A 57,671-nucleotide genomic window follows, 5' to 3' on the forward strand; every position below is an offset into this window, starting at 1 on the left:
ATAACCGCTGGCTAGAACGTTATTCACCCGTTAGGGTGATTTTGTTCTTAATGTAATGAGATGCATATAACATCATCAAGGTAAGCTCAAGAAGAGTGTTTAAACAACGCTATTCCAATTTATCGATACAATCGAAAAGGCATGTGCCTGGTAACGTACCGAACTCATGCCAACAGAGATGCCATTACATCTATTTCATAGACAAGCCAATTAACTCCTGCAGGGTATATTCTCCGTTGAAAAACCTATCGTACAATTTAATATCACTTGTACGATATTTATTAAAAAATCGTTGTATATTTTCCTTTGCTTGTGCTCTATCAATTCCGGCGTTTCTGGGATGTTCTTGGTGGAAGTTGATGGCATTACTGTTGAAATAAAAATCATAACCGGCATTTTTTAATTGGTACGCGAAATCATTGTCTTCAATTCCCCATCCTTGATAATTTTCATCAAAAGAAATGCTCTCGCAATTGAATCTATGAAGTGCTAGATTACCCGTTGTCGCCAACATCCAGTTCATAGGGAATTTATCTAGTTGAGTACCAAAATACTCTACCACTTCAAGAAAATTTTCGATACATGTGTATAGGCGATATTTATTAAGGTAATGGTCGAGGTCCAGTTGCAACAGTTCAGTTGAAATCAGATCTATTGCTTTATCTTTGCCTATTTGATCTAAAAGTTCTTGATTTCGCCGAAAGAAATCGGCAAAACACTCAATAAGATTTATAGAAGGATCTATGTAAAATGTTTTAACAGAGTTTGTATAACGGGACAAAACAGCTTCCTTTAACCCAATTGAGACACTATTTTTGTTATTTTGAATGTGGTCTACATGATTACCGATGAAATTAGTTACTGGAATACGATCGTCATCGCAAAAAACAAAAATATCTCCTCTAGCAATTGACATTCCGAGATTTCTTGCTTTTGATCTTCCACCATTTTCTTGTGCAAGATATTTAATGTCAATTTGATTTTCATATCGCTTCACGGTAGATTCGGTATTATCAGTACTACCATCATTAATAATGATGACTTCAAAATTTTTCATCGACTGTTTAGCAAAGCCAGCCAATGTTAAGTCTAAAAAAAAGGATTTATTAAATGTTGGAATGATCACTGAAGAATCCACTAATATTCACTCTCCTAATAAAGTATTGTCTGACTTAGTTTAAACAATCTTAAAATTGAATCGGTTGAGTCATTAACCTTAGATAGATTTAGATTATCTCGCTTGATAAGAAATCCCTTCTCCTTTAAATAAGGTAATCTTTGATATATAATTATATTTAATATAAAGATTGTAATAAATATAACATAAATAAGATATTTTTCCTATTGTGATTTAGTTCAAGGATACGAGATTCGAGAGTTTCTTTAACATCAATTCATACTCTGACAACGAAATAAAATTGGATTGTGCAGCTGACTGGAATATGTTGAACTCATTCTATTGTCCACAGTACTATAATGAATTGATCCATTCTGATCTCGTACAGGGGGTGCCGGATTATTAAAGCAAACAAAGTCATCCGTCTAAGACGACTGTTCATCTGTTCAGGTCTTGGATTGTTACTGGTTGTTGCCGGGTGCGCACTGAAGACGAAAGAAGAAACAAAGCCAAAGTCTGTAAGCGTACCTGCGGATGAAATGACTCCATACCCTGGAATGAAGGTTGGTCACTCGCGATTAGTATCACCCCGGGCATTCCACTTGAACTCCGAGGCAACGATGAAGTTATGTATGAAATTTCTGGCGATATGAGTTACTTATGCGTGAAGTCTGAGGGGAAACTCGAAAGTATGAGCAAGGGAGGGAACAGCAAGAAAGCGGGAGAGCGTTTCTACTGGAACCCATTCTTCGGGGATTCTCAGGTGCAACTCGCTGACATCGGAACCTCTTGGATCCGCATTGTCCGGAAGCAGGAAGGATATACGACAGGATTTGTTCTAATCAAGATATTGCCCTCGCCGATCACGACTGCAGACGGTGGCGGAGGTATGACATTCAAAGCCGATATCATTGCAAGCTTGGAATTCCCCCGGGTAGAAGGGGCTTACCAGACCATCTCCGACGAGAATTTGAAGGAGATAGAATCTGCTTACACAAAATGAAAGTAAATGTCTAGAGTGGAACCCGAAAGTTAAAATCTAATGGTATAATGAGCCGTCCTTAAAACATTAAGGGCGGCTTTATGTATTTAAGAGCAATAAATCACCAGGCTGTCGAGGGTATTAACTAACTGGCAGGATAGCTCCAATAATTCCGCGAATACTCTACATATGTGGTTATTTACGAAGTACTAGTGGAGGTTATTCATGGAAGTTATTATGAAAGACTCAATCGTTCAGTTGGTCCGGGGAGATATAACTAAAACTGAAGTAGAAGCAATAGTCAATGCTGCCAACACTAGTCTGTTGGGTGGAGGCGGCGTAGACGGTGCTATCCATAGAGCTGGGGGAAAAGCAATATTAGAAGAGTGCATGAAGATCCGCAATCAACAGGGTGGCTGTGCAGTTGGAGAGGCGGTAGTTACCACAGGGGGGAACTTGAAGAGCCGTTTGGTTATCCATACCGTGGGGCCCGTTTGGAATGGCGGATTGAACAATGAGGAACAAAAGCTAAAAGACTGTTACAGGAATTCATTAACGCAAGCGGAGTTAAACGAAGCTACAAGTATTGCTTTTCCAAATATAAGTACAGGTATATATAAATATCCGAAAAACTTAGCCTGCTACATAGCCGTAGAGGAAGTGTCTAAGTATTTATTAAATAAGGAAACCAATATTAAAAAAGTAGTATTTGTATGTTTTGATGAAGAAAATTTTGAAATATACAAGAATGAACTAAAGAAGTATTGAGATATGACAAATGCAAAGTAGGCGATATTACTTGGACGATATAAATACGCTAATTCAAAAGTTAGAATGGGACACACCTGTAGAAGAAAAAGAGAATGCAATAAAAAAGCTGCAGTTTGTTAATGATGGTGAGCTTCCCTTATTGTTGCAACCTCTCACGAAAGGGCATTGGGATGGAGCTACTGAAGTAATTATAAATTTAGGATATCCCCGTGTGGAAAGTATATTGCCGGGATTACTTATTTGGATTCAGGATTTGAATTGGCCGGGTGCGCATCAGATTTCTGATTTGTTAAGAGAAATTGGCGATCCGCTAATTCCATATATAAAAGATGTATTTATACAATATAGTGACGATCAAGAATGGATCGGGTGGATATTTGAACTTATAGTGGATCAATGGAATACGAAACAGATCACTCAAATTCAGAATGAATTAATTCAACTTTCTAAAGGAAGAACCAATGATTTGAAGGCCCTGCGAACATTATTGGTTCATCGAATATGCCCGAAAGAAGCAATTGAACTTATAATGCAGGAAAAGAAGAAGAATATAAGCTTAGAGATTCTTGAACTAGAACAATCCAATCCCGGTATGGATTGTGAAGAGCTTCAAAGGGAATTTAGTGAAGTGATCTTTAAGCCTGAATGTTCCAGAGTTTATTATAAGCAAAACGAGGGGGAATTTTCATTATGTAATCATAAATCTAACTTACAGCATTATTTAAGTGAAATTGAGGATTTAGCCCGTGAAGTGTCAGAATTCGTCTAGCAAAATATATCATCACCTACTTATTCAGAATTCACTAAAAAATAAGCAAATGGCTCCGCCCTTATTATCAAAGGGCGGAGCCATTTGTGATTCGTTTAATCAGCAATAATACACTTTCTCTACTTTATATAAAGTATCCTCGATGACCGGGCAGAGAGCGGCATCTGCTTTGTAGAATTTTACCCGGAAATATAAACTTTTCAGAAAATTCTTAATATTATTTTTTTGTCTGAAGGCAGGCAGAAATTCGGAACTCTTCTCAACCTCACCAAAACGTTGAATCCATTGCACTACATCAGTCTGACTGAGCAGTTTTCTGCTTAAAACACTGATTACGGGTCTGACCATCCGCTCATCCTCACCATCGGAGTAAACCCGTTCGGTTATGATCATCTTGTCGTAAACCAGGTCGAGGATGGTGAAGAGGTCAGCTTGATCCAATTCGGAACATTGGGCCAAATCATCTAATGCATCTGCCCCATGAGCTATGGCATGAGCCCAGCCCTTCTCTTCGTCATACCCGCGGTAATCCCGCTCTTCTTGCACACTGTAGAACACTTTCTCTTTGATCTGGTGAACTTGCTCTCTTGAAAGGAATGGGGATTCCCTATGCTTCATGATGAGAAGCGGGATGACCAGCATAGAGAAAGACCGGGTGAATACAGAGTCTGTATTGCTTTCACCGAGCTTATAATGCAAATGGTCAGTATCCAATAGGGCGGGGAGAAGTTGCTCCAGCTCGTCTTCAGAAAGCGAATTACCGGGAATCCAATGGGATAAGGTTGTATAGATTAGATCATCGCGCAGCCCGGCATCCACAGAACCGATGTTATGTATCATTTCTTGTACCAACTGGAAGGGTTCCGCAGGTGTCTGGTAGTCATTTTCTTTGATTAGTATCAACTGATCTTTTAAATTCATGGTTTGCGCTCCTATTGGGTAATTTCCGGACTCTTCTCTTACTATAAGATACAGGCACGATTGGATACAACTTCATCATATCTTAATGCAATCTTAATGTCTTTGAAGAATCCTTAACGCTATATTAATGCCGGAAATGGTAGGCTGAACTTGGAAGTAAATGATAGTTTACTCCGCAGAATTCGAACAGTTCCTTGCCTCTATAATCACGGAATATTCTTCTGTGGTCTTTTTGTTGTGTCTGAGTAGGGTATAGATGCTGCACAATCAAGAATTTTACAAATAAAAAGCGAGTGGTGAAACCCGTGATCTCATTTTTAAAACGATTTCTGATCGGCAGGCCCTTAAAGTCTACTGAATTAGGGGAACAAAAGCTAAATAAAAAGAAAGCACTGGCCATACTGTCTTCAGATGCCTTGTCTTCCGTTGCGTACGGGCCGGAACAAATCTTAATTGTTCTCGTTACGATTGGGGCAGCTGCCTTCTGGTATTCGATTCCGATTGCGATTGGCGTATTAGTATTGCTGACCGCACTCATTTTGTCCTACCGGCAGATTATTTTTGCTTATTCGCATGGTGGTGGAGCCTATGTAGTATCCAAGGAAAACTTGGGGAAGTACCCCGGACTGATTGCCGGCGGTTCGCTGTTGGTGGACTATATTTTAACGGTGGCAGTAAGTATATCGGCCGGCGCGGACGCGATTACCTCAGCTTTTCCAAGCCTGCATGAGCATAAAGTAGTTATCGCTATCGTCTTCGTGATCCTGATTACGATTCTGAACTTAAGGGGTGTCACGGAATCTGCTTCCGTACTCGCCTATCCGGTTTATTTATTCGTGCTGGCCTTATTTATCCTGATTGGTACAGGCCTGTATAACATTTTAACCGGTAACGTTCCGGCAGAGCTGCATACCTCATTGGGCACGCCGGTAGCGGGGATCAGTCTATTCCTGCTGCTGCGCGCATTTTCTTCCGGGAGCTCTGCGTTAACGGGTGTAGAGGCGATATCCAATGCCATTCCGAATTTCAAAAGTCCGGAGGCTTCTAACGCCGCCAAAACCTTAGTGGCCATGGGGGCCTTACTTGCTGTTATGTTCTCAGGAATTGTTGTGCTGGCCTATTATTATGGTATAGCTCCCCGTGCTGATGTGACGGTCGTGTCGCAAATTGCCGAGCAAACCTTCGGCCGGAATGCGATGTATTTCTTCATACAGGGAACCACTGCATTAATACTGATTCTGGCCGCCAACACCGGGTATTCCGCATTCCCTTTACTGGCTGTGAATCTGGCCAAGGATAAGTTCATTCCGCGGATGTTCACCATGCGTGGAGACCGGCTGGGTTACTCTAACGGTATTATCATCCTGGGTGTTCTTTCTATGGTCCTGATTTATGTATTTGAAGGAAAGACAGAGCAATTGATCCCATTATATGCTGTAGGTGTGTTCATTCCCTTTACGCTGTCACAGACAGGGATGATGGTTAAGTGGCTCCGGGAAAAACAGGCGGGCTGGCTGCAAAAATTCATCATCAACACCGTTGGTGCTCTAATCAGCCTTATTGTTACGATGATGTTCTTCTTGACCAAGTTTACACAGGTCTGGCCGGTATTTGTATTTTTGCCGATTCTCCTTCTGGTATTCCACCGGATTCATAAGCACTACGAGGCAGTGGCTGACCAGCTTAGAATAACCACCTGTGAGGAAACAATTAAGATTGAAGGCAATGTAATCATCGTGCCGGTTGCCGGAATCACTCATGTGGTGATGAACTCCCTGGAATATGCCAAATCGCTGAATCCGCAGCAGATTATCGCCGTGTATGTGCCCTTCGAAAGAGAAGAGGAAGCAATATTCGAGGAGAAATGGAAAAAGTGGCAGCCGGAAATAAGATTAGTGACTTTGTATACTCCATATAGAAGCATCGTACAACCGTTGACCAAATTCATTGATACGATCAATTGGAAGGCGGCAGAGTTGAATCATAGGGTAACGGTCATCATTCCACAGTTCATTCCGAAGAAAGGCTGGCATAACATCCTTCATAATCAATCGAGTCTGCTGATACGTGCCCGGTTACTGTTCCGCAGCGATGTTATTGTCACTACAGTGCCTTATCATTTGAAGAAGTAATATGTTTCATACATTAGGCTGGTTCCATAAAAAAGCCTGCACCCCATACCGGGCGTGCAGGCTTTTGGCTATTTCAGATCCCCTAAGCTAAGCCTAAGCGGCCTGCTTAGACGGCAATGCGCGGCGGACAAGCTGGGCTTTTGGCTATTTCAGATCCCCTAAGCTAAGCCTAAGCGGCCTGCTTAGACGGCAATGCGCGGCGGACAAGCTTCGCCAGCTCCATCACGATGACCGAGCCAAGGGCGAGGCCTGTGGCTGTCAGCCAGTGGTCCATCCCGAAGGAAGCGGGAATGGAGAAGATGTCTCTGACGCCGGGCAGGACAGCAATGCCGTAGAAGGCAAAGCAGACCATGACAGCGCCGATCACATATTTGTTGCTGAAGAAGCCGGCTTCCACAGAGGTCTGGCTATTGGACCGGGCTGCGAAGGTCTGGAGCGTACGCGCCAGAATCAGCGTGGTGAAGGCCATGGCGATGCCCATTTCATCGGAATGCTGCAGCCCGATGTATTGGGAGACAATGACGGCAATCCCGATCAGCAGACCGCGGGTAATGACAGCCTGCATCATGCCTCCGGCGAAGATGCCTTCGCCAATGTCCCGTGGCTTGCGGCTCATTACATCCGGCTCAGCCTTCTCCATGCCCAGGGCAATGGCGGGCAGAGAATCGTTCGCCAGGTTAATGAACAGCAGCTGGATCGCGGTGAACGGGTTGATCCAGTCGAAGATCAATGCGAACAGGATAGCGATGATCGCCCCCAGATTGCCGGCGAACAGATAGGCAGTGGCCTTCTTGATGTTGTCGAACACCGTCCGGCCGACAGCGACCGCATTGACGATGGATACGAAATTATCATCGGTCAGGATCATAGCAGCGGAATCCTTGGCTACATCGGTTCCGCTGCCCATGGCTACACCGATATCGGCCTGCTTCAGGGCCGGGGCATCATTGACGCCGTCGCCGGTCATGGCGGTGATTTTGCCTTTACGCTGCCAGGCACGGACTATTCTGATCTTATTCTCCGGAGAGACCCGGGCATAGACACCAATCTGCTCGAGCCTGCTGTCCAGCTCCTCTTCGGACATGGCATCCAGCTCCTGGCCGGTGACCGCGATCTCGTGCTCAGCCATCAGCCCGATATCGCGACCGATCGCCTGGGCTGTGGTTTTATGGTCCCCGGTAATCATAATTGTGCGGATACCCGCTTTATTGGATTCAGCAATGGAGCCATATACCGCCTCGCGCGGCGGATCAATCATCGCTGAGAGGCCAACCAGCACCAGGTTCTGCTCATCTTCAAGGCCTACTTCGGTGACGGTATTCGGCACGGTCTTATAGGCATAGGCAAGCACCCGCAAGGCTCTGCTGGAGAACTGCTCGTTAGCTTCGGTGAAGCGTTCCAGAACCTCCGGTGTCAGCGGGACCTCCTGGCCGCTCAGCAGCACGTGGGTACATCTGCTGAACAGGACATCCGGGCCGCCTTTGGTAAGCAGGGCTTTCTGCCCGTCGAAGGTATGCAGCGTCGTCATCAGCTTGCGCTCCGAGTCAAACGGCAGCTCGGCTTCGCGCGGGAAGTTATCGCGGATCTCGCGGTAATCCCGGTTCTTGCTGTTACTGAAGGCAATCAGCGCAACCTCTGTAGGGTCACCCAGCTCTTTGCCTTCCTCGTTGATGTTGGAATCGTTGCAGAGTACGGCGATATGCAGCAGTCTGCGGGCTTCTTCCGACCATTCATCGGCCTGCAGGCTGAACTGCTCCTGCGATCCTTCCGGCAGGAAGTAGTCGACAACTGTCATTTTATTCTGTGTCAGCGTACCGGTCTTATCCGTACAGATTACACTGGTTGATCCCAGAGCTTCAACAGCGGGCAGCTTGCGGATAATGGCGTTCTGCCGGGCCATCTTGTTGGTGCCTACGGAGAGCACGATGGTTACAATCGAGGACAATGCCTCGGGAATCGCGGCGACGGCTACAGCTACGGCGAACATCAGGGCATTCAGAATCGCTTCGGTCGTGTCGACCGTATCGTTCGAGAGCCAGACGCGTGCAGCCTGAATGGAGAAGATAAGGATGGACAAGCCCAGAACGGCCAGGCCCAGCTTCTTGCCGAAGCTCTCCAGCTTGCGCTGAAGCGGAGTCTGCTTCGCTTCAGCACTCTCGATCAGACCGGCAATCTTCCCAAGCTCGGTGCCGAGAGCAGTTCCTGTAATGACCAGCGTTCCCCGTCCATAGACAACGAGCGAGCCGCTGAAGGCCATATTGCGCCGGTCTCCAAGCGGAGCGTCATGATCAATAGGCTGAATATGCTTCTCCACGGCTTCGGATTCTCCGGTCAGCATTCCTTCGTCAATCCGCAGGCTCCCGGATTCAATAATCCGTCCGTCTGCAGGCACGTAATCGCCAGCCTCAAGTAAGACGATATCGCCGCGGACCAGTTCCCTTGCGGGAATGGACAGCAAGGCTCCGTCCCGGATGACCTTGGCTTCAGGCGCAGACATCTTGCGCAGCGCGTCAAGCGAGCTCTCGGCCTTACGGGTCTGGACAACGCTGATCACAGCATTCAGAATCAGCACTACAAAGATGATGACGGATTCCATGACATGTCCCATCACAATCTGAACTGTTGCTGCTATGAGCAGCACAATGACCATCGGATCTTTGAAATTCTCCAGAAACAGCTTCCAGAGCGGGTCTTTCTGTTTACCTTTTAACTCATTGTAGCCGTCCTTGTTGAGCCGGTTGTCTACTTCAGCAGACGTAAGCCCTTTGACCTGGCTCTGCACTTCTTCCAGGGTGTCTGTCACACTGCGGCGGTAATACTCCATCAGGTACAAGCTCCTCTCCAGTTATTCATTCTCTGTATGGTCCAAATCTACGTTAGAAAATATGACAAGTTTCAACATTTCTCGTTCAGACAGTTAAATACTTATACCCAGATGGACGATGTTCGTATAGAATAGAATGAAAAAATTGAAAATTACAACTCCGTTAAGGACAAGGAATGTCTAGAACAACGGAGGGTACAAAACATGAAAAACACTTTATTAGGTTCTTTGTATTTATCGCTCGCTGCCAGTTTAAAAGAAAAGATTACCTTTAAAAAGGCCTTTTCCATTATTTTAGCAACGATCGGTTTCGGTATTATTGTCGGAAATGCGGGCATTGATCCATCGCTTCAGCTCGGCGGGATATCCCTGCTTGTTGCGGCACTTTCCTGGGGTGGTTATTACTCGGGGAGCAGATTGGCTTGTCCTTTTGGGCAGGGACTGCTCTGATTTGTATGAGAGTTCTACTGATCATTAAGGAAAAATGAGTGTGAAAACATCGGGTCGTCCTCAGTTGAGGGTGGCCTGATTTTTGTTGTGCTGAGAGGATAGTGCGGGGTTACTCCCGAATACAGATGAATGGGTGCAAAATAGCCCATGTAACCGGGATGAAGCCGGAGCAGGAAAATAACTTGAAGGCAGGAAACCACGTTGAACCGGACTTTTCTTTATATTATGTTGTTTATAGTATTCATCCTCTTGTTATCCATGATCGAGCCGTCAGTTATGCATGGGGTACTCGCTGCGGTCATATTGACTTTGTTTAAATATCTGGACACGTTCGTACACGAACTCGGACATTATTTGGCAGGGAGGTTAATGGGGTATCCAATAAAATTAGTGGTCATAGGTGACCGGAAACAGTTTTGGAGTGCAGATATCTTCGGCACATCCTTTATATTCTGCTACGGATTTGGCGGGTTAACGTTTATAGAGATCGGCAAAAAGGCCAGCAGGCTCCGTCATTCTATTTTTGCTCTCGGCGGGGTAATGTTCCAGATAGCTGTAATTGGCATCATCTACTTCACGCTTGGCATTGGCAGTGAACATAATTATTATCTTCCGCTGCTATTCATGGTTCTGAATGTATGGACAATAATAGTTAGTTTATATCCAAGAGATTTTGCCCGGTATGGAAAGTATTACCTCAGTGACGGATTGCTCTTGAAAAGGATACTACAGGCAAAGACGCCTGCGGACATCGGGTTGTAGCATGACTGGACTGAAAGGTAGTACAGGACTCAAAGACTTTACTTTTCTAAAGTATATATAAAAAAATAGCCTCCTTATGAAAATAATAATTACCTGCTATAGTTTGTCTCGAGGCAATTGAATGCCAAAGAAGGAGAGACAACTATATGACAGATAAGCAGCACCATGAGCAGGCAGGCATGAACGGGCCGGAGATTATTATGAATAAACTCCATCAGCTGGAACGGAGAGTTCAACGGCTGGAGGGCATCGAAGAGATAAAAAAACTGAAAGCACGCTATTTCCGTTTTGTGGATGAGAAGAACTGGTCTGAATTAGCAGAAATTTTCACAGCTGAAGTGAAACTCGAACCTGATGGACATGTGTTCAAAAACGGGGAAGAATTCAGTAAAGTGATAAACGATCTAGTCGGAAAAGCGCCTTCTGTTCACCATGGACACATGCCGGAGATTGATTGGATAGATGAGAATCACGCGAAGGGTGTCTGGGCAATGGAAGATTTATTGAGTTTTCCTGATAAGGACGACTCGCCTCCAGGACATAACGGGTATGGTCAATATAGAGAATCCTACGAGCGTGTAGATGGTGTATGGAAAATCAGCAGTTTAAACTTAACCCGGTTCCGGATGGACCCGCTGGCTAACTGGGAGGAGAAATGAATACATCTGCCAGAAAAACAGAGATGCTGGAAACCTTCAACTATCGGCATGCAACCAAAGAATTTGACCCGGAGAGAAAAATTTCTGAAGAGGATTTTCAATTTATTCTAGAGGCTGGCCGGTTATCTCCCAGTTCCGGAGGAAATGAGCCCTGGAAATTCATTGTTGTGCAGAGCCCGGAATTCAGAAATGAATTGGCTCCATATGCATACGGCGCAGTTCGGCAGCTGCCCACATCGAGTCATTTTGTTATGATTTTAGCCAGGAAGGACCTTACCTATGATTCTCCTTATTTAAAAGAGCAGCAAACTCAAACCTTGGAGATGCCGCTGGAAATCTACAAGGGAATGAAGCCGGCATATGCGCAATTTTATCACGACCTGCACTTGGATTCTGAAAGAGCTTTGCTGGACTGGTCCTCCAAACAGACATTTATTGCACTTGGAAACATGATGACGGCAGCGGCGCATATTGAAATCGATTCATGCGCCATTGAAGGCTTCAATCTGGATGCCGTTAATGACCTGCTTCAAAAGAAAGGACTTCTGGGACAGAATGAATATAGCTTAAGTGTCATGGCAGCCTTCGGTTACCGCGTCCGGGAAGGGCGCTCTAAGAAAAGACGTCCGATGAAAGATATCGTACAGTTTGTCTAACGAATTGTCCTTTTTAAGAGGATTGCTGAACAGGAGAATCCCATTCATTTTTCCAGCGGTTGATCTGCTCAAATACCTTCGAAAAGGCTTTTCCCTTTTCGGTAATTGAATATTCGACGGTTACGGGTACCGTGGGAAAGACCTGGCGGTTTAACATTTGATGTTCTTCTAAATTCCGTAATGTATCTGTTAGGCCTTTCGTATTGACGTTACCTAAATTCCGTCGTAGTTGGTTAAAACGCTGAGGTTCCCTAAGAAGCTGTGTCATCACCAGAAAAGTCCATTTTCCTGAAAGAAACTGTAAAACCTCAGATATTGAATCAATACAGCTACTCTCAAACTTTGATTCTTCCAATGCGCTCATCTCTCATTCTTTTATGATATCGAACTAAAAAATAAAGTAACTAATTTAATTATAGTATAGTGAAAATGATTAGGACTGTCACTGGGAGTTGTATACTGATTTGGTTATTCGATGAGATGTAATGATGCCAGGCTACCGGTAAGATCGGTGGCCTGTTTTTTTATGCAGTAATTAACTGATTGTTCCATTTCGCTATTTTATGCCTAGCACAGAGCAGGAACCAAAAATAGTGGTATTTTTCCCAATGAGGGGTTCCTTATGTCTGAGAGAGTCTGGCACTATAATATGAATGCGGTTACATAAAACCGAGGATTGAATATAAAAGGGGAGGCAAAGTATGAAAAGTATGAAGCGTGTTCTAGCGGGGATCTCTACACTGGTTTTGATGTCATCTGCTCTGGCAGCGTGTGGAGGCAATAATAATTCAAGCTCATCCGGCGCAAACGCAACAACTGCTCCAGCAGCTAATACTGCTGCAGAGGCTACAACTGCTCCAGCAGCAGGATCTGGTGAGAAAGTTACTATCAATCTCTGGAGCTTCACGGACGAGATTCCAAACATGACCAAGAAGTACATGGAGCTACATCCTGAAGCGAATGTGGAATTCAAAACTACGATTGTCGCAACTACAGATGGAGCCTATCAGCCTGCTCTTGACCAGGCGCTGGCCGCTGGCGGAAAAGATGCACCAGATATTTATGCTGCTGAAGGGGCATTCGTACTCAAATATACACAAGGCGATGCATCCACTTTTGCCGCCAATTATGCTGACCTGGGCCTTACCGATCAAATGGTTAAGGACGCAGGCATCGCTCAATATTCTGTTGATATCGGCAGCAAAGACGGTCAACTGAAAGGTCTGGGCTATCAGGCAACAGGCGGAGCCTTTATCTATCGCCGCTCGCTTGCCAAGGATGTGTTTGGAACAGATGACCCGGCTACTATCAAGACTGAAATCGGTCCAGGCTGGGATAAATTCTTCAGTGCAGCAGAGAAGCTGAAAGCTAAAGGATATGCCGCAGTTTCTGGTGACGGCGATATCTGGCACGCGATCGAAAACAGTTCTGATAAAGGCTGGATTGTCGATGGCAAGCTGCATATTGATCCGAAGCGTGAAGAATTCCTTGATCTTTCCAAGAAGCTTAAAGACAATAACTACTACAACGATACGACAGATTGGCAAGAAGCCTGGTTCGCCGATATGAACGGCACTGGCGAAAAACCGGTCTTCGGTTTCTTCGGTCCTGCTTGGCTCATTAACTATACGTTAAGCGAACATGCAGTAGAAACAAAGGGTGACTGGGCAGTTACTGAATCACCAACAGGCTTCTTCTGGGGAGGCACTTGGTTGCTCGCTAACAAAGACGTAGTCAAGGACGAAGCCAAGAAACAAGCCGTTGCCGACTTTATCAATTGGGTAACACTCGACACCTCTGAAACCGGACTCCAGTACTACTGGGCTAACGGAACGATGAAAGATGGCGAGCAAGGTGCGAAGGACAGCGTTGCTTCCTCCGTTGTTATGGATAAGTCTAATGGTGAACTGGAATTGGTTGGCGGACAGAACATTTTCGATATCTTTGTTCCGGCTAATGCCAACGCTTCCGGTAAGAACTTGACTGCATTCGACGAAACGATCAACAAGCTCTGGCGTGATCAAGTACGCGAATATACTGCAGGCAACAAGGACCGTGCGAAAGCGATCGAAACCTTCAAACAGCAAGTCAAAGATCAACTGAATATCGATAGCGAATAAAAAGCAATCGAAGGGGCGGGGGAGTCATCCCGCCCCTTCATATCAACTAAAGGGGTGAGAGCATGCGCCGCAATGGTGTGAACTACTCTAAATTTGGCTATATTTTTACGTTTCCGTTTGTTTTGGCATTTCTGATCTTCTCACTTTATCCTATTTTATACACCGCATTCATCGGGTTCACCGATTTGCAGGGATTAATACCAAAACCAATACATATTTTGGATAATCCTTTTCAGAATTTCAAAGATTTGATCCTTAGTAACGCCTCTTTCCGAAAATCTCTGATTAACACCGGGATACTCTGGATTGTCAACTTCGTTCCCCAAATTCTTCTTGCACTCTTGCTTACTGCATGGTTTACGAACCAGCGTCTCAAAATAAAAGGACAAGGTTTTTTCAAGGTTCTGCTGTATATGCCTAATATTATTACTGCGGGTACAATCGCCTTGCTTTTCAGTACTCTGTTTGGCTATCCAATGGGTCCAGTAAACAGTTTCTTTGAAATGATGGGTTGGTCCGATGCTCCGATCTACTTCCTTCAGGATAAGACAACAGCGCGGGGCATTGTGGCGTTCATCCAGTTCTGGATGTGGTACGGGAACACCATGATCATTCTGATCGCAGGTGTTATGGGTATCAATCCCGCGCTCTTCGAGTCTGCAGCGATTGACGGTGCAAACGGAGTTCAAACGTTCTTCCGGATCACGCTGCCAAGTTTACGTACAATTCTACTATTCACACTGATTACATCTATGGTCGGTGGCTTGACCATGTTTGATATTCCGCAGCTCTTCCTTGCGGGCGGACCGGATGACTCTACGCTTACCACGTCCATGTTCATTTATGGGCAAGCCTTTAAGGGAAGCTATTTATACAATCGCGCTGCTGCTGCGAGTATGATTATGTTCTTGATTTCAGGGGTATTGTCTGTACTTGTGTTCTATTTAATGCGTGACCGTGACGCGGCAAGACTTAAAAAAATCGAAAAAATGCACCGGAAATCCGCCAAGAGCAGCCATAAGGGGGGCGTATCACATGAACAATAATCAAAAAGACGGAAACGTCACCCGGAGGATCAACAAGACGATTGTCTATATCGTCTGTATCTGTCTGGCGGTACTCAGCGTTCTTCCGTTTTGGATCATGTTTGTAAACGCCACCCGCTCTTCGGCAGAAATTCAAAGCGGTATCTCACTGTTTCCTTCGACACATATGATGGACAACCTACGGGTACTGCTCGAAAAGAGTTTCGATCCGATTCAGGGGTTCATGAATTCATTTATTATCTCTTCTTCAGCAACTCTCTTAACGGTCTATTTCTCCTCCCTGGCGGCTTATGGTCTTGTGACCTATAGCTGGAAGCTGCGCGGGGCATTCTTTACCTTTATTTTGTGCGTAATGATGATTCCTTCTCAGGCAAGTGCCATCGGATTCTATCAGTTCATGTATAAAATCCATTGGACCAACAGCTTTCTCCCACTGATTCTGCCTGCAATTGCAGCGCCGGCGGTAGTGTTCTTTATGCGCCAATATCTGCTGGCAACGCTGTCGATTGAGATCGTGGAAGCAGCACGCGTAGACGGGTCCGGTGAATTCAAAACCTTTAACCGGATTATCCTGCCGCTGATGGTTCCGGCAGTGGCGACGCAGGCAATCTTTGCCTTTGTGGGGAACTGGAACAACCTGTTCATGCCGCTCATCCTGCTTACCCAAAAAGATAAGTATACGATGCCGATCATGGTCAGTTTGCTTCGCGGGGATATTTACAAGACGTCGTTCGGCTCAATCTATATGGGTCTGGCTTTGACGGCTTTGCCGCTGTTTGTAGTCTACTTCCTGTTATCCCGTTACATTATCGCGGGTGTAGCACTTGGCGGCGTCAAAGAATAAACCCACTCAGATTCATCCCAAATTGAGTTCTGTTGATTAGCTAAATTATGGTTATGGAAACGTAGTAGAATTTTTCTTGAGGCCGCCACATTGCGGAGATCTGCAGAGGTGTAGAAGATTTACGGAATGAGCGATTTCTTTGCTACTTATTTTGGCTAATCAACAGGCGTACTCCCGATAATGCACAACATTATCGGGAGTTTTTTTATTTTCACACCCATCCATTAGTGTGTATAATAAACGTTACTTGTCCATACGGATGTACTTTATAGCATGCTTAATACAAAGGAGTTGCCCGCTGCATGATGAGGCTGCAAGATGAATACGCGGTGACAACGGAGCCTGGGAATGCAGAGAGGCTGCTTGAGGCAGAAACAGCCAGACTGGTCCAGCTGATCTCTGCCCTTGTTCCTCATGACGGTACCTTTAGCCAGCGCATACCCGGGCTCTATGTCAGCCGGTATTCACGTACCGATAGAGATACCATCAAAACCTTCTATTCCACCTCGTTTATAATCGTGGCCCAAGGGTCAAAGGATGTCATGATCGGGCAGGAGGTTTATCATTTTGACAAATCGCAGATGATTCTGTTGCCTGTCGCCCTGCCGTTAGCCATGCAGCTCATGGAGGCCAGTTCATCTGAGCCTTATCTTGCCGTGAGGCTGGAGCTTGATCCGCAACGGATTAGCGAATGGGTCCTGAAGCTGTACCCCCAGGGTTTGCCCCCGGTACGTCAGATGAGTAAAGGTTACATTGCTGATGTCAATCTGAGTATCATTAACGCAGTGGCGAGACTGGTGGAATGCCTGCACAATGACGGTGATGCTGAATTGCTTGCCCCGCTGGTTCTGGATGAAATTCTGATCCGGATTCTGCGCAGTCCGATTGGCGCCCAGGTTGTGGAGATGGGGTTCGCGGAGTCGGATGTGCAGCGGGTGTCGAAGGTCATAACCTGGCTGCAGGGCAACTTCTCCCGGCAGATGAAGGTTGCTGAGCTGGCGGAGCTGGTACATATGAGTCCATCTTCTTTTCATGTGCATTTCAAGTCCGTCACCTCCATGAGCCCGCTGCAATATCAAAAAGCGCTGCGCCTTCACGAAGCCAGACGTCTGATGTTAGCCAGCGCCATGGACGCGACCACTGCCTGCCGGCTTGTCGGATATGTGAGTGATTCCCAATTCAGCCGGGATTACAGCCGGTACTTCGGAAATCCGCCAAGCAGAGATATTGCCAGATTACGTCAGCAAACCCACAGAACCGACTGAACCATTCCTTCGGGAAGCCCGCAGCCGCTTGGTCTGCGGGTTTTTGGCATGCGGCAAGAGACCAGGCTGCCTTTCTTGTAGGATCGGGCAAAAAGGGAAAGGAAACAGGCAAAGGTCCTGGTAATGCGCAGACTATAATGAGTGTAGCCTTGCTCGAGCGGCGGCAACACGTTATGCCGCCAGGGTGAACCGGGCAGTTCTACCAAACAATAGTTATAGGAGGAAATTAATATGCGTGTTTTTGTCACAGGTGCTACTGGTTTTGTCGGCTCTGCCATTGTACGTGAATTGATAGATGCGGGGCATGATGTACTTGGCCTCGCCCGTTCGGATGAGGCTGCAGCTGCGCTTGCTGCTGCCGGGGCCGTCATACACCGCGGTTCTTTGGATGATCTGGACAGCCTGCGGCGGGGAGCGGCTGGAGCGGATGGTGTTATCCATGCCGCGTTCATTCACGATTTCTCGGATATTACGGCTGCAGGCGAGTCAGACCGGCTTGCGGTCGAAGCAATAGGGGCCGAGCTTGCGCAGTCCGGCCGGCCGTTAGTCGTAACCTCTGTGATCGGGCATCTAACGCCGGGTCAGCTGGGAACAGAAGAGGATGCACCCTATCCTGGCTCTGTGAAGCATCGCTCGGCCTCGGAGGAAGCGGCCCTTGCATTGGCAGCGCAGGGCGTACGCGTATCGGTGCTGCGGCTCCCGCTATCCGTGCATGGTGATGGCGATATCGGCTTTGTTCCGGGCCTAATCAATATGGCCCGTACTACAGGAATCTCGGGATATGTGGGCGATGGCGCAAACCGCTGGCCAGCTGTGCACCGGCTGGATGCCTCACATCTCTACCGGCTGGCGCTGGAATCAGCTCCTGCCGGAGTTCGGCTGCATGCAATCGGCGATGAAGGTGTGCCGGTCCGTGATATTGCCGGCGTAATCGGCCGCCGGCTCGGGGTACCTGTAGTCAGCATTCCCCCTGAAGAGGCAGGAGGGCATTTCGGCTGGCTGGCTCACTTTGTGGCGCTGGATATCCCAGCTTCGAGCATCTGGACCCAAGAGCAGCTTGGATGGAAGCCTGTGCATCCGGCACTCCTTCCAGATTTGGACCGGGAGCAGTATTTCATACGGAGGTAGAGAGCTGCATTCATAGAAGGGCAACTGGAGCTGTCAAAAAAAAAATAAATATCGGATGAGTCAGGACTTATTGTACAATTGGAGGGATGATGTGAGGTTCCATTTATTAGCTTACAGGGAGGAAGAATGGATGAAAATCGGTTTTCTGATTATTGATCTGCAAGAGGTGCATTTGGGCAAGGTGGAACAGAAAGTAATAGATCAGGCCTGCGAGTTCATTAATTATGTCTCGGAGCTGCTGCGCTCCAAAGATCATACTGTGATTCATATCCAGGACATCGAGGGGATGCAGCCTTCTGATGAGGAGAAATTCAAGATTATTCCGGGCATTGAAATTAAGGAGACGGATCTTAGAGTGACTAAGGAATATTCGAATGCCTTCTGGAAGACCGATCTGGAAAAGATTGTGCTGGAGCAGGGCATCGATCTGCTGATTCTCTCGGGATATGCCGCTGAGCACTGCGTACTGTTCACCTATAACGGGGCTATGGAAAGAGGGTTCAAGGCTGTACTTCTGCAGGATGGGATTCTAAGCTCGAAGAGTGACGTGATTCCTGCAACCTACAGGGACCGCAAACTGATCTCGTATCCTGTGATTGAAGCGTTAGTGCAGTAAGGGAGTCTTGCAGGGCTGGAGGAAGAACAATGGAACGGTATATGGTCTACAATGCGGAGAACGACGGTCAAACGCTAGTAGTGCTCCCGGCGCTGGGTGAACGAAAGGAAATATATGCTCCTCTGGCTGCACAAATGGCAGATTTCAGGTTCATAGCAATCGACCTGCCAGGGCATAACCAGGACAATCAGGCAGATGTGTCGATTGGAGCTTTTGTATGGGAGATTAAAAGGATTCTGAATGATCTGCAGATTTCGGCAGCGCATCTCGTAGGCAATTCTATCGGCGCATGGATATGTGAGGCCTTTTATGCGGAGTATCCTGCTTATGTGAAGTCACTTACTTTGCTCGATGGCGGATATTATTTCCTTGCGGACAGGGAAGATGATGAGGGTGAGATTATGTTACCCGTCATTGATAGTCTGGAGGAGCTTGAGCAGGCAGTGGATGAAACCGTCCTGGCGATGGACAAGCTTGCTGAATCCGAACAACAATTATTCAAGGACTATTTAATGAATAACTTCTACCTGCAGGGTGATTCCTATATGCACCATAGCCGTGAACAGGCCTTAAATCGTCTGAGCAAGGAAGTAACTGCCACCGATTATTGCCTGAAGCAAGCGGCTGAACTTCCTTTGATATTGCTGTTGGCAGAAGAGAGTATGGATGAATTCAGTCTGGAGAAAATGCAGCTTTTCAAGGTTGCCCACCCTAATGCGGATGTGAAAATAATCGGCAGAGGCTATCACTTCCTGCCGATTACGAATGCGGCAGATGTGGCAGCGGCGATGCGTGAATTGCTAAGTCCGCAGTAACACCGCTTCTTTATTTCAGCAGGAGCATAAGAATACGCCAAAAACACTTCAAGAGCTGTTAAGCGCCTGAAGTGTTTTTGGCGTATTAGAGTCACAATATCAGTTATTTAGCCTCAGTGCGTGCTAATTCCTTATGCACGATAGGGGCAACCTTGGTGCCCAATAGCTCAATGGCGCGCAGCACCTCGCGGTGCGGCATGGTGCCTACATTCACATGCAGGAAGAAGCGGGTCACGCCAAGATTCTTGCGCAGAAGGATGATCTTCTCGGCTACATATTCGGCATCGCCGACATAGAGTGCGCCGCGCAGGCTGCGGGCATCGTCAAAGGCCGCACGGTTGTAGGTTCCGCCCCAGCCCCGTTCGCGTCCAATGACATTCATCTGGGCTGCGGTGGACGGGTAGAACAAGGCGGCTGCCTGTTCGTTAGTTTCACCTACGAAGCCGTGGGAGTGCGTGGCAATCTGCAGCTTGTCGGGATTATGTCCCGCGCGGACAGCGGCTTCCTTGTATAAGGCGACGAGCGGAGCAAAGCGTTCCGGCATGCCGCCAATGATCGCGAAAGCGATCGGAAGACCGAGCGTTCCGGCCCGAACGGCGGATTCAGGATTGCCGCCGCTGGCCACCCAGACGGGAAGAGGGTCCTGGACGGCGCGGGGATAGACGGCAAGGTTATTAATCGCCGGGCGATGGCCGCCGCGCCAGGTGACCTTCTCAGAAGCACGGATCGCCAGCAGCAGCTCCAGATTCTCCTCGAACAATTCATCATAATCATCCAGGCTGTAGCCAAACAGCGGGAAGGACTCAATGAATGAGCCGCGGCCCGCCATAATCTCTGCCCGGCCATTCGACAGTCCATCCAGAGTGGCGAAGTCCTGGTACACCCGGACCGGATCATCTGAAGACAAGACACTGACCGCGCTGGTCAGTCTGATCCGCTTGGTCGTAGCTGCCGCTGCGGCAAGAACTACAGCCGGAGCACTGCCTGCATAATCGGCCCGGTGATGTTCACCTATGCCATATACGTCCAGGCCCACCTGGTCAGCGAGCACAATTTCTTCTACGGCTTCGCGCAGTCTCTCCGCATGGCTAATAGCCTTGCCGGTTACCGGATCAGGCGTAGTCTCCAAAAACGTGCTTATTCCTATTTCCATCAATTGTTTCTCCTCGGCCATATCAATCCGCCCCCTTCTTCATGTACTCATTCTACTATACTTTATAATGTTTCTCAACTTTAGTAAGTGAAATTTATAATGGAAAGTGATCTATAACTTGACCACATTCGCCGTTACCGCCGCTCGTCCACAGACATAAATATATTGTAATACGATGAAAGCGGTGATCAGGATGGGAAGCGGAGTAGGGAATACGGCGAGCGGCTTTGCTGCGCATGCCGAGGGGCTGAATACAACAGCAAGCGGTGCAGCCGCTCATTCTGAAGGCTTCTCTACACTTGCCAGCGGAGATACCTCGCATGCAGAAGGCAATACTACTATTGCCAGCGGAAGCGCATCGCATGCGGAAGGCTATCTCTCCCAGGCAACGAATGATACGGCACATGCAGAAGGAACTTCTACTATAGCCAGCGGAGTAGCCGCGCATGCAGAAGGTTATTTAACCAACGCAATGGGCGAAAGCTCACATGCGGAAGGCTCGACGACACTGGCTGCCGGCCTCGAAGCCCACTCTGAAGGGTTCGGCACACAGGCTTGGGGCGCACGTTCACATACAGAAGGCTTCAATACTTCGACGCAGACGACAGCTATCAATGCCCATGCGGAAGGAGAGGGCAATTCAGCCAGCGGCCGGGCCTCCCACGTAGAAGGCGGCGGTGTCGATCCGCTGGATAATCCGGCACCAAGCTTTGCCAGCGGAGCCAGCTCGCATGCCGAGGGAGTAGGAACCACGTCCATGGGCTTCGCCTCACATGCGGAGGGCGGCACTGCGGACATCACCCTAGCCGCCGGGCCCTCAGCTCTTGGCGACTTCTCGCATGCCGAGGGGCAGAATACAGTGGCCAGCGGTTCGGCTTCCCATGCCGAAGGATTAGCAACAACGGCCAGCGGCAATGTGGGTGCGCACGCTGAAGGGCAGAATACAACGGCCAGCGGAACAGCCTCGCACGCCGAGGGCTTCCAGACTACAGCCAGCGGGGCTTCCGGCCATGCCGAAGGGGCCAACACACAAGCCAGCGGCTCCTTTTCCCACGCCGAGGGAGTCGGTACATTGGCGAATGCGCCTTATGCGCATGCCGAAGGTGCGGATACTACTGCTTCCGGCCAGGCTTCCCATGCGGAAGGGTTCCAGACCCAGGCTTTTGCTCCGAACTCCCATGCCGAGGGGGAAGCGACGATTGTTCTCGCGGAGCATACAGGCGCCCATATCATGGGCCAGAACGGCTCAACGCGGTTTCCGTATTCGTGGCATTTGGCCAACGGGCTGGCGGTCGGCCCTACCTTTAACTCGGCAGTGATTGAAGGGCTTACGGGTAATATTTATCTGGATGGTACGCTGATGTCTCCAGGTGCAGCAGATTATGCAGAAATGTTCGAAACCTCGGACGGGCTCACCATTGACGCAGGTTATTTCGTTACGTTTGATGGGGCCAGTGACAGAATCCGCAAAGCCAAGGCAGGGGATGAATATATTCTTGGTGTCATCAGCGCCAGACCGGCTATCGTTGCCGATTCGAGTGACCTGCGCTGGAACGGCATGTTCGTAACCGATGAGTGGGACCGGATTCTGTATCACGAGGTAGAGGTCGCTGAGGTTAGAAATGAATACGGCGATATTGTCCGTGAGGCGGGTACGAAATCAGAACCGGTGCTTAACCCTGAATGGGATGGCTCCCGGGAATATGTTTCCCGCCAGGACAGGGAAGAATGGGTAGCTGTAGGAATTGTCGGCAAGCTGCTTGTCCGTGATGACGGTACCTGTGTAGCCGGGGGCTACTGCCGCCCGGATGATAACGGAATGGCAACGGCAGCGGATACTGGTTACCGGGTAATGAAGCGTACGGGTGAACGTCAGATTCGCATTTTTGTGAAATAACCGGCCGGATCAGCGGCCCAGCCAAACAAAGCCAAGCGAACCGGGATGACCCCGGATCCGCTTGGCTGTTCGCTGTCCTCAGGATTTATCCTTTTTGACAGCAAGCTGTACGATCATAATGATGAGAACGAGCAATGCGATGAGCTGATCTGTACTCATGGTGGTCCGGCCTCCAATCCACTGGCAAGGATGGCTCTTCGGACCTGCATCTCCTCTCCAAGAAGCTGCTGCGTTCCCCATAATCTAGCCTATGAACCGGCAGAGAAGGTTAGTACTTAAGGATATAAAATATTGTTATAGCAGCAGCTTCTCCATAATCATGACATCAGTCATCCGGCCGTCCAGTTTCCCCTGTTTCTCGAGTACGCCAACCTCACGGTAACCGCTTTTGCGGTATAAGCCCTGGGCCATTGGGTTAAAGGGAAAAGTGAACAGCACAATTTTATAGAAATCAGCCGCTACGGCCTTTTCCTCCAGGGCATGCAGTAATAGACTGCCAATGCCGCGGCCGCGGGAGGCACGTTCAATATAAATGGAGAGATCGGCGACACCGTCATAAGCGCAGCGGTGGGAATAACGATTGAGCGAAGCCCAGCCCAGAACACTGCCTTCGGCTTCGGCAACGAGTATAATAAAGCGTCCTTGATGTTCCTGGAACCAGTCAGACATCGCATTCAAATCTTTAGCTGAGCTTTCCAGTGTAGCGATCCGGTCTTCAATCCCCTGGTTATAAATATGCAGAATGCCGGTGAGGTCTTGGAAGGTGGCAGGACGAATCATTAATGTCGAAAGCATATTATCGGCCTCCTAAGGTACCTTGCGAATTATGGCTTCACAGCAGTAATTACTGCTGAGGCAATATACTGGTCAATGTCTGCACCGGGAACCCAGTCTTTAATGAAGGTGCGGGATTCATCCTTAGGTTCGACTGATATCCGGATGAAACCGCTGTTTGCCAGCATGGTCTGCAGGACAGGTACGGAGGAGGCTCCTGAGATGCAGCCGGAATAAAGGTTGCCCAAATCCTGTGCGATTTCAGGAGGCAGCTCAGCAGTGGTAACGATGTCGGATATCGCCAGCCTTCCGCCGGGCAACAGCACCCGGAACGCTTCATTGAATACTTGCTGCTTATCAGGAGAGAGGTTGATTACGCAGTTGGAGATAATGACGTCTATGATGGCATCGGCGACAGGCAGATGCTCGATTTCTCCCAGCCGGAAGCTGGTATTGGCGTAATGTCCCCGGGCAGCATTATCACGTGCCCGGCTGATCATTTCAGGGGTCATGTCTACACCTATGACAGAACCGGACGCTCCCACCTGGCGGGAAGCCAGGAAACAGTCGAAGCCGCCGCCGCTGCCAAGATCCAGAACGGTTTCTCCAGGCTGCAGTCCGGCAATCGTCTGAGGGTTGCCGCAGCCAAGTCCAAGGTTCGCGCCTTCCGGCACAGCGTTCAATTCTTCGCCGGAATAACCAAGACTTGCGGAAATGCTGTTGAAATCGGCTGGTGCCGAACAGCAGTCAGAAGAAGCCTCCTCCGGGCAGCAAACGGAGGGAGCAGATTGGCCGGTAACAGCGATTTGCTGATACCGGGTTCTTACATTTTGGCGGATTCCATCATGAGTAGGTTGGTTCAAGTTCATCACTCCTTTATAATAATTGCAAATTGCAACTATATAACGAAAGAAATCAGCCTGAGACAGGCGCGCAGCATTTGCTTGATTTCCCCATAGCTTCATTGAAGATCTTTACGGACCGCAGTACCGTTTCCTGTTCAAATTCAGACATGTAGGAGAAGACTTCCTCCAGATATTCATTCATTTGCCGGTCGATGGTTCCGGCTACAGATGAGCCTTGCTCTGTTAAAGACAATACAAACACCCTGCCGTCGGAGGGATCGGGATTTTTGCGGACAAGTCCCATTTTGACCAGAGCCTGCACCTGGCGGCTGAAAGTTGTAACATCCGTTCCGAGCACTTCCGCAATTTGCTGCATGGACGGATTATGCCTCCGCTGTACTTCATAGAGCAGATGGCTCTGGGCCAGAGAAATGTCATGCCCGCCTACGGTGCAGCAGTTTTTGTTAAGCAGACCGAAGCGGCGGGTCATGATCTGAAAGAGCTCGCGTGCATTTTCCATTGAAGTTCACCTCATATTTCAGTTATAGCTTATATATTTGTAAAGTGCAACTATAGAATCGAAATATTACCTCTTGTCCTTTTGATAAGACTGTTTTAGTATATAAGCATTGGCTTATATACTAAGGAGGCTGAACCGCGATGGATAAGCTTAACGAGGTGGCTGATGACCTGAAGCTTCTGGGAGACAAGACCCGCCTGATGATGCTTGGACTGCTGCAGGAGCGGGAATGGTGTGTCTGTGAGTTCGTCGAACTCTTTGAGATCTCGCAGCCGGCCATCAGCCAGCATCTGCGTAAACTGAAGGATAAGGGGATGGTGAAGGAGAGCAAACGCGGGCAGTGGGTGCATTACTCCCTGAATGTGGAGGGCAAGCCGCATATCACGGCCGTCCTGCATGGACTGCCGGATTCACATACTCTGCTGTCGTCATTGAATAAGACAGAGGTTACTGCCTGCTGCGACTGATATTATACTAGATCGATGAGAACGTCTGGAGGACAGGCTGGCGTTACTCTTATATATAAATTTATCTGATTGGGGAGTGCTGCGGGAAATGTTGCTGCGGGTCAAACGGAGGGCGGGATTATGGTTGTCTTAGCCAGCCTTATTTTTGTTATTACTTTAATCTTTGTGATCTGGCAGCCGCGGAAGTTATCCATTGGCTGGTCAGCCTGCGGCGGAGCGCTGCTGGCCCTGGCGGCAGGCGTGGTCAGCTTCGGGGATGTCCGCGATGTGACGCTGATTGTGTGGAATGCCACGCTGGCCTTTGTAGCTATTATTCTGATTTCTTTGATACTCGACCGTGTTGGATTCTTCGAATGGGCGGCACTGCATATGGCTGCGGCGGCACGCGGCAACGGTACGCTGATGTTCATCTATGTCATCCTGCTGGGCGCAGTGGTAGCGGCGTTGTTTGCCAATGACGGGGCGGCGCTGATCCTGACACCGATTGTGCTGGCGATGGTCCGGGCGCTGAATTTTGATGAGAAAAAAGTGTTTCCCTTCATTATCGCCAGCGGCTTCATCGCCGACACGACTTCGCTGCCGCTGATCGTCAGCAATCTGGTCAATATTGTATCCGCCGATTTCTTCGGCATCAGCTTCACGGAATATGCAGGACGTATGCTGCTGCCTACGCTGTTCTCGCTCGCCGCCAGTATTCTGGTCTTATACCTGTTCTTCCGCAGAAGTATACCCAAAGTGTACGACACTGCCGGGATGAAGCTCCCGGAGGAGGCGATTAAGGACAAGCGCATGTTCCGGTTATCCTGGGGCGTGCTGGCGCTTCTGCTGGCCGGATATTTTGTCAGTGAATTTCTGAACATTCCGGTTTCTGTTGTGGCAGGTGTAATCGCGGTTTGCTTCCTGCTCATGGCCCGCCGGAGTCCCTACGTCAAGACGATGGAAGTGGTCAAGGGCGCGCCGTGGGCGATTGTCTTTTTCTCCATTGGCATGTATGTCGTGGTGTATGGCTTGCGTAATGCCGGACTGACCGATGTGCTTGCAGAGATGATCAGTGAGGTGGCGGAACACGGTTTGTTCGCAGCAACGATGGGGATGGGCTTCCTCGCCGCGATCCTCTCCTCAGTGATGAATAATCTGCCGACTGTGCTGATTGGGGCGCTGGCCATTGATAACGCACAGGCGACAGGTCTCATTAAAGAGGCTCTGATCTACGCGAATGTCATCGGTTCCGATTTGGGTCCGAAGATTACGCCGATCGGCTCGCTCGCTACTCTGCTGTGGCTGCATGTGCTATCAGGCAAAGGTGTAAAGATCTCTTGGGGCACTTATTTCAAAACAGGAATTATTCTGACGATTCCGACGTTATTTATCACATTGTTAGGTTTGTATCTGCAACTGAAGCTGTTCTAATCTAATCCTGAAGGAGAAATCAGACATGAGCAAAAAGACAATCTATTTCCTGTGCACGGGGAATTCGTGCCGGAGCCAAATGGCGGAGGGCTGGGCGAAACAATTTCTCGGGGACGCCTGGAATGTGTACAGTGCGGGAATTGAAGCGCACGGCTTGAATCCCAAGGCAGTACAGGCAATGAACGAGGTGGGGATCGATATTTCTGCCCAGACCTCGGATATTATTGATCCTGCGCTGCTTAACAGTGCTGATCTCGTAGTAACATTATGCGGGGATGCCGCCGATAAATGTCCGGTGACGCCTCCGCAGGTACGGCGGGAGCACTGGGGATTCGATGATCCGGCCAAAGCGCAGGGCAGTGAGGAAGAGAAGTGGGCGGTATTTCAGCGGGTCCGTGATGCAGTCGGCGAGCGGATCAAGCGGTTTGCAGAGACTGGTGAGTAGAGGTTTCCTATACGGGAACGAAACACAAACTAATGATTAAGAACAAAAGGCGGTGCAGACGGGGTGTCTGACCGCTTTTTATGTTGTTCTGGAAAGAATGCAGTTCGAACAATTGGAGTTACCCATTAATTATAGGACGATCATTAAAATCTTGCAGAAAATACAACAATTTTCTCCGGATATGGCTTCTTAAACAATAATGTTGTATGAATTACAACATTTTTACTGCTTCAGCTTCTTAATGGAGGATATTATTGTATTTTGTGCAACAATTCTCCCAAACAGCCGGATATTCAGATGATCAAGTTGCAGAATGTACAACATTAAGGCCGGTCTATACAGCTGACCTTAAGGATTTTCACTTCAGCCGCTTGGTTGGGGTAAAGATAAGGCCATAGGGCAGACTGACCTGCCCAATCCAGTCTCAAACTGAGCAAGACAACGCGCTACTTCTTTTGCTTCCCAAGCCCATGCTCATGCCCGTGCCCCTGCTCCTGCTCCTGATCCGGGTATTTCACGACAGGCCATTTCACTTTGCGCAGGGCATCCATCAGCTCCGGCCCCACATTCAGATTGCTGCTGACCAGTTCATGGGGAGTAAGCGCCATCCACTGGTTCAGGGAGACATCGGCGAACCGGTCGCTCCGGAACATTTCCAGGAACCAGAGCGTGTCTGTCCCGGTATTCTGAATATAATGTCCCTGGGCAAAAGGCACATAGCCGACATCTCCGGCTCTGACGTTAAATGTACGCGCTGCGCCGTCCCCGCCAAAGACCGTCATCCGGCCTTGCCCGGTCAGATAATACTGCCACTCGTCATTATTCGGATGCCAGTGCAGCTCCCGCATGCCGCCGGGCTCAATCTCCACCAGCGCGGCGGCAATGTTCCGGGAGATGGGGAAATTGCTGGAGTCGACAATCCGCACACTGCCTCCGGGCGTCCGAAGCGGCGGCTGGGCCAGCAGCTGATGCTTGAAGCTCAGCGGAATTTCTCCATAAGGTGACTCGACTCTCTGACTCTCAAGGGGGCCGGGCACCTGATCCTGATATATATACACTTGTTCCTTCGGAATACACTCAAATGCAGATTCAGGTACGCCGAAGTTGGCGGACAGGACCTCTGGCGGCGTATGGGCGAACCAGTCGGAGATCGACAGGGTGTTCAGATCCGAGAAGCTTCCATCGTCAAAAACAAGCAAAAACTCGCATCCCTCCGCCAGCCCCTGGATTGAATGCGGGATTCCCGGAGGGAAGTACCACAGATCGCCCGGGCCGACATCGGCAATGAAGTTCCGGCCATTCTGGTCCACGGCGGTAATCCGGGCGCTGCCGAGCAGCATATAGGACCATTCCGCCTGCTGGTGCCAGTGCAGCTCGCGTACTCCGCCCGGGGTCAGGCTCATATTCACTCCTGCAAGTGTGGTGGCAATAGGCAGCTCTCTGACGGTAACTTCCCGGGACCAGCCGCCGAAGTTCAGCTGCATATGGGCGTCAGAAAATGAGAATTTCAGATTGGGGATCAGCCCGTTATCTGTAGAGGGCGGGACGAACATATCGGGATTCTCCCGGTCGCGTAGAATATCGCGGGGGCCGAGGTCAACATTGCCTGCACCGTCACTGCGGATAGGCTGGGGGATAACGGGCTTGCTTGAAGAACCGGGTTCGGCAGGGCTCATGGCTTAAGCTCCTTTCTGGATCGCACAGCACTCCAAGAAATATATGCGCCAGTATGCCACTTATGAGTTGTGAAGGGCTGAGCGAAATGTGATAATATTTGACTACCGGACAAATTTCCGTACGATAATCAGAGAGCAGGGTTTGAACTAATGACAATAGACGGACAAGAACGCTACCGCTTCAGTGAAGCGCCAATATGGGAACTGCAGCGCAGGTATTATGAGCAGCTGGGACTGCAGGCTTGGGCGAATGACCAGGTCCCGCAGTACATTACAAGCAATCCGATGATCGGAACAGCGTATGCGGAGATGATCTTCGGATTTCTGCAGGACCGTGCAGAGAAGGGGCATACTACAGAACCGGTTATTATTCTGGAGCTTGGCGCAGGTGTCGGACGCCTGGCATTCCATGTCCTGCAGCAGCTGTGTGAGCTGATCCAGTATGCCGGAGTGCTGCTGCCTCCTTTCCGCTACGTCATGAGCGATCTGCCCTGGAAGAATATTGAGGGCTGGCAGAAGCATGAAGGGCTGAAGCCTTTTGTGGAGCAGGGTATTCTTGATTTCGCCCGCTTTGATGCGGTGCAGGATACAGAGCTGTCCCTGACGCAGAGCGGAAGGGTGATTAAGCCCGGCGGATTGCAGCAGCCGCTGATGGTGATTGCCAACTACTTCTTCGATAGTATTCAGCAGGAGCTGCTCTATGTTGATGAAGGCAAGATCTATGAATGTGAGGTTTCGTTAAAATATCCGGAGCAATCGGATTCGATGGGCCCGTCTGAAGTACTGCGCGATCTGGTGCCGGAATATCATTACCGGCGGGCAGCGGAATATGAGGATGGCTCTTATCCTTACCAGGAAGTGATTTCGTTCTATCTGGACAAGCTGGAGGATTCGCATGTGCTGTTCCCGGCCGCTGCGCTGTCCTGTATGGAACGTCTCGGGGCACTCTCCCAGGGGAGCTTCCTGCTGCTTACCGCAGATAAGGGCGACCACCGGCTGGAGAACTGGGAATTCGCCGAGCCGCCGAAGCTGATTCATCACGGCAGCATTTCACTCACGGCAAATTATCATGCGCTGGTGCATTATTTTGAACGGAAGGGCGCCAAGTCCCAGTTCACGCAGCATCATTATAAGAATCTGAATGTCGGCTGCATTCTGATGCTTGAAGAGCCGATGCTCCATCCCCATACCCGTCTGGCCTACCGGCGGTTTGTAGAGCGGTTCGGACCGGATGATTTCTTCAGCCTGAAGGTGTGGATCGACAAAAATTACGATACGATCGGCATGCAGCAGATCCTGGCCTTCTGGCGGCTGGGCGGATATGATGCCGAGCTGTTCATCCAGAGTGCGGAGCGTATCTCTGCTCTGCTGCCGGATGCCAGTGATGATGAGCTGCTGGACCTGCAGCGCGGGATTGATCTGATGTGGAAAGGCTTCTATCCGATGCCGCAGAAATATGATCTGGCCCTGGACTGCGGTCTGCTGCTGTTCGAGATGGAGCAGTACGGGGAGTCCCGCCGCTTCCTGGAGCATTCGCTTGCATCCAGTGAGGAGGAGCCGGTAATTACTGTATTGTACTGCCTGGCTATTTGCAGCTACGAGCAGGAGGATGACGAAGCGGCGCTGGATTACACGCGCAGATCACTTCTGATTGAGCCGGAGCATGAGGAAGCTTTGGAGCTTTTGGCGGCATTGAGCCAGGGGTAAGAATGTCCCGCAGGCTGATGCCGCCCCCGGACACCGCTATACTTTACACCCTGCCTGTGATTTGTTATTCTGGATCAAATGATCAAACGCGATGACGAGAAGAGTAGGTCCATTCATTCCCTTACAGAGAGCTCCGGGTGGTGCGAAGGAGCAGGGAAGGCTGGACCGAAACAAGCCTCTGAGCGGTGCGCCGGAACCGGCTATGGCCGGGGATGGTACAACAGGAGCTCCTGTTACAGAGCTAGAGTATAAGCCCTGCCTTGCCGGCAGCGCCGTACTTGATGAGATTAATATGGCGACATATTAATAAACCTGGGGTGGTACCGCGAGAATCTCGTCCCCAAGACTACAGTCTTGGAGGTGAGGTTCTTTTTTGTTGTCCCGTAAGGGCAGGTATCACCAATATACAGGAGGAGATCAGAATGACTGACGTTAATGTGAATGAGAGTGAACCGGCCGTGCCGGAGAATTATATGGATAAGCTGATCAGAGAAGACGTGGAGGGTGGAGTCTACAGCAGGGAAATCTGCACAAGGTTTCCGCCGGAGCCCAATGGTTATCTGCATATCGGCAGTGCTTTTGCCATCCACACGAATGTTGAGATTGCCCGTAAGAATGGCGGCAGATTCCATCTGCGCTTCGATGATACCAACCCGCTGAAAGAGGATATGGAGTATGTAAAAGCTATTACCGAGGACATGGAATGGCTGGGCTGCAGCCCGGGAGAGCATATCTATTATGGCTCCGATTATTCGGAGGAAATCTGCCGCAGCGCAGAGGAGCTGATTCTTAAGGGGAAAGCTTATGTCTGCGACCTGACTCCGGAGGAAGTGACGTCCTACAGGGGGACATTAACCGAACCTGGTAAGGACAGTCCGTACCGGGACCGCTCGCCGGAAGAGAATTTGCGGCTGTTCCGGGAGATGCGTAATGGAGAATATCCTAATGGTGCAAAGGTGCTGCGGGCCAGAATCGACATGTCTTCGCCGAACATCAATCTGCGCGACCCGGTACTCTACCGGATCATTCATGCGGAGCATTACCGCACGGGGGAGGCATGGTGCATCTATCCGATGTATGATTTTGCCCATCCGGTTCAGGATGCCATTGAAGGGGTGACGCATTCGCTGTGCTCCATCGAGTTCAAGGACCACCGGCCGCTGTATGAGTGGGTGCTTACGGAGCTGAATATTCCTGAACCCCCTAAGCAAAGGGAATTCGGCCGGGTGAATCTGACGGGAGTGGTCACGAGCAAACGTTATCTCCGGGCGCTGGTTGCCGGGAAGTATGTGGACGGCTGGGATGATCCGCGTCTGCCTACACTCCGTGGACTGCGCAGACGCGGGTTCACGCCGGAGAGCATCAAGGATTTTGTCCGGGAGATCGGGATGGTCCGCAATACGGTAATGGTCGATTTCTCGCTGCTGGAGCACTGCGTAAGACAGGATCTTAAGGCGAAGGTGCCGGCTATCATGGCCGTGCTGAATCCGCTGAAGGTTGTGCTTACCAATTACGAAGCCGGGGCTTCTGAATTTCTTAACATTGAGTACAACAGTGAGAATTCCGCGCTCGGCACAAGGGACGTTCCATTCTCCGGCACACTCTTTATCGAGCGGGAGGACTTCATGGAGGTACCCTCCAAGGGCTTCCGCAGACTGACGTTTGGCGGTGAAGTACGGCTGAAGGGTGGGTATTTCATCCGCTGCAACGAAGTGATTAAGGATAAGGAAACTGGTGAGATTGTCGAGCTGCGCTGCACCTATGATCCGGATACGAGAAGCGGGAGCGGTTTTGACGGGCGGAAGGTAAAAGGAACCATCCATTGGGTGTCCGCCGAGCATGCGGTCAAAAGTGATGTGTACCTGTATGAGAAGCTGCTTGTAGACAATGAAGGGCCGAAGGAGGAAGAGGAGACCTGGGAAACGTACATCAACCCCGATTCTGTAACTTTGCTTAAGGATTGTCTGCTGGAGCCGCTTGAGGGCAGCCCGAAACCTGGAGACAAATTTCAATTTCTGCGTCACGGCTATTTCTGTATCGACAGCAGGCACAGTTCTGACCACAGGCTGGTATTCAACAGAATTGTCCCGCTGAAGGACACCTGGAAAGGGAAAGCGGAAAAATAAGCTTCAACACAGTTTCTCCACAAACGGCGGCTATACTAATGGCAGCACCTTGAATCCCGGAGGGAGGAAAAGCCATGAACTGGTCCTGGTTAATCACACTGGTCTGTCCGCTGATGATGATCCTTATGATGTTCGGAATGCCCGGCATGCGTGGTATGCATAGACATGGAGGCCACTCTCGGAAGCAGGCGGATGTGGAGAAGCTGCAGCAGGAGTTGAATGAGCTGAAGCTACAGAATGAACAGATGCGCTCTGATATCCGCAGTATTACCTCTTAAGCAGTGTGGATCACACTGGAATGCCCGGCGGGCGAGAGTCAGGATGAATTTCCTGGGGCTCGCCTGTTTTTTTGTTTTGGGATACCCGCAAAGTGCCTGAGTAATCGTCGAAGCTACGGCCCCACTTTGTGGGGTATTTTATATTTTAACTGCTTAAATAACTCTGTGTTGTATTGGGTAATTACATATGGGCCGGAGCATCACTTTGCCGCAGGTTTGCACATAATATAATTTGGAGCAGACGGGCGGATGCCGTAGTTCAGAATCAACCTATTGCTCGTATGAAAAATCCAATGAAAATACATTTACATTTCTCAATTAGCGGATTATAATGAAAACAAATCAAATGTTGCATCAGGGAAACTTTCGTGTATATAGACAACTTTTTCCGGGCAAGAGGAGGGATAGAAAATGATGGAGCAAAATACAGCAGTAGAATCATCCCCTATACTAAAAGGACATACTAATAAACATTCGGCACAATCGGTGCTGAATGGAGATGTCAAAGGACTGAAGAGACTCCTTCCTTTCCTGGGTCCGGCTTTTATCGCTTCTGTAGCGTACCTGGACCCCGGCAATTTCGCCACTAATATTACAGCAGGCTCGAAATACGGATATTTGTTATTATGGGTTATCTTTGCCTCGAATCTGATGGCTGTCCTTATACAATCCTTATCCGCCAAGCTTGGCATTGCCACCGGCAAGAACCTGCCTGAGGTTGCCCGGGAGAAATTCCCGAGAGGCGTGTCCATCTTCCTGTGGATTCAGAGTGAACTGGTCATTATTGCTACCGATCTGGCGGAATTTATCGGGGCAGCCCTTGGACTATACTTGCTGTTCGGTATACCAATGCTGCCGGCTGCGCTGATTACCGCTGTTGGATCATTCGCTATTCTGGAGCTCCAGCGGCGCGGCTACCGTACCCTGGAGGCCGGAATTGCCGGGATGGTGATGATTGTTGTTCTGGCTTTTGCATTTCAGGTCATTATGGCGAAGCCCGATGCGGGCAGTGTAGTTGCCGGAATGTTTACGCCAAGATTCGAAGGCGTGGACAGCATCCTGCTGGCTGCCGGGATTCTCGGCGCGACGGTTATGCCGCATGCGATTTATCTGCATTCCTCGCTGACCCAGAGCCGGGTCGTCGGGATCGATGAGCGGGAGAAGAAACAGATCTTCCGGCTGGAATTCATCGATATTCTGATTGCGATGCTGATTGCCGGTGCCGTGAATATGGCCATGGTGGTTGTAGCTGCGGCGTTGTTCTTCAAGAATGGTCTGGTCGTTGAGGATTTGGATGTCGCCTTCGAGCAGTTCCGCAATCTGGCAGGACCGGTTACCGCCATCTCCTTCGGCCTCGGCCTCCTGATCGCAGGTCTGTCGAGCTCCTCGGTCGGTACAATGGCTGGTGATGTGGTCATGCAGGGCTTCATTAATAAAAAGATCAATCTCTACCTCCGGCGGGCGATTACAATTATCCCACCGCTGACCATCATCGCCTTCGGGATTAACGCGACAAGTGCACTGGTGATGAGTCAGGTCGTTCTCTCCTTCGGGATTGCCTTCGCCCTGATTCCGCTCGTGATCTTCACCAGCGACCGCACAATCATGAAGGGTCTGGTGAACCACCGGATCACCACCATCCTCGGCTGGATTATCTCGGCTCTGGTAGTGTCGCTGAATTTGTTCCTGATTGTGGAGATGTTTGTATAAATACCTGTAGCGACAATAATGTTTTATGCTATGAATTATTTATCTATAAGGCCGTCCCAACGCCATGAAATGGTGGTTTGGGGTGGTCTTTTGTTTGTTGTTTTGGTATGGGGAGTAACTTTGAGTTTGCGGGAGCAGGCAGCGTATGGATGGAGGGAGGGAGAGAGGTGCTATTGATTTGGCGGTGGATGAGTGTATGGATGGAAGGAGGGGGAGAGGTGCTCTTGATTCCGCTGGAAGCCGCAAAATAGGGATGGTGGATGAATGTAACAGGGGCTCATTCTAACCCATGCGGACCGTACAGACTTTATTTGCTTAAAAATCCCCATTTATCCGGGCTAACGGACCGAGGTGCACTTATTACCTCTCAAACAGGCCTGAATCAGGTGGAAATCGTGCATTAAGTGCACTGGTGTCCGTTAGCTTGCGAAAATGGGATAACTGTTGGCAATAAGAGCTCCTGTGTCCGTTAAAAGCTGGGGTTACTTGGCGTTCAAGTGAGACGGCGGCTAGGATTTGGCTATAGGAGGGGATGCTGCTATGTTCTGCGAATTGAATGGAGAAAACCTGCCCATATCCGACAGAGTTGCAGTGGGAAATGAGGCGGGGGCAGAGGGGCGTCAAGTGTATAGTATAGTGATGCACAAATGCAGACTGGCCGCCTATTTTCTATGGGGTCTTGAAGATTATGGTTGGTCTTTGAGCATTGTGATGGGTTTATAGATTGTGATTGGTCTTGGAAATTGTAGTTGGTCTTCAAGGTTTTAGAAGCTCCCCCTCTTAAACTGCGGTGCGGACGGAATGATTGTGGAAAAGCGGAGCGGTCGCGTTTGTATCCGGATTTTCACCGCTAAGGGGAATAAATAAAATCTGGATACAAGAGCGATTGGAACAACGTTCCGTTTGCGGAGCGTGCTCACCGAGCGTCGACGTAATTTATACTGATAAGCAAAACAGGGGGGTCTCAACAGCCAATCATGGCCGCTGAAGACACCCCCTATTTATGCACTAATTCAATAAAATTATTGCTTCACAATATCCTGCACAGCCTTATCCAGCTTCTCCAGCAGCTTATCACGGTCAAGCTGTCCGCCGAGATATTCCTGCATCGCAGCGCCGAAGCCCTGGGTTACGCCGTCAGGGAACATATCCCAGTTCCAGCCGAGGGCGGTAGCAGATTTCTCCTGCACGGCAACGGCAACCTGGCCGATGTCTGCCGCGTCAGCGGTGACGTTAGTTTCAGCCGGGATGAACTTGAATTCCTTGGTCAGATACTTCTGGCCGGTTTCGGAAGTGACGAGCCAGTTCAGGAAGGCTTTGGCTTCTTCCGGATGCTCGGATTTACTGTTCACCACATAGTTGTTAGGTACGCCTACAAGGATGGTGCCTTCTTCGCCGCTGATCGGAAGCGGGAGGAGGCCCAGATTCAGGGCAGGATCGATTTTATCGATATCGCCTTGCGTCCAGTTGCCCTGCAGCATCATCGCGGCTTTGCCGGATGCGAATTCCGCAACCTGGGTAGCATAGTCGGTAGTCATCTTGTTATCCTGGGCATTGTCGAAGATCACATCCACCAGATCCAGCCACTGCTCGAATACGGCGTTGCCTTTGATCGTCTGCGTACCGGCTTTGACATCATCAATGAACTGCTTCGGATCAGGCTGATGGGCCAGACCTACGTTGACAAGGTGAATCCCCATCGACCACCACTCATTAGTGGCTTCAAACGGTGTGATGCCGGCGGCTTTCAGCTTGGCTGCCGCATCTTTCAATTGCGGGAGGGTCTTAGGCTCTTCCGTAATGCCGGCTTTGGCGAACAGATCCTTGTTGTAGATCAGTCCATAGCCTTCTACGTTCATTGGCATACCATAGAGCTTGCCGTCCACGGTTGCCGGAGTTTTGGCGGTTGGGATCAGATTGGCCGCCCAAGGCTCATTGCTCAAATCAGTGGCGCGGTCCATATAAGGTACGAGGGCAGTATAACCGCCGTTATTGAAAATTTCAGGTTCAGAGCCGGAAGCAATCTCCGCTTTGAGCAGCGCGCCGTAATCTTCACCGCCGCCATGCGTTTCCACTTCGACCTTCACACCGGTTTCTTTCTCATATTCTTCGGCGAGTGCATTTAGCTGCTCGGCAATTTCAACCTTGAACTGGAACATTTTGATCGTAACATCCTTGGCAGGTGCCTTGGTTGCTTCCGGTGCTGTGGTTTCGGTTGACGTGTTAGGAGCATTGGTTGCGTTTCCATTGCCTGCGGAATTCGTATTGCCGCTATTCCCGCAACCTGCGATAATAAGTGTGCAAACGGTTGCGATAACGAACGCGAACTTTCTTTTCATAGAATAACCTCCCTGGTCTATGGTTCCTGCAACTAGATCGTAATGCAAATGACAGTGGACTTACACTTAATATTTTGCTCGAAAAAGTGGATATTGTTGCAAGGGGATCTCGCGATCATCCCTTAATGGAGCCTGTGGTTACACCTTCGACAATATATCGCTGCAGGGACAGGAAGAATATGAGGATAGGCGTAATCGCCATCACGAGACCCGCAAGGGCCAGATCCCACTTCTTGGTGTACTGCCCGAAAAACTTGGTCACTGCAACCGGCAGGGTCGTCAGATCCTTATTTCCCCCGATGACGAGCACCGGCAGCAGATAGTCATTCCAGATCCACAGTGTGTTAAGGATAATGACCGTTACAATAATCGGCATCAGTAGCGGGAACACAATTTTGAAGAATACGCCGTACGGATTGGAGCCGTCCACCCGCGCCGCTTCCTCCAGCTCAAAAGGCACTGTCTTGATGAACCCGTGGAACAGAAATACGGAGAGCGGCATTCCGAAGCCGAGATAGCAGGCCACGATCCCGTATAATTCTCCGCGAAGCTCCAGAATACTGGTCACACGGACTAATTGCAACATCAGCGACTGGAACGGAATGATCATCGCCGAGACCAGCAGCAGGAAGACGAAGGAATTGAAGCGCGTAGGCTTCCGTACAATCTGATAGGCGGCCATCGAGCTGAACAGGACAATGAAGATTACGCTTAAGACAGTGATTTGCAGGGAACTGAAGAAGGCTTGCGGGAAGTCAATGGCATCCCAGACCTTGGAGTAATTATCCCAGTGGAACACCTGCGGCCAGGAAGCGGCGTCGATCAGGATGTCCTTCAGTCCTTTAACCGAATTGCTTAGTACCAGGTAGAAGGGGGATAGGAAAATAATGGCCAGAAGTATGGCGGCGATCTCCAGAATGAAGTTTCTGGGCCGGTATCTGCTGCTGTTCATTAGGCCGACACCTCTTTTCTTTTGGTAAGCCAGACCTGTGTGACCGTGATCAGTGAAACGGCGGCGAAGAAGAGCAGCGCTTTGGCTGTACCGAGGCCGTACCGGTTGTTGATTAGCGCTTCCGCATAAATGTTATAAGCCAGCGACTGGGTTGAGGTGCCCGGTCCGCCTTTGGTCAGCGACAGGTTGAGGTCGAACATTTTGAATGCGTTAGAGGTTGTCAGGAACAGGCAGATCGTGATTGCCGGCATGATCAGAGGTACATAGACACTCTTGAACAGCTGCGGGGCACGGGCGCCGTCAATTTTGGCCGCTTCGACCAGATCCTTAGGGATACCAGCCAGTGCCGCAATATAAATGACCATCATATAACCGGCAGTCTGCCAGACGAACACAATGACCAGACCCCAGAATCCGGTGCTGGGCGTACCCAGCCAAGGCAGCTGGAAGAATGAAATGCCGGTAAGCTCGCCGATCGTGGCGAAGCCTTTGGTGAAGATGAACTGCCAGATGTAGCCGAGCAGAATGCCGCCGATTACATTGGGCATGAAAAAGATGGTGCGGAGCAGCTTCTTCGTCTTCAGCGTCGTCATCAGAATGAAGGCAAGCAGCAGCGCCAGTACGTTGGCGGCCACTACGGAGATCACGGTGAAGCGGAGCGTAAAGAGCAGAGACTCCCAGAACTTATCGTCGTTCGTAAAAATCCGTCTCCAGTTGGCCGCGCCGGTCCAGACCGCTTTGTCCAGATCGAGCCCGTTCCAGTCGGTGGAAGAGTAGTAGAAGCCGAGGAAGAATGGGGTGACCACAATGGTCAGGAAAAAGAGCAGACAGGGGCCGAGAAATACGATTTGCTGTCCCCAGCCTCGTTGCAAGCGCAGAGCTTTTCTCATATGGGATCTCCTTTGTATAATATTTCTACGTGTTCACAGCTTCATTATAGAAAGCCCGGGCCATCGCCAACACTCAATTTGATGATGAGAAAAGTGGATTATATTGCAGCCGGTTTGCTTCCGGAGCGAGTTTTGCTGCAAGGTTATATCAGAGAAGCGGTTCTTCCGCAAAACTTTCAGGAGGTTCGCCCATGTTCAGAAACAGTATCCGGACGCGGCTGATGGCCTTAGTGCTGCTGGCGTCAGTGATTCCGTCAGGCATATCCGTTACCTTCTCCTATCTCTATACCAAGCAGTCGGTTACGGAGCAGTCCGTGAAGCAGAATACGAAGCTGCTGACGCTGGGGGAAGCGAATCTCAGCAGTTATTTCAGCGGCATGAATCAGCGGGCCATGTCGCTGTACAGCGGAATTAATGTTCCGAGCTCCTTCTACACCACGCTGCTTACCGCCAAAAGCAATGAGCAGGCGCCAGCAGGTACGGTTCTGCCGGATACCCGTGCGGTAATCTCCACCCAGCTATACAATTTGTTCCTCTCAGACCGCAATACCTTCCAGATCCATCTCTACGTCAGAGCGGCCCGGCAGTCCAATCTGCTGCTGGGCGGATGGTTCCGCCGGGAAGAGAATGCGGATTATGCAGAGGCAGAGCGTCCTGAAGGGACATACCGGCCGTATATTGAGGTGACACATATGGATCATCAATACGGCGTAAAGTCCGGCTTCCCCAATCTGAAGCCGGGGAGCGTTCCGGTCTTCACTGCACATTTCCCCCTCTACCGTACGCCCAGCGACAGTGTACTGGCCGATCTGTCCATTGATTACACCCTTGAGGAGCTGGAGGGGATCGTCAAATCGATGTACAACTCGGACACGGAGCGTCTGTATGTGCTGAATGAGCAGGGGCAGGCTTTATTCGCTTCCGATCCGGACTGGGTCGGCAAACAGGTGGAGACCGGATGGAGCCGTCTTCCCGAAGGCAGTGACAGCGGCCATTTCACCTGGAAAAAGGACGGCTTCCAGGGCATTGTCATGTACAAGCATATCAAGGACCCGCTCTTCAGCGGCAGCATCATCAAGCTGGTGCCTTATGAGGATCTGTATGGTGATGCGAGGGTCATCACCCGGTTCAATATGGGGATCGGGCTGCTGTTTCTCCTGATCGGGGGAATCAGCGCGGTTCTCATCTCCATCGGCTTTACCCGGCCGATCAAGAAGCTGATCAACTTCACCCAGAAGGTGCAGATCGGCCAGCTGGATGCGCATATGGATGCTGAGCGCGAGGATGAATTCGGCCTGCTGACCCGCAAAATCACCGGCATGACCCGGACGATCAATGACCTGATCGTCAAGGAATACCGCCTGGAGCTGGCGAACAAGACGAATCAGCTGAAGGCGCTGCAGGCTCAGGTCAATCCGCATTTTCTCTACAATGCCCTGCAGTCCATCGCCAGCTTGTCCTTGCGCTATAATGCGCCGAAGGTGTATGATCTCATCTATTCCCTGGGCAGCATGATGCGCTATTCCATGAATACGGAACGGACGCAGGTGCCGCTGCGCGATGAAATGGAGCATGTGCAGAATTATGTGATTCTGCAGACGGAGCGGTTCGGCGAAGAGAATCTGCGCCTGGAGATTCATGCGGCGGAAGCAGCGCTGGAGACGGTCCTGCCCAAGATGATTCTCCAGCCGATCGTGGAGAATATCTTCAAGCACGGCTTCGCGGACGGAATCCGCGAAGCCGTCATCCGGATTGACTGCACGCTGGAGGGGCAGTCGCGGCTGGTTCTTGCCGTCAAGGATAACGGCAAGGGCATTAGCCCGGAACGGCTGGAGGAGATTACAGCCGGACTTAGAAGCAGCGGCCGGCCTGAGAACGAAGAGATCGGCCTGTATAATGTGCTGGCCCGCCTGCGGCTGCAGTTCGGCAGCGGGGCGGAGATGCAGCTGCATAATGAAGAGGGCCAAGGGGTTACGGTTACCCTGATTATTCCGCTGGAGGGGCCAGGCGAATAATGCCACCCTCCCGGAGAGACAGTTACAGTATGAATGTTTAACGCGATGAATTATTGATGATAGAGTGATGAATGAAAAAGGGTGCAGACATAACCTAAAGGAGCGGCTGGGAATGAAGGTGCTGATTGTAGATGATGAGAAGCATGTGCGGGAGGCGATCCGTTATTTTGTTCCGTGGGACAAATATAATATCTCCGATATATATGAGGCTACCAACGGTCAGGAAGCGACCCGGGTGATGCAGGAGCATCAGCCGGCGATCGTGTTCACCGATATGCGGATGCCGCTGATGGACGGAGCCGAGCTGCTGGAATGGCTGCATAAGCATTATCCGAATACGAAGACCATTGTCATCAGCGGGTATCAGGATTTCAATTACGTGAAGCCGGCCATTGTCTACGGCGGGACCGATTATCTGCTGAAGCCGCTGAACAGCAAGCAGCTGATCGCCTCGGCGGAGCATGCCTTTAAGCTGTGGATGGAGGAGGAGGCGGTGCGGAAGCAGTCGCAGCGCCAGAATATGCAGCTGAACGTGCTGCGTCCGCTCTACTGGGACAAGGTGCTGTCCGATCTGGTCTACGGGCATGCCTCCTTTCAGGAGCTGAAGCTGGCGCTCTGCGAAGAGCTGGGGATGCCGATTGGAGCAGCCTCCTGCAGAGTGGCTGTCATCTCGATGCAAGGTGCAGACTGCCGTCTGCTGCAGAGATTTCATGGCGATGTGGCGCTGACGGCTTTTGTGCTGGCCAACGTCTGCAATGAAGTTATGGCACCGGACTACAGCGGTTATGCCTTCCGCAGCTGGCAGAGCGGGGGAGAGCTTGTGATTCTGCTGTGGAATGCTGTTCAACAGGCGGAGACGGTACTGAACGGAGTGAATGAATCGATCCGCCAGGCGTATGGCGTTCAGGTGGATATCGGGCTCAGCCTGCTGAACCCGTTGCCGGAGGGGCTGCAGCTTGCCTTTGCCCAGGCACGCCAAGGGCTGGAGGAACGGAATCTTCTTCAGCGTGATGGACGGATACATCTCTGCAGAGCAGGCGGGGATGAGAGTAGGCCTGAAGAAGACTACGCCCTGGATGTGCAGCTGGACAAGCTTAGAATCGCGGTATTGTCGGGTGATCTGGAGCGAATGGTGCGGGTTGTGGAGGAATGGGCGCGGGAGCTTGCCGGGTTGCCGCTGCTTACAGAGAGCAGCTTCCTCCATCAGCAGGAGGAGATCCGTGCTGTTCTGACGCGCTGGCGGCCGGAGGAGGAGATCAGCCTGGAGCTATGTTATGACTCACAGGGACTGTTCTCGGTGGAGAACTGGGAGAGTCAGCTTAGGTCTCTGCTGCAGCGGCTCTCCAAAGGCAGCGCTCAGGCTCAGGGCAGCAGACTTGTGCTGGAAATCAGAGAATACCTGAACCGGAATTATGCGCAGGAGATGACGCTGCAGCATATTGCGGAACGCTTTTTCATCAGCAGGGAGAATGTCTCCCGCAAATTCAAGCAGATCACCGGGGAGAATCTGTCGGATTATTTAACCAGTCTCAGAGTGGATAAGGCGAAGACTCTGCTGCAGAATACGAATTTGCGGCTATCGCAGATCGCGGAGCTGGTGGGCTATGAAGACGAGAAATATTTCAGCCGTGTCTTCAAGAAATCCACTGGAGTAACCCCGCGGGAGTACCGTAAGCAGGACGAGGAAGATTAAGAACCGCCCCAATTTCCCTTTCAACATTTTCCAGCGTTAAACCGATAATAGCTATATGGGCAATTTATATATTGTTTCGGTTATCTGGGAGGGCTGGAAGGTATGGACAACTATCTGGGAAGAACGATTAAGAATGATCTGATCAATGCATACGGAGTTACAGTTATTCCTGCCAAGAGCAAATTGAATGCAGAACATCTCGAACTCATCCGCAAACAAAGAATTGATGTGCTTGATATCATTTTTGTGGATGAACAGCAGGCTCCCTCTTATCGTCAAATGGCAAACAGTGTAGTAGATAGCTCCAAGGAAATGTTTGAATCCTACAGAATATCGCGGAAAATTCCCCTAGCCGATATCAGGAAGGATGTCGTTCCGGTAATACAGGAAATCTCGCGCAATCCTGATATTTTTGCTTTGTTCAGTTCGGTCCAGGGCAGGGATGATTATACATACCAGCACAACGTTGGAGTCGGTGTACTGTCCACCCTAATCGGCAGATGGTTACATATGAGTGAAGCCGAGCTGTCTGTGCTCTCCTTGGCTGCAACCCTGCATGACATCGGCAAGCTGAAGATTCCCAATGAGATTCTGAACAAGCCCGGCAAGCTGACGGACGAAGAGTTTAATCTGGTGAAGAAACACACGATATACGGCTATGAGATGCTGAAGGAAACCACCGGGGCCAATTCGCGCATTACACTGGCGGCACTGCAGCATCATGAGAGGAACGACGGCAAGGGATATCCGCTGGGACTTAAGGATGAACAGATTGATTCCTATAGCAAAATTATAGCGGTTGCCGATATTTTTCATGCCATGTCCAGCAAACGCCCCTACCATGAGGCTATGCCTTTCCATGTGATTGTCGATCAGATGAGAAGAGGCAGCTTTGGCGCGCTGGACCCGCATATTGTTTCGGTTTTTCTGGAGAACATTGTGAAGCGGACCGTTGGCCGTGAGGTAGTATTAACCGATGGCCGGGTCGGCGAGATCGTCTATCTGAATCCGCATGATATCGAAACACCGCTTATCCGTATTAACGATGAATATATTGACCTCAGCAAAATAAAAGAACTCAATATCCGGGAAATCACCATATAATTTCAGATGACTTCCTTTCAGTTTTTATAATAATCAGCTACCCCCTCGGCGATAGCCTGTGCAGCCATCCGCTGATAAGCGGCTTTGCGGACAATCGACTCGTCGTACGGATTGCTGAGGAACCCAAGCTCTATAAGGGCTGCGGGAAGCGGATTTTCCCTTAGAATATGATAATTGCCGAAGGAGAGGCCGTTGCTCCGCAGGCCGATTCCTGCGCCAAGCCGGGTTTCAATCGCCCGGGCCAGCCGGAGATCGTTCTGCTCCGAATAGAAGAAGGTCAGCGTGCCGGAGACATTCTTCGGAGAGGAATTATAATGGATGCTGACAAAAGCGTCCGCCCCGAGCTGCTGCCCGAGCTGCACCCGCCGGGAGAGCGTTGGCTTCTGGTCTCCACGGGTACGGGTCAGCTCTACCCGGGCCCCTTTGGCGGTCAGGTAATCCCGGAGATATAGGGAGGTCTGCAGGGTAAGGTCCTTCTCCATCGTGTCATAGGTTGTGCCGAGCATACCGGGGTCACTGCCCCCATGACCGGGATCGACGACAATCAGCTTGCCGCGGATGCTGCCGGATTTCCTTACTACACTGGTGTTTTGGGCATTTGAACTGGCAGTGCTTAAGTTCTGGACACTTCCCCCAGCAAGGTACTGGGTGGATACCCAGCCGGTAGTTCCTCCGGCTGTACGGATTCTTGACCATCCGTCCTGGCGGAGCAGAATCGTAACGGCATTCCCGGACTGCAAAGAACCGACTACCTCATAGCTGGTTCCCGGGCCTCCCCGGATACGCAGGGAAGAGGCGGTGACAACAGCCATTCCGCTGGAGGCGGAGGAGGTCTTAACGGATGTGTTGGCGGATGAGGTTTCTGCGGAGGCAGCTCCGCTGGTCCGCTTCAGATAATACCCGGCGACCCATCCGGATACAGATCCGGCCCGTACTTTGAGCCAGCCATGCTGCTCCTCTGTGACAGTTACTACGGCTCCATTAGCCAGAGAGCCGGTGATGGCTGCGCTTGCAGCAGGCTCACTGCGCACATTCAGGGAGTTCGCGTATACTTTGGCTGTGTAGGTATCTGCAGCATTGGCAGCAGAAGGCGGCAGCGCATATGAAGTCAACAGACAGGCTGCCAGTACGGCGGTATGTAATATTCTTTTCATATAAAGCCTCTTTTCCCGGATAGATAAATTTCTATTACCCGTTTCATCGGCCGGAGAACAATAATTTATTAAAATTAAGGATAGTTGTCATTCAATTCTACATATAACAACGATAATTCACGCTAATACGTCTTGCTGTTTAATATAACTGGCGGCCCTATTCCTTAGGGGGAAATGTCTGTATAATTATTACATATTGGGGAAACAGATAAAGGAGTGCCGCCGTGATCAGACCTAGATTATTCATTGGATCCTCCAGAGAATCCATCCGCTACGCCAGGGCCATCCACGAGCAGCTGAAGCGGACCGCAGAAGTTCATCCTTGGTATGCTGCTGCTTTCCGGCCGAATGAATATACGATGGAGGCACTGGAGCGGAATCTCGATATCAGTGACTTTGCCGTATTCGTGTTCTCGCCTGATGATGTGGCCCGGATCAGGGGTAAATATTATTATGTAACCCGGGATAATACCCAGTTTGAAATGGGCTTGTTCTGGTCCAGACTACGGCGCGGCCGGGTCTTCTGCCTGCTGCCGGATCAGGTACCCTCTCGCAGCGATCTGATTCCAGGGGAGAATGTGGAAGAGTACCACCTGCTGTCCGACCTGTCGGGGCTGACGCCGCTGGAATACGAGTGGCAGCATGAGAATGCTACAGCGGCGGTGGATGTCAGCTGCGGCAAAATCATCGACAGCATTCAGGGACAGGGCATGTACCATGATCCGGCTGTTGAGCTGCAGCAACTTAGAGCAGAGCTTAGGCGAAAAGAAAGTATCCTTCACTTCTTTTGGCAATATAATAATAATGTGACGCCTCCCCAGCCGGGTGAGAACTATCAGGCGCTCAGCGAAGCCGTCCGTAATTCATTCATACCTCCGGAGGATTGCCGGGTGATCGGAGCCGCCATGTGGCGGGCTGAAGAGGGGGAAGGCCTGAAACAGGTGGGCGGCAATGTAGGCCGCGGGCATATCTATCCGTTCTCGACCTCTGAAGACGGAAGCGGAAAACCGGGTGTGCTGGATGCTTTTTTGGCTAAGGAATGGACTTTCTTACAGCGTACGGAAGTTGCGGAGGTATATATCCTATGCTATCCTTTAGGGGAGAACCACGTGATTTCTGTACATTTCTCCGGAAGCGGGGGATTATCGGCAGAGGATCTTACAGCAGTGGTTGCCTATAACCGTGATTTGTTCCGTACCGTCAATCATCTAGTGGAAGGGGACTGACAGGATGAAGAATATGAAGAATGCAGTTAGTATTTCTAGTAGCGTCCGCCGGTCTGCGGGCGGTAATGGTAACAGTGCGGGAGGCAAAGGCCGTTCCAGACGCAAATCCGGCACCAAGCTCTCTCCATCCGCGCTTAATGTATATTTAGCGCCTTCTCTGGAGGGCGGAGACGACGAGTACAAGAAGCTGGTCAGCGGCAAAGTTGATAATAACAAGCCATCATTCGCATAACGCATACTGCATAACGCATACTGCATCATCGAGCATTGAGCAGGTCTCCGGCATGGCCGGGGGCCTTTTTTTGTTCTTTAATTGTTCTTTAAGGGAATTATGAGATTCGTCTATGTGGATAAGGAGCGTAATGTTATGGATAAGTTTCCTTGGAATTTGGGGCTGGACCGTCTGAAGGACGAATAGTTCTTATAGCCAGAATCCCTCTGCCCGGCCGAAAGTGGGCGGTAGTGGGGGAATCAAAGGGATAAATCCCACTAAATCGGCCGAAAGTGGGCGATATGAGGAAATGAAAGGGATAAATCCCTCTGATTCCGCCGGATGTGGGTGGTATGAAGAAATGAAAGGGATAAATCCCTCTGATTCGGCTAAAAGTGGGTCGAATGAGGAAATGAAAGGGATAAATCCCTCTGATTCGGCCGAAAGTGGGCCAAAAGAGAAAATGAGGGGCATTAGTGCCCCTGAATTCACCGGGTACGGGCCAAAGGAGGAAATGAGGGGCATTAGTGCCCCTGATTCCGCGGATGCGGGCTAAAAGAGGAAACGAGGAGCATTAGTGCCCCTGAATTCACCGGGTACGGGCCAAAAGCGGAAATGAGGAGCATTAGTGCCCCTGAATTCACCGGGTACGGGCCAAAAGCGGAAATGAGGAGCATTAGTGCCCCTGAATTCACCGGGTACGGGCCAAAAGCGGAAATGAGGAGCATTAGTGCCCCTGAATTCACCGGCTACGGGCCAAATGAGGAAATGAGGGTGAATTCCCCGGGTACGGGCCAAAAGCGGAAATGAGGAGCATTAGTGCCCCTGAATTCACCGGCTACGGGCCAAATGAGGAAATGAGGGGCATTAGTGCCCCTGAATTCACCGGGTACGGGCGAAATGTGGAAATGAGGAGCATTAGTGCCCCTGAATTCACCGGATGCGGGCCAAAAGAGAAAATGAGGGGCATTAGTGCCCTTGATTCCGCCGGGTACGGGCCAAAAGAGAAAATGAGGAGCAGAAGTGCCCTTGATTCCGCCGGCTGCTGCTCCAGCGTTTACGCGCCCTCCCGACGCTCTGCCTTATATTGTGTACCAGCCGGCTGCCGGGTCTTCCGCAGATGCTGGAACCTTGCGCCTCCGATCAGAGCAGCTCCGGCAGCAGTAATCCCGCCGATCAATCCGAACACCGGGACAGGCGATTCTACCCCGTACAGCCCCAGCAGACCCGCCCCAAGCATAGGGCCGAAAGTGGTTCCGATCTTAACAAACTCCGAGCAGCCGAAATAGAGCCCCTTATTACTCTCCGGGGACAGCTCATCCACCAAGGCATCGAACCGCGCACCAATCAGCAGCTCCCCCAGACTGAACACTGTAATGAACAGCAGCGGCATCAACGGGGAGACGGACAGCACAAAGAACAGAAAGCTTGCGGCAATCAGCAGATTGCTGGTGAGTACCACATGGAAAGGATTCCACTTCGAGATCCAGCGCAGTACGGCAAATTGCGCAGCCAGAATAACAACCGCATTGAGCGACAGGATCACCGAATACATCCGGGCACCGTCGGCCAAGGCAGAAGTGGCGGTTAAATATTGGGATACGGTTCCGTTCAGCTGGGAATACCCGAAGAAGGAGAAGCTCATTCCGGCCAGCAGGAGGAGGAAGACATAGTCCTTGCGGATTGCGCCAAGATTCTTGAGGCTGCCGATACCCCGGGATGCAACAGAAGCGTGGATGCGGCCTCCGTGCCGGAAGAAGAACTGCGTAGAGACGCCATACAGAATATAAAGAACGCCCAGAATAACATAAGGAAAGAGCGTCAGCTTCATATTGAACATCAGGCTTAACAGCGGGCCGAGAAAACAGCCCAGATTAATCGCCGTATACCGCAGATTGAAGACGAGCAGCCGGTTCTCCGGGAGCGTTTCGGTGGACAGCACTTTTTTACTGGCAGGCTCGAAGATGGAGTAGCATAATCCGTTAAGGCCGTTAAGCAGCAGGAAGGCCGGGAAGCTGTCTGCATAATAGAACAGAATGAATAGGCTTCCCCAGACTATGGGGACAACGGCGATGATTTTGTGCAGAGGCAGCCGGTCCGCAAGCGCCCCTCCGAAGCCGCTGAAGAGTACATTCACCAGCGGATTGATACTGAGAACACAGCCGGCCAGGAAGATGGAGAGATGTTTTTGACTCGTCAGAAAGATGGCCAGATAAGGGACGCTCATAAATAGTGCAGTTCTCGTGAAAAAAGTGCCGGCCAGAATGTTCCATACTCTACTGTTTAGTTTCCGTGACAAATGAAAGTCCATGATAATCCTTCCCCTGCTTTTTATATTTTGATTTGTGCCGAGTGTAGCATACAATGAAAATCAGACCGGAAAATTGTGCTGTATACTCACACGGCAGAGCGGAGGGGTGAAATCATGTTTCTGGGCTCCACAATCAGGCAAATCCGTTCCTCCAAAGGAATAAGCCAGTCGATTCTGGCAGATGGGATTATGAGCCGTTCCAACTTGTCACGCTTTGAGGGCGGTAAATATTATCCCGGATATGACAAGCTGATCCTCTTGCTGGACAAGCTGGAAATGTCCCTTGAGGAGCTGCTGTTCCTGCAGAATGGCTATGCACAGCCGGAGAAACGTACGCTTCACTTAAGTCTGGTGGAGGCGGCGAACCGTTATGAATTCGACAAAGTAAGAACGATCAGCTATGAATGCCGTTTCTTGTACGGGGCGACGCGCACGGAGGCTTATTATCATTTGTATCTGCTGGGCCAGGGCTTTCTGATTCAATATCAGCGGGAGGATGAGATCAGGCAGTTAAGCGAATTAGCCGGGGAGATCAAGCCTTATCTGATGGGTGCGGACATATGGTATCTGTATGAGTTCAAGCTGCTGAATAATTTCCTGTTTACGCTAAGCAGCGGCGACGCGATCTTTTTTGGATTAAGGGCCGCAGATGAGTTTGATAAATACCATGACTTTGCCGAGAGCCGGACCATCCAGCAGCATCTGATGCAGAACATCGCGAAAATTTGCCTGAAAGAGCATAATTACGAGCAAAGCCTGTTCTTCCTTAAAAAAGCGCTGCCCTTAGCGGATAAGACGAATCTGCTATACGATAAAATTGTCACATTGGTGTACCATGAGATCACGCTGCTCTGTCTGAAGCATAAAGACGATACGCAGCAGTTATTGGGTTACCTGGATATTCTCCGGCAGCTTGAGTTCAATGACAGTTATGACGCGCTGCAGCAGGTGTGCCGGATACATCTGCCGGATATATTCTGATACATATACTATTTATTTTCCGCAAAAAAAGGTTGCCGCCCTATCACCGGGCGGCAACCTTTTTGGTTCTGCTTATTATTGGGGGGAAGAGATGCCGCTGCGCTTCTTGGCAAGCTCGCGCCGCACAACCGGAGCTACTTCTGTTGCCAGCAGCTCAATGGCTTCTGCCACCTTGGCATAGGGGAGGCCGCCGATATCCAGCTGGGTCATGAAGCGGTGATGGCCGAACAGCTCATGCTGATAGAGGATCTTCTCAATAATCTGCTGCGGGCTGCCCACGGCCAAAGTATTGTCCGGAGAGGTGAACCGGCCGAATTCATTGCGCGAGACGCGGTATTGCTGGCCGGGCTTCGGGCTGATCGCATTGCGGTAGCTGTAGTAATAAGGATAATACTCATCCAGCGCCTGCTGGGAGGTTCTGGCGATATAGCCGTGACTTGTGATGGCGATCTTCAAGTCTTCCGGCCTGTGCCCTGCTGCGGCGCCGGAACGGCGGTAGGTGTCGGCCAGATTCTGGAAAGGCTCCGGACTGCCGCTTAGAATGGCGATAGCCATACCTACACCCAGCGCCCCGGCCTTCTGGGCACTTTCGGCCGAACCGCCGATGCCGACCCAGAGCGGAAGCTTCTGCTGCAGCGGACGCGGGGCAATCTCGGCGTTATGCAGCGGGGAGCGGAACTTGCCTTCCCAGTTCATGACCTCATGCTGGTTCAGCGTGAGCAGCAGGTCGAGATTCTCGCTGAACAGCTGCTTGTAATCCTCCAGCTCATAGCCGAACAGCGGGAAGGATTCCAGGAAAGCGCCGCGTCCGGCGATAATCTCTGCCCGGCCGTCCGACAGCAGATCCAGTGTAGCGAAATCCTCGAAGACACGAACCGGATCAATCGTGCTCAGTACGGTGGTTGCGCTGGTAAGCTTAATCCGCTCTGTAACCTGGGCAATAGCTGCCAGCACAACCGGCACTGAGGAGATGACGAAATCCAGCCGGTGATGTTCACCCACGCCGAATACATCCAGCCCCGCTTCATCGGCAAGCTTCGCGGCGGCAATCACTTCATGGAGCCGCTGGCGGGGGCTAATCCGCTGCCCCGTTTCACAATCGGTTACGATATCCCCGAGTGTATAAATACCGAACTCGAACTCCGGTTCAGCCGCTTGCTTCGCTTGATCATTCTCTAGATTGTTCATTGGTACAGACCCCTTATTATCCAGAATATTTATTAGGTTTAAAGCTTAAGCTTGTCCGTTACAGCAAGGATATACTCTACTATACCATAACGACTTACAAAATGTAAGTATATGAGTGTAAGTTTGTGATATGAGGAGATGGAGATGAGCAGATGAACAAATGAGCAGATGAGCAGCAGCAGGCATTACCAAAAGCGTAATACTGTCTTTTGCGTATACACCTGATGGAATACAGAAACTTTCGAGAAAGTCAGTATCGGAATTAATTAATCCGGGCGGAATTTGTGTATTTTCATTGACAGATTTACAGATAGGTGATATTTTAAATTTACAAATTCCAATTGATTTACTTTGGATTAAAATCAGCCGACTGTACAGACAGAGGTGCCGCGCGAGTTCTATCGTGAGGTTCCTCTGTTTTTTTGTATTACAATAGTACATTTATATTTCAGCCAGAAGGAGGAGCAGATATGGGAGAGGATTTATTGTCCATCACACAGCTGAACAAGCGCTTTGATACCGCCGGAGGGCATGTGCAGGCATTGCAGGATGTGGAGCTGCATGTGCAGGAGGGGGAATTCATCACGGTGATTGGTCCCAGCGGCTGCGGCAAAAGCACCCTGCTGCGCATCGTTGCCGGTCTGGATACCGGCTATACCGGCAACGTTACGCTGGAAGGGGCAGAGATAGGCGGGCCTGGGATCGATAAGGGATTCATTTTTCAGGAGCACCGTTTGTTCCCGTGGCTTACGGTAGAGAAGAACATCGCTTCTGATCTGCCGCTGGGCAGGCCGGATATCCGAAAGCGGGTGGATGAGCTGATTGATCTGGTGAAGCTGGGCGGCTTCGAGAAATCCTATCCCCGGGAGCTGTCGGGCGGGATGGCCCAGCGGGTGGCGATTGCCCGTGCCCTGCTGCGGAATCCGAAAATTCTGCTGCTGGATGAACCCTTCGGTGCGCTGGATGCCTTCACCCGGGCGCACATGCAGACGGTGCTGCTCGACATTTGGCGGCGGAATCGGACTACAATGATTTTTGTAACCCACGATATTGATGAAGCTGTGTTCCTCGGTAACCGGGTCGTTATTCTGGAACCCCGTCCGGGTAAAATCCGCAAGATTGTACCTGTCGACCTCCCCTATCCGCGCAAAAAAACAACAACTTCTTTTCAAGAGCTGCGCCTGAAGGTACTGAATTACTTTGAGAAGGTCGATGAGCTTGAGCTGAAGGACGGGGCGGGAATATAAAGTGACTCCTGATTCGTTGTTCGTGGATCGTTGTTGTCAGAATGGAGACTCCTCGGTAGACACGGTAAACGTCTATTGTTGTACGTAATACAACTTTGATCAACGATACCAGGCGAGTTCGAAGGGATTGTTGTATAAAATACAAGAATTATCCTGCTGAGGGGCTTGGAGAAGAAGAATTGCTGCCTTTTGTACAACAATAATGAATTATGAACGATATCATGAGGGAAATGTTGTATTTTGTGCAGGATTTCAGAAAGCGGTCATAAAGGAGGGGCTACAGCGGTCTTAACGGTTATGCATGAAGACGGTGCAGGAAGGCAGTATTGTGAAAAAGAGAGAGCAAGTGCCGGCTTATATCCGACTTAATCTATGCGATTATATTTAATTAATTCAGAAGGAGGGACAGCCATGGCTGAACGGGCTGTAGCGGCAGGGAATGCCGGAAGAACAGGAAGGCCTGACGGCCCCGGAAAGGCGGCGATTGCCGGTCTGGGATTGTTGCTTCCGGCAGGTGTATTAATCCTGTGGCAGATTTTGAGCCATTACGGAATGATCTCGGAGATGCTGTTCCCGGCGCCTTCTACGATTGTCCAGTCGTTCATTACCCTGGCATCTACCGGGGATTTATGGAGCAACCTCAGAATCAGTGTCGTGCGGGCATTGTCAGGATTTCTGCTTGGCGGCGGGCTGGGTCTACTCTTTGGCATTCTGGTCGGATTATTCCGCAGATCGGAGAAGCTGCTGGACCCCTCGCTGCAAATGATCCGGATGATCCCGAGCCTTGCGGTAGTGCCGCTGTTGATTCTCTGGTTCGGCATCGGGGAGGAATCCAAGGTGCTGCTGATTGCCAAGGGAGCGTTTTTCCCGATCTATATTAATACCTTTATGGGCATACGCGGAACGGATAATAAGCTGTTCGAAGTAGCCCGGGTGCTTGGCTTCAGCAGAGGGAAGCAGATTCTGCGGCTGGTGCTCCCGGCAGCAGTGCCGAATATCATGCTCGGTGTGCGCTTGTCGCTGGGCCTCTCATGGCTGGGGCTGGTGGTGGCGGAGCTGATTGCTTCCACCTCGGGGATCGGCTACATGATGTCGGATGCCCGCCAGTTTGCTGATACGCCGGTGGTATTTGTCGGGATTATTGTATTTGCCGCTGCCGGGCTGCTGAGTGACACCATTGTCCGCCTGATCGAGCAGCGGCTGCTGCGGTGGCGGGACAGCTATCAAGGATAGGAGGGAAGAACCGCATGAGTGAAGGGATAGAAGCAATAATCAAGACCGCCAAGGGGGTAAGGGAAGCCCGTGATTATAGCGGAATCGCTCCAATTACTACGCATAACAACAAGAGAAGATTAACGTTTGCGTCCTGGAAAACTCTTTTGTCCGACTGGGGTACCGGGGCTGTTATTCCTGTAGCTGTAATTGCCGTATGGCAGCTTGCCGGAAGCGCAGGCTGGATCTCGCCGGAGTTTCTTCCGGCGCCGCTGACGATTCTCTCCGCTTTTGCAGATCTGGCGGTTAGCGGGGAGCTTATCCATCACCTGGGCGTCAGTATCGGACGGGCTGGCATCGGGTTCCTGATTGGAGGGATTCTCGGCTTGCTGTTGGGGACACTGACCGGCCTGTTCCGCAGCGCAGCCTATCTGCTGGACCCGAGCGTGCAGATTCTGCGGCTGGTTCCCCATCTGGCTATTGCTCCGCTGATCATTCTATGGTTCGGCTTCGGGGAGATTTCGAAGGTGGTTATTATCATGAGCGGCTCTTTCTTTCCGCTCTATATCAATACATTCATGGGCATCCGGGGAGTAGACAACAAGCTGTTTGAAGTGGCCCGGGTACTCGGATTCAGCCCGCTGCAGAAGCTGCGGCGGCTGATCCTGCCGGCGGCGCTGCCGGGCATTCTGCTGGGACTGCGCCTGTCGATGGCTGTGGCCTGGATCGGTCTGGTGGTTGCAGAACTGATCGGATCACAGTCCGGGGTTGGATTTCTCATTAATGAAGCGAAGCAGAATTCCAATACGGCCGTTATTTTTGTCGGAATTATTATTTTTGCAGTGGTCGGCAAGCTGATCGATTCTCTCTTCCGCATCATCGAACGCAAATTCCTGTACTGGCGTGACAGCTATCAAGGTTAAAGACGAGCTAATGAAACGCTAACGCTAATGAAACCAAGGGGGCAACAACATGAACCAACCGGCACTGAAGGAAACATTGAAACTGACGGCGGATGTACTGGTAATCGGCGGAGGTCCGGCAGGAACATGGGCGGCACTTACAGCCGCAGCTAAGGGAGCAAAGGTGATCCTGGCCGATAAGGGATACTGCGGCTCCAGCGGTGCGACTGCCCCGTCGGGCACAGGAGTATGGTACGTAAAACCGGAGGATGAGTTGCGCGAAGCAGCGAAGGCCAGCCGCTACGCTATGGGCGGCAAATTGGCCGAGCACCGCTGGATGGACCGGGTGCTGGACCGGACCTATGAGAATATGAACAGACTGGGCGTTGCCGGCTATCCGTTCCCGGTGGACGAGGAAGGCAATCAATACCGCCGGAGCCTGCAAGGACCTGAATATATGCGCCTGATGCGCAAGCTGGTGAAGAAGGCGGGCGTGAAAATTCTGGACCATAGTCCGGTGCTGGAGCTGCTCGCCGATGAGCACGGGGTAGCCGGAGCCGCCGGCGTGCAGACCCAGAGCGGAGAAGCCTGGAGTGTGCATGCCGGGGCGGTAGTTATCGCTACCGGAGGCTGCGCTTTCCTCAGCAAGGCGCTGGGCTGCAACGTATTGACGGGTGACGGGTACTTGTTCGCCGCTGAAGCAGGAGCGAGCTTGTCGGGTATGGAGTTCTCCAATGCCTACGCGATCTGCCCGACCTTCTCCTCCGTAACGAAGACTGCTTATTACAGCTACGCCAGCTTCTATTATGAAGACGGCACTGTGGTGGAAGGAGCGGGCTCCAAGAAGGGCCGCTCGGTTATTGCCAGGAATCTGCTGGCCGGGCGCCAGGTGTTCGCGAAGCTTGACGGAGCGGATGAAGCATTGCAGCCGCTGCTGCGGGTGGCGCAGACGAATTTCTTCCTGCCGTTTGACCGGCGGGGCATTAATCCTTTCAAGGATGTATTCCCGGTGACGCTGCGGCTGGAAGGTACAGTCCGCGGCACAGGCGGCATCCGGATTACAGACGAGAGCTGCGGCACTGGGGTTCCGGGGCTGTATGCAGCAGGGGATGCGGCTACCCGTGAGCTGATCTGCGGAGGGTTCACCGGAGGCGGCAGCCATAATGCCGCCTGGGCGATGTCTTCCGGCTCCTTCGCCGGAGAAGGGGCGGCAGCCTATGCAGCCGGACTCGGCTGGCATTCAGTTCACCGTGCACCCGTAGGGTTATCCTCTTCACCGCTGGTTCACCAGGAAGTGAAGGCTGGCGCCGCTGCCAGAACCGCAGAATATGTGGAGGCTGTGCAGGCAGAAGTCAAACCGTACGATATTAATCTGTTCCGTACAGAGCAGGGGCTGGCATCATCGCTGGAGCGTCTGGACGGACTATGGAAAGAGCAGCGCGGCCGGGAAATCCAGCGCACACCGGAAGGTGTGAAGGCACGCGAAGCCGAAGCGATGACGGCAACGGCACGCTGGATGTACAGCTCCGCTCTGGCCCGCACCGAAACCCGGGGAATGCACAAACGGGAGGATTTCAAGGGAAGTGACGACAGCCAGCATCACCGCCTGATCAGCGGCGGACTGGACCAGGTATGGGTGAAGACAGAAGAGGTAGCGAAGGAGAGTGTATTGTTGTGATTGAAGTCATCAGCGCTGACCGGTGTGTAGAATGCAATCAATGTGTATCTGTCTGCCCGACCAATGTATTCGACAGGGTCGAGAACGGAATTCCGGTTATCGCCCGTCAGAGCGACTGCCAGACCTGCTTCATGTGTGAGCTGTATTGCCCGGTCGATGCCCTGTATGTGGCTCCGGATTCCGAGGGAATTACCGGAATTACTGAGGCGGAGCTGGAACAGCAGGGACTGCTCGGCGGTTACCGCGAGAAGGTAGGCTGGGGCAAGGGCAGACAGCCGGTGGCCAGCCATGACTTCATGTATAAGCTGGCAGCCCGGGCAGGCTTCTGAGTGATGCGCCGTTATAGACACTAATCCAAAATACAGGCAAGAGTCCTTATACAAACATCAAACATCAAACATCCAGCAGACGACTGAGGGGAGAATAAAGAAATGAGCAAATTGTACAGAGAGATTAAAGGTGTATGGAGCAAAGGGGGACGCCTCACACTGATTACAGCTGTGGTGATGATCATGCTGGTGCTGCAGGCTTGCGGTAATAATACCGGCTCCGGGAACAGCGGAACGGCAGCCAACGGCGCAGGAACGAATACGGCCGAAGCGGCGGGCAGTGAGGCGGGAAGCAATGTTCCGGCTGTGCTGAATTTTGGCTACATTGGCTCCAATAAGCTGAATGTACCGGGCGGCGCAGAAGGCTGGGGACTCTATAAAGGGATCATTCAGGAAGAGCTGAAGCAGTACGGAATTACCGAAGTGAAGCTGACCGGCTTCCCGAACGGACCGGATCAGACGGAATCCTTAATCAGCGGAAGACTTGATTTCGGCAGCCTTGGGGATACCCCGGCGATTATCGCCTACGCTTCAGGAGCCAAGACGCGGTTGATCGCCCAGACTTCCGCGCATACGGTCGGTTATCTGATCGGCAAGAAGGACGGACCGAAGACGGTGCAGGACCTGAAGGGCAAGACCATTGCGATCCAGAAAGGGTCATTCATGCACCGCTACGTAGTCGGCCTGCTGAAGCAGGAAGGCGTAACCGACTATAAGCTGGTTCACATGCTGATTCCGGATGCTACAGCTGCGCTTGCCCGCGGCGATGTGGACGCGACCACCAATAACGGCGTGGCGGCGCTTAAGCAGATCGAGCAGGGATACACTCATTTGGATGATGCTTCGACCCATCCGGATCTGCTCGGAAGCAGTGCTACCGTAGTGTCAGAGGAATATCTTGCGAAATTCCCGGATTTCCCTAAGGTCTGGAATGCGGCACGTGAGAAGGCACTGGCCGACCTGAAGCAGCATGAGGATGAGTATTATGAGTTCCTGGCCGAGATCGGGGATACAACCCCGGAACTCGCGAAGCAGGTGAATCCGATCAGTGATATTAAGGATACAGCCTTCACGGAAGACGGCACGAAGCTGCTGGAGGGCACCAAGAACTTCCTCGTGGAAGAGAAGCTGGCCAAGAAGGATTTCAACATCAGCGACTGGCAGCTCAAGTAATTCATGTCAGGTAAACAGGTGAATGGAGGGAATGCAGATGTCCGAAGAAACCTTGACCATTGAACATTTCAAGCTGCCGCTGGAGAACGGGCTGTATCTGGAGGGCGAGGTGCGGGTTCCTGCGGGGACTGCACCGAAGCCCGTCATCCTGATCAGCCATGGCTTCCGAGGACATAAGGAC

Annotated in this window: 50 protein-coding genes, 1 pseudogene and 1 other annotated feature (1 of these 52 running past the window's edge); of the genes and pseudogenes, 36 read left to right on the forward strand and 15 right to left on the reverse strand. The window is 50.8% G+C overall.

Annotation, left to right across the window (positions count from 1 at the left end):
* Nucleotides 1-190 precede the first annotated feature (190 nt).
* Nucleotides 191-1,138 (reverse strand): glycosyltransferase family 2 protein, encoded by a 948-nt coding sequence (locus QW71_RS38060; RefSeq protein WP_052770059.1) that lies wholly within the window; start codon nucleotides 1,136-1,138, stop codon nucleotides 191-193.
* Nucleotides 1,139-1,808: 670 nt separating this feature from the next.
* On the opposite strand from QW71_RS38060, the gene QW71_RS41365 reads away from it, so the two are divergent.
* The 3 genes from QW71_RS41365 to QW71_RS16630 all read left to right on the forward strand — a co-directional run bounded on the left by QW71_RS41365 (nucleotide 1,809) and on the right by QW71_RS16630 (nucleotide 3,639).
* Nucleotides 1,809-2,120 carry a hypothetical protein gene (locus QW71_RS41365; protein WP_235441474.1) on the forward strand — a complete coding sequence of 104 codons (312 nt, stop codon included), beginning with the start codon at nucleotides 1,809-1,811 and terminating at the stop codon, nucleotides 2,118-2,120.
* 204 nt (nucleotides 2,121-2,324) lie between these two features.
* Nucleotides 2,325-2,867, forward strand: coding sequence for an O-acetyl-ADP-ribose deacetylase (locus QW71_RS16625; protein ID WP_235441475.1), 543 nt, complete (start codon nucleotides 2,325-2,327; stop codon nucleotides 2,865-2,867).
* Nucleotides 2,868-2,898: 31 nt separating this feature from the next.
* The gene (locus QW71_RS16630; RefSeq protein ID WP_083442586.1) at nucleotides 2,899-3,639 is read left to right on the forward strand and encodes a DUF5071 domain-containing protein; all 741 of its coding nucleotides are present in this window, start codon (nucleotides 2,899-2,901) and stop codon (nucleotides 3,637-3,639) included.
* A gap of 99 nt (nucleotides 3,640-3,738) precedes the next feature.
* Here the strand turns inward: QW71_RS16630 and QW71_RS16635 are convergent, their stop codons facing one another.
* On the reverse strand, nucleotides 3,739-4,560 hold the full coding sequence (locus QW71_RS16635; protein ID WP_039300615.1) for a DUF2785 domain-containing protein: 822 nt from the start codon (nucleotides 4,558-4,560) through the stop codon (nucleotides 3,739-3,741).
* Between the two features lie 305 nt (nucleotides 4,561-4,865).
* Here QW71_RS16635 and QW71_RS16640 point away from each other — a divergent pair, with 305 nt between their 5' ends.
* Nucleotides 4,866-6,692 (forward strand): APC family permease, encoded by a 1,827-nt coding sequence (locus QW71_RS16640; protein ID WP_039300618.1) that lies wholly within the window; start codon nucleotides 4,866-4,868, stop codon nucleotides 6,690-6,692.
* 169 nt (nucleotides 6,693-6,861) lie between these two features.
* On the opposite strand, the gene QW71_RS16645 is transcribed toward QW71_RS16640, so the two are convergent.
* Entirely contained in the window at nucleotides 6,862-9,516 is a 2,655-nt protein-coding gene (locus QW71_RS16645; RefSeq protein ID WP_039300621.1) for a cation-translocating P-type ATPase, read from the reverse strand.
* Nucleotides 9,517-9,768: 252 nt separating this feature from the next.
* On the opposite strand from QW71_RS16645, the pseudogene QW71_RS42220 reads away from it, so the two are divergent.
* From QW71_RS42220 to QW71_RS16665, 4 genes and pseudogenes are all read left to right on the forward strand, one after another.
* Nucleotides 9,769-9,909, forward strand: a pseudogene (locus QW71_RS42220) (EamA family transporter); the annotation flags it as partial.
* A 333-nt stretch (nucleotides 9,910-10,242) separates the two neighbouring features.
* Nucleotides 10,243-10,728: a site-2 protease family protein gene (locus QW71_RS16655; protein WP_373604774.1), complete on the forward strand. Its 486-nt coding sequence runs from the start codon at nucleotides 10,243-10,245 to the stop codon at nucleotides 10,726-10,728.
* 146 nt (nucleotides 10,729-10,874) lie between these two features.
* Nucleotides 10,875-11,387 carry a nuclear transport factor 2 family protein gene (locus QW71_RS16660; protein ID WP_052770060.1) on the forward strand — a complete coding sequence of 171 codons (513 nt, stop codon included), beginning with the start codon at nucleotides 10,875-10,877 and terminating at the stop codon, nucleotides 11,385-11,387.
* Complete coding sequence (locus QW71_RS16665; protein ID WP_039300632.1) at nucleotides 11,384-12,043, forward strand: NAD(P)H-dependent oxidoreductase; 660 nt, start codon at nucleotides 11,384-11,386, stop codon at nucleotides 12,041-12,043. Before QW71_RS16660 ends, QW71_RS16665 begins: the two co-directional genes overlap by 4 nt.
* 13 nt (nucleotides 12,044-12,056) lie before the next feature.
* On the opposite strand, the gene QW71_RS16670 is transcribed toward QW71_RS16665, so the two are convergent.
* A complete protein-coding gene (locus tag QW71_RS16670) occupies nucleotides 12,057-12,398 on the reverse strand; it encodes a helix-turn-helix domain-containing protein (protein ID WP_039300744.1) in 342 nt (113 codons plus the stop codon).
* 346 nt (nucleotides 12,399-12,744) lie between these two features.
* On the opposite strand from QW71_RS16670, the gene QW71_RS16675 reads away from it, so the two are divergent.
* The 7 genes from QW71_RS16675 to QW71_RS16705 all read left to right on the forward strand — a co-directional run bounded on the left by QW71_RS16675 (nucleotide 12,745) and on the right by QW71_RS16705 (nucleotide 19,877).
* Nucleotides 12,745-14,163: an ABC transporter substrate-binding protein gene (locus QW71_RS16675; protein WP_083442584.1), complete on the forward strand. Its 1,419-nt coding sequence runs from the start codon at nucleotides 12,745-12,747 to the stop codon at nucleotides 14,161-14,163.
* 62 nt (nucleotides 14,164-14,225) lie between these two features.
* Entirely contained in the window at nucleotides 14,226-15,209 is a 984-nt protein-coding gene (locus tag QW71_RS16680) for a carbohydrate ABC transporter permease (protein ID WP_039300634.1), read from the forward strand.
* Nucleotides 15,199-16,053, forward strand: coding sequence for a carbohydrate ABC transporter permease (locus QW71_RS16685; RefSeq protein ID WP_047013808.1), 855 nt, complete (start codon nucleotides 15,199-15,201; stop codon nucleotides 16,051-16,053). The genes QW71_RS16680 and QW71_RS16685 overlap by 11 nt, the downstream gene beginning before the upstream one ends.
* Nucleotides 16,054-16,355: 302 nt before the next feature.
* Nucleotides 16,356-17,318, forward strand: coding sequence for an AraC family transcriptional regulator (locus tag QW71_RS16690; RefSeq protein ID WP_235441476.1), 963 nt, complete (start codon nucleotides 16,356-16,358; stop codon nucleotides 17,316-17,318).
* A 231-nt stretch (nucleotides 17,319-17,549) separates the two neighbouring features.
* Entirely contained in the window at nucleotides 17,550-18,446 is an 897-nt protein-coding gene (locus QW71_RS16695) for an SDR family oxidoreductase (protein ID WP_039300636.1), read from the forward strand.
* Nucleotides 18,447-18,576: 130 nt separating this feature from the next.
* The gene (locus tag QW71_RS16700) at nucleotides 18,577-19,062 is read left to right on the forward strand and encodes a cysteine hydrolase family protein (RefSeq protein WP_039300639.1); all 486 of its coding nucleotides are present in this window, start codon (nucleotides 18,577-18,579) and stop codon (nucleotides 19,060-19,062) included.
* A gap of 29 nt (nucleotides 19,063-19,091) precedes the next feature.
* Nucleotides 19,092-19,877 carry an alpha/beta fold hydrolase gene (locus QW71_RS16705; protein ID WP_039300642.1) on the forward strand — a complete coding sequence of 262 codons (786 nt, stop codon included), beginning with the start codon at nucleotides 19,092-19,094 and terminating at the stop codon, nucleotides 19,875-19,877.
* Nucleotides 19,878-19,980: 103 nt separating this feature from the next.
* Here the strand turns inward: QW71_RS16705 and QW71_RS16710 are convergent, their stop codons facing one another.
* Nucleotides 19,981-21,030, reverse strand: coding sequence for an LLM class flavin-dependent oxidoreductase (locus QW71_RS16710; protein ID WP_235441477.1), 1,050 nt, complete (start codon nucleotides 21,028-21,030; stop codon nucleotides 19,981-19,983).
* 193 nt (nucleotides 21,031-21,223) lie between these two features.
* Here QW71_RS16710 and QW71_RS16715 point away from each other — a divergent pair, with 193 nt between their 5' ends.
* Nucleotides 21,224-22,927 (forward strand): peptidase G2 autoproteolytic cleavage domain-containing protein, encoded by a 1,704-nt coding sequence (locus QW71_RS16715; RefSeq protein ID WP_039300648.1) that lies wholly within the window; start codon nucleotides 21,224-21,226, stop codon nucleotides 22,925-22,927.
* Between the two features lie 294 nt (nucleotides 22,928-23,221).
* Here QW71_RS16715 and QW71_RS16720 read toward each other — a convergent pair whose 3' ends face one another.
* From QW71_RS16720 to QW71_RS16730, 3 genes are read right to left on the reverse strand one after another with little or no spacing between them, the layout of a single operon-like run.
* Nucleotides 23,222-23,722, reverse strand: coding sequence for an arsinothricin resistance N-acetyltransferase ArsN1 family A (locus tag QW71_RS16720; protein WP_039300651.1), 501 nt, complete (start codon nucleotides 23,720-23,722; stop codon nucleotides 23,222-23,224).
* A 29-nt stretch (nucleotides 23,723-23,751) separates the two neighbouring features.
* Complete coding sequence (locus QW71_RS16725) at nucleotides 23,752-24,570, reverse strand: arsenite methyltransferase (protein ID WP_039300654.1); 819 nt, start codon at nucleotides 24,568-24,570, stop codon at nucleotides 23,752-23,754.
* Between the two features lie 46 nt (nucleotides 24,571-24,616).
* Nucleotides 24,617-25,066, reverse strand: coding sequence for a MarR family winged helix-turn-helix transcriptional regulator (locus QW71_RS16730; protein ID WP_039300657.1), 450 nt, complete (start codon nucleotides 25,064-25,066; stop codon nucleotides 24,617-24,619).
* A 140-nt stretch (nucleotides 25,067-25,206) separates the two neighbouring features.
* Between QW71_RS16730 and QW71_RS16735 the strand changes: the two genes are divergently transcribed.
* The 3 genes from QW71_RS16735 (at nucleotide 25,207) to arsC (ending at nucleotide 27,388) form a co-directional block, all read left to right on the forward strand.
* Nucleotides 25,207-25,533 (forward strand): metalloregulator ArsR/SmtB family transcription factor, encoded by a 327-nt coding sequence (locus QW71_RS16735; RefSeq protein WP_039300660.1) that lies wholly within the window; start codon nucleotides 25,207-25,209, stop codon nucleotides 25,531-25,533.
* 120 nt (nucleotides 25,534-25,653) lie between these two features.
* Nucleotides 25,654-26,943 carry an arsenic transporter gene (locus tag QW71_RS16740; RefSeq protein ID WP_039300663.1) on the forward strand — a complete coding sequence of 430 codons (1,290 nt, stop codon included), beginning with the start codon at nucleotides 25,654-25,656 and terminating at the stop codon, nucleotides 26,941-26,943.
* A gap of 25 nt (nucleotides 26,944-26,968) precedes the next feature.
* Nucleotides 26,969-27,388: an arsenate reductase (thioredoxin) gene (gene arsC, locus QW71_RS16745; protein WP_039300665.1), complete on the forward strand. Its 420-nt coding sequence runs from the start codon at nucleotides 26,969-26,971 to the stop codon at nucleotides 27,386-27,388.
* Between the two features lie 446 nt (nucleotides 27,389-27,834).
* On the opposite strand, the gene QW71_RS16750 is transcribed toward arsC, so the two are convergent.
* Entirely contained in the window at nucleotides 27,835-29,064 is a 1,230-nt protein-coding gene (locus tag QW71_RS16750) for an oxalate decarboxylase family bicupin (protein WP_047013809.1), read from the reverse strand.
* Nucleotides 29,065-29,214: 150 nt separating this feature from the next.
* On the opposite strand from QW71_RS16750, the gene QW71_RS16755 reads away from it, so the two are divergent.
* The 4 genes from QW71_RS16755 (at nucleotide 29,215) to QW71_RS16770 (ending at nucleotide 34,885) form a co-directional block, all read left to right on the forward strand.
* Nucleotides 29,215-30,771 carry a tetratricopeptide repeat protein gene (locus tag QW71_RS16755; protein ID WP_039300668.1) on the forward strand — a complete coding sequence of 519 codons (1,557 nt, stop codon included), beginning with the start codon at nucleotides 29,215-29,217 and terminating at the stop codon, nucleotides 30,769-30,771.
* A gap of 82 nt (nucleotides 30,772-30,853) precedes the next feature.
* Nucleotides 30,854-31,116, forward strand: a binding site (T-box leader).
* 77 nt (nucleotides 31,117-31,193) lie between these two features.
* Entirely contained in the window at nucleotides 31,194-32,897 is a 1,704-nt protein-coding gene (locus tag QW71_RS16760) for a glutamine--tRNA ligase/YqeY domain fusion protein (RefSeq protein ID WP_039300671.1), read from the forward strand.
* A 74-nt stretch (nucleotides 32,898-32,971) separates the two neighbouring features.
* Nucleotides 32,972-33,175 (forward strand): hypothetical protein, encoded by a 204-nt coding sequence (locus QW71_RS16765; RefSeq protein WP_039300674.1) that lies wholly within the window; start codon nucleotides 32,972-32,974, stop codon nucleotides 33,173-33,175.
* Between the two features lie 414 nt (nucleotides 33,176-33,589).
* Nucleotides 33,590-34,885 carry an Nramp family divalent metal transporter gene (locus QW71_RS16770; RefSeq protein ID WP_039300760.1) on the forward strand — a complete coding sequence of 432 codons (1,296 nt, stop codon included), beginning with the start codon at nucleotides 33,590-33,592 and terminating at the stop codon, nucleotides 34,883-34,885.
* A 1,022-nt stretch (nucleotides 34,886-35,907) separates the two neighbouring features.
* On the opposite strand, the gene QW71_RS16780 is transcribed toward QW71_RS16770, so the two are convergent.
* The 3 genes from QW71_RS16780 to QW71_RS16790 form a co-directional block, all read right to left on the reverse strand.
* The gene (locus tag QW71_RS16780) at nucleotides 35,908-37,224 is read right to left on the reverse strand and encodes an ABC transporter substrate-binding protein (RefSeq protein ID WP_039300679.1); all 1,317 of its coding nucleotides are present in this window, start codon (nucleotides 37,222-37,224) and stop codon (nucleotides 35,908-35,910) included.
* Nucleotides 37,225-37,339: 115 nt separating this feature from the next.
* On the reverse strand, nucleotides 37,340-38,176 hold the full coding sequence (locus QW71_RS16785; RefSeq protein ID WP_039300683.1) for a carbohydrate ABC transporter permease: 837 nt from the start codon (nucleotides 38,174-38,176) through the stop codon (nucleotides 37,340-37,342).
* Entirely contained in the window at nucleotides 38,176-39,066 is an 891-nt protein-coding gene (locus tag QW71_RS16790; RefSeq protein ID WP_039300685.1) for a carbohydrate ABC transporter permease, read from the reverse strand. Before QW71_RS16790 ends, QW71_RS16785 begins: the two co-directional genes overlap by 1 nt.
* Before the next feature lie 191 nt (nucleotides 39,067-39,257).
* Between QW71_RS16790 and QW71_RS16795 the strand changes: the two genes are divergently transcribed.
* The 3 genes from QW71_RS16795 (at nucleotide 39,258) to QW71_RS16805 (ending at nucleotide 43,878) form a co-directional block, all read left to right on the forward strand.
* On the forward strand, nucleotides 39,258-41,081 hold the full coding sequence (locus tag QW71_RS16795; RefSeq protein WP_039300689.1) for a sensor histidine kinase: 1,824 nt from the start codon (nucleotides 39,258-39,260) through the stop codon (nucleotides 41,079-41,081).
* Between the two features lie 112 nt (nucleotides 41,082-41,193).
* Nucleotides 41,194-42,774 (forward strand): response regulator, encoded by a 1,581-nt coding sequence (locus tag QW71_RS16800; RefSeq protein WP_039300691.1) that lies wholly within the window; start codon nucleotides 41,194-41,196, stop codon nucleotides 42,772-42,774.
* Between the two features lie 102 nt (nucleotides 42,775-42,876).
* Nucleotides 42,877-43,878, forward strand: a complete 1,002-nt coding sequence (locus QW71_RS16805; protein ID WP_039300694.1) for an HD-GYP domain-containing protein — start codon at nucleotides 42,877-42,879, stop codon at nucleotides 43,876-43,878.
* 17 nt (nucleotides 43,879-43,895) lie between these two features.
* On the opposite strand, the gene QW71_RS16810 is transcribed toward QW71_RS16805, so the two are convergent.
* Nucleotides 43,896-45,032 carry an N-acetylmuramoyl-L-alanine amidase gene (locus QW71_RS16810; protein ID WP_039300697.1) on the reverse strand — a complete coding sequence of 379 codons (1,137 nt, stop codon included), beginning with the start codon at nucleotides 45,030-45,032 and terminating at the stop codon, nucleotides 43,896-43,898.
* Between the two features lie 224 nt (nucleotides 45,033-45,256).
* On the opposite strand from QW71_RS16810, the gene QW71_RS16815 reads away from it, so the two are divergent.
* The gene (locus tag QW71_RS16815) at nucleotides 45,257-46,258 is read left to right on the forward strand and encodes a TIR domain-containing protein (protein WP_039300700.1); all 1,002 of its coding nucleotides are present in this window, start codon (nucleotides 45,257-45,259) and stop codon (nucleotides 46,256-46,258) included.
* Between the two features lie 4 nt (nucleotides 46,259-46,262).
* A complete protein-coding gene (locus tag QW71_RS16820) occupies nucleotides 46,263-46,490 on the forward strand; it encodes a hypothetical protein (RefSeq protein WP_039300702.1) in 228 nt (75 codons plus the stop codon).
* 1,036 nt (nucleotides 46,491-47,526) lie between these two features.
* Here QW71_RS16820 and QW71_RS16830 read toward each other — a convergent pair.
* A complete protein-coding gene (locus QW71_RS16830; RefSeq protein ID WP_039300709.1) occupies nucleotides 47,527-48,780 on the reverse strand; it encodes an MFS transporter in 1,254 nt (417 codons plus the stop codon).
* A gap of 114 nt (nucleotides 48,781-48,894) precedes the next feature.
* Between QW71_RS16830 and QW71_RS16835 the strand changes: the two genes are divergently transcribed.
* Nucleotides 48,895-49,761, forward strand: coding sequence for a helix-turn-helix domain-containing protein (locus tag QW71_RS16835; protein ID WP_039300711.1), 867 nt, complete (start codon nucleotides 48,895-48,897; stop codon nucleotides 49,759-49,761).
* Between the two features lie 75 nt (nucleotides 49,762-49,836).
* Here QW71_RS16835 and QW71_RS16840 read toward each other — a convergent pair whose 3' ends face one another.
* A complete protein-coding gene (locus QW71_RS16840) occupies nucleotides 49,837-50,949 on the reverse strand; it encodes an LLM class flavin-dependent oxidoreductase (protein WP_039300715.1) in 1,113 nt (370 codons plus the stop codon).
* A gap of 470 nt (nucleotides 50,950-51,419) precedes the next feature.
* Here QW71_RS16840 and QW71_RS16845 point away from each other — a divergent pair, with 470 nt between their 5' ends.
* The 7 genes from QW71_RS16845 to QW71_RS16875 form a co-directional block, all read left to right on the forward strand.
* Nucleotides 51,420-52,196: an ABC transporter ATP-binding protein gene (locus QW71_RS16845; protein WP_039300717.1), complete on the forward strand. Its 777-nt coding sequence runs from the start codon at nucleotides 51,420-51,422 to the stop codon at nucleotides 52,194-52,196.
* A gap of 411 nt (nucleotides 52,197-52,607) precedes the next feature.
* Nucleotides 52,608-53,429: an ABC transporter permease gene (locus QW71_RS16850; protein WP_039300720.1), complete on the forward strand. Its 822-nt coding sequence runs from the start codon at nucleotides 52,608-52,610 to the stop codon at nucleotides 53,427-53,429.
* 14 nt (nucleotides 53,430-53,443) lie between these two features.
* The gene (locus tag QW71_RS16855; RefSeq protein WP_039300724.1) at nucleotides 53,444-54,331 is read left to right on the forward strand and encodes an ABC transporter permease; all 888 of its coding nucleotides are present in this window, start codon (nucleotides 53,444-53,446) and stop codon (nucleotides 54,329-54,331) included.
* Between the two features lie 49 nt (nucleotides 54,332-54,380).
* Entirely contained in the window at nucleotides 54,381-55,988 is a 1,608-nt protein-coding gene (locus QW71_RS16860) for an FAD-dependent oxidoreductase (RefSeq protein ID WP_039300727.1), read from the forward strand.
* The gene (locus QW71_RS16865) at nucleotides 55,985-56,317 is read left to right on the forward strand and encodes a ferredoxin family protein (RefSeq protein WP_039300731.1); all 333 of its coding nucleotides are present in this window, start codon (nucleotides 55,985-55,987) and stop codon (nucleotides 56,315-56,317) included. The genes QW71_RS16860 and QW71_RS16865 overlap by 4 nt, the downstream gene beginning before the upstream one ends.
* Nucleotides 56,318-56,419: 102 nt before the next feature.
* On the forward strand, nucleotides 56,420-57,490 hold the full coding sequence (locus QW71_RS16870; protein WP_047013811.1) for an ABC transporter substrate-binding protein: 1,071 nt from the start codon (nucleotides 56,420-56,422) through the stop codon (nucleotides 57,488-57,490).
* A gap of 37 nt (nucleotides 57,491-57,527) precedes the next feature.
* On the forward strand, nucleotides 57,528-57,671 hold part of the coding region annotated (locus QW71_RS16875) for a S9 family peptidase (RefSeq protein ID WP_047013812.1) (this coding region is incomplete at its 3' end). 328 nt of the annotated region lie beyond the right edge of the window; 144 of 472 annotated nt are visible.

This window comes from Paenibacillus sp. IHB B 3415, from assembly GCF_000802655.2.
GTDB lineage: Bacteria > Bacillota > Bacilli > Paenibacillales > Paenibacillaceae > Paenibacillus_AQ > Paenibacillus_AQ phytohabitans.

Coding starts and splice junctions, on each gene's coding strand:
- QW71_RS41365 (WP_235441474.1), top strand. CDS start 1,809: ATGAGCAAGGGAGGGAACAGCAAGAAAGCGGGAGAGCGTTTCTACTGG.
- QW71_RS16625 (WP_235441475.1), top strand. CDS start 2,325: ATGGAAGTTATTATGAAAGACTCAATCGTTCAGTTGGTCCGGGGAGAT.
- QW71_RS16635 (WP_039300615.1), bottom strand. CDS start 4,560: ATGAATTTAAAAGATCAGTTGATACTAATCAAAGAAAATGACTACCAG.
- QW71_RS16645 (WP_039300621.1), bottom strand. CDS start 9,516: ATGGAGTATTACCGCCGCAGTGTGACAGACACCCTGGAAGAAGTGCAG.
- QW71_RS16655 (WP_373604774.1), top strand. CDS start 10,243: ATGCATGGGGTACTCGCTGCGGTCATATTGACTTTGTTTAAATATCTG.
- QW71_RS16660 (WP_052770060.1), top strand. CDS start 10,875: ATGACAGATAAGCAGCACCATGAGCAGGCAGGCATGAACGGGCCGGAG.
- QW71_RS16665 (WP_039300632.1), top strand. CDS start 11,384: ATGAATACATCTGCCAGAAAAACAGAGATGCTGGAAACCTTCAACTAT.
- QW71_RS16675 (WP_083442584.1), top strand. CDS start 12,745: ATGAAAAGTATGAAGCGTGTTCTAGCGGGGATCTCTACACTGGTTTTG.
- QW71_RS16680 (WP_039300634.1), top strand. CDS start 14,226: ATGCGCCGCAATGGTGTGAACTACTCTAAATTTGGCTATATTTTTACG.
- QW71_RS16685 (WP_047013808.1), top strand. CDS start 15,199: ATGAACAATAATCAAAAAGACGGAAACGTCACCCGGAGGATCAACAAG.
- QW71_RS16690 (WP_235441476.1), top strand. CDS start 16,356: ATGATGAGGCTGCAAGATGAATACGCGGTGACAACGGAGCCTGGGAAT.
- QW71_RS16695 (WP_039300636.1), top strand. CDS start 17,550: ATGCGTGTTTTTGTCACAGGTGCTACTGGTTTTGTCGGCTCTGCCATT.
- QW71_RS16700 (WP_039300639.1), top strand. CDS start 18,577: ATGAAAATCGGTTTTCTGATTATTGATCTGCAAGAGGTGCATTTGGGC.
- QW71_RS16705 (WP_039300642.1), top strand. CDS start 19,092: ATGGAACGGTATATGGTCTACAATGCGGAGAACGACGGTCAAACGCTA.
- QW71_RS16710 (WP_235441477.1), bottom strand. CDS start 21,030: ATGGAAATAGGAATAAGCACGTTTTTGGAGACTACGCCTGATCCGGTA.
- QW71_RS16715 (WP_039300648.1), top strand. CDS start 21,224: ATGGGAAGCGGAGTAGGGAATACGGCGAGCGGCTTTGCTGCGCATGCC.
- QW71_RS16720 (WP_039300651.1), bottom strand. CDS start 23,722: ATGCTTTCGACATTAATGATTCGTCCTGCCACCTTCCAAGACCTCACC.
- QW71_RS16725 (WP_039300654.1), bottom strand. CDS start 24,570: ATGAACTTGAACCAACCTACTCATGATGGAATCCGCCAAAATGTAAGA.
- QW71_RS16730 (WP_039300657.1), bottom strand. CDS start 25,066: ATGGAAAATGCACGCGAGCTCTTTCAGATCATGACCCGCCGCTTCGGT.
- QW71_RS16735 (WP_039300660.1), top strand. CDS start 25,207: ATGGATAAGCTTAACGAGGTGGCTGATGACCTGAAGCTTCTGGGAGAC.
- QW71_RS16740 (WP_039300663.1), top strand. CDS start 25,654: ATGGTTGTCTTAGCCAGCCTTATTTTTGTTATTACTTTAATCTTTGTG.
- arsC (WP_039300665.1), top strand. CDS start 26,969: ATGAGCAAAAAGACAATCTATTTCCTGTGCACGGGGAATTCGTGCCGG.
- QW71_RS16750 (WP_047013809.1), bottom strand. CDS start 29,064: ATGAGCCCTGCCGAACCCGGTTCTTCAAGCAAGCCCGTTATCCCCCAG.
- QW71_RS16755 (WP_039300668.1), top strand. CDS start 29,215: ATGACAATAGACGGACAAGAACGCTACCGCTTCAGTGAAGCGCCAATA.
- QW71_RS16760 (WP_039300671.1), top strand. CDS start 31,194: ATGACTGACGTTAATGTGAATGAGAGTGAACCGGCCGTGCCGGAGAAT.
- QW71_RS16765 (WP_039300674.1), top strand. CDS start 32,972: ATGAACTGGTCCTGGTTAATCACACTGGTCTGTCCGCTGATGATGATC.
- QW71_RS16770 (WP_039300760.1), top strand. CDS start 33,590: ATGGAGCAAAATACAGCAGTAGAATCATCCCCTATACTAAAAGGACAT.
- QW71_RS16780 (WP_039300679.1), bottom strand. CDS start 37,224: ATGAAAAGAAAGTTCGCGTTCGTTATCGCAACCGTTTGCACACTTATT.
- QW71_RS16785 (WP_039300683.1), bottom strand. CDS start 38,176: ATGAACAGCAGCAGATACCGGCCCAGAAACTTCATTCTGGAGATCGCC.
- QW71_RS16790 (WP_039300685.1), bottom strand. CDS start 39,066: ATGAGAAAAGCTCTGCGCTTGCAACGAGGCTGGGGACAGCAAATCGTA.
- QW71_RS16795 (WP_039300689.1), top strand. CDS start 39,258: ATGTTCAGAAACAGTATCCGGACGCGGCTGATGGCCTTAGTGCTGCTG.
- QW71_RS16800 (WP_039300691.1), top strand. CDS start 41,194: ATGAAGGTGCTGATTGTAGATGATGAGAAGCATGTGCGGGAGGCGATC.
- QW71_RS16805 (WP_039300694.1), top strand. CDS start 42,877: ATGGACAACTATCTGGGAAGAACGATTAAGAATGATCTGATCAATGCA.
- QW71_RS16810 (WP_039300697.1), bottom strand. CDS start 45,032: ATGAAAAGAATATTACATACCGCCGTACTGGCAGCCTGTCTGTTGACT.
- QW71_RS16820 (WP_039300702.1), top strand. CDS start 46,263: ATGAAGAATATGAAGAATGCAGTTAGTATTTCTAGTAGCGTCCGCCGG.
- QW71_RS16830 (WP_039300709.1), bottom strand. CDS start 48,780: ATGGACTTTCATTTGTCACGGAAACTAAACAGTAGAGTATGGAACATT.
- QW71_RS16835 (WP_039300711.1), top strand. CDS start 48,895: ATGTTTCTGGGCTCCACAATCAGGCAAATCCGTTCCTCCAAAGGAATA.
- QW71_RS16840 (WP_039300715.1), bottom strand. CDS start 50,949: ATGAACAATCTAGAGAATGATCAAGCGAAGCAAGCGGCTGAACCGGAG.
- QW71_RS16845 (WP_039300717.1), top strand. CDS start 51,420: ATGGGAGAGGATTTATTGTCCATCACACAGCTGAACAAGCGCTTTGAT.
- QW71_RS16850 (WP_039300720.1), top strand. CDS start 52,608: ATGGCTGAACGGGCTGTAGCGGCAGGGAATGCCGGAAGAACAGGAAGG.
- QW71_RS16855 (WP_039300724.1), top strand. CDS start 53,444: ATGAGTGAAGGGATAGAAGCAATAATCAAGACCGCCAAGGGGGTAAGG.
- QW71_RS16860 (WP_039300727.1), top strand. CDS start 54,381: ATGAACCAACCGGCACTGAAGGAAACATTGAAACTGACGGCGGATGTA.
- QW71_RS16870 (WP_047013811.1), top strand. CDS start 56,420: ATGAGCAAATTGTACAGAGAGATTAAAGGTGTATGGAGCAAAGGGGGA.